The sequence below is a fragment of the Empedobacter sp. 225-1 genome, from assembly GCF_030328185.1.
GTDB lineage: Bacteria > Bacteroidota > Bacteroidia > Flavobacteriales > Weeksellaceae > Empedobacter > Empedobacter stercoris.
The window spans coordinates 1-44668 of record NZ_JACALO010000027.1 but is presented as its reverse complement, the minus strand read 5'-3'; the positions used below and the strand labels follow the sequence as shown (position 1 = coordinate 44668).

The 44668-nt window shown below is 32.2% G+C and carries 41 protein-coding genes; 27 read left to right on the top strand and 14 right to left on the bottom strand.

The features are described from left to right. Positions 1-309 precede the first annotated feature (309 nt). Entirely contained in the window at positions 310-1932 is a 1623-nt protein-coding gene (locus HX088_RS09230) for an ABC-F family ATP-binding cassette domain-containing protein (protein ID WP_286483984.1), read from the bottom strand. 66 nt (positions 1933-1998) lie between these two features. Here HX088_RS09230 and smpB point away from each other — a divergent pair, with 66 nt between their 5' ends. The 6 genes from smpB to ribB all read left to right on the top strand — a co-directional run bounded on the left by smpB (position 1999) and on the right by ribB (position 10020). Further along, complete coding sequence (gene smpB / locus HX088_RS09225; protein ID WP_171621839.1) at positions 1999-2451, top strand: SsrA-binding protein SmpB; 453 nt, start codon at positions 1999-2001, stop codon at positions 2449-2451. Positions 2452-2517: 66 nt separating this feature from the next. Beyond that, a complete protein-coding gene (locus HX088_RS09220) occupies positions 2518-4020 on the top strand; it encodes an OmpA family protein (protein ID WP_286483982.1) in 1503 nt (500 codons plus the stop codon). A 207-nt stretch (positions 4021-4227) separates the two neighbouring features. Continuing rightward, positions 4228-6759 (top strand): FtsK/SpoIIIE family DNA translocase, encoded by a 2532-nt coding sequence (locus tag HX088_RS09215; RefSeq protein ID WP_286483981.1) that lies wholly within the window; start codon positions 4228-4230, stop codon positions 6757-6759. A 33-nt stretch (positions 6760-6792) separates the two neighbouring features. Beyond that, the gene (gene lolA1 / locus HX088_RS09210) at positions 6793-7422 is read left to right on the top strand and encodes an outer membrane lipoprotein periplasmic chaperone LolA1 (protein ID WP_286483980.1); all 630 of its coding nucleotides are present in this window, start codon (positions 6793-6795) and stop codon (positions 7420-7422) included. Between the two features lie 3 nt (positions 7423-7425). Beyond that, positions 7426-8886 (top strand): LptF/LptG family permease, encoded by a 1461-nt coding sequence (locus HX088_RS09205; RefSeq protein ID WP_171621843.1) that lies wholly within the window; start codon positions 7426-7428, stop codon positions 8884-8886. A gap of 9 nt (positions 8887-8895) precedes the next feature. Further along, positions 8896-10020: a 3,4-dihydroxy-2-butanone-4-phosphate synthase gene (gene ribB, locus HX088_RS09200; RefSeq protein WP_286483979.1), complete on the top strand. Its 1125-nt coding sequence runs from the start codon at positions 8896-8898 to the stop codon at positions 10018-10020. 66 nt (positions 10021-10086) lie between these two features. Here the strand turns inward: ribB and HX088_RS09195 are convergent, their stop codons facing one another. The 3 genes from HX088_RS09195 to rpsA form a co-directional block, all read right to left on the bottom strand. Further along, entirely contained in the window at positions 10087-11094 is a 1008-nt protein-coding gene (locus tag HX088_RS09195; RefSeq protein WP_171621845.1) for an EamA family transporter, read from the bottom strand. Positions 11095-11107: 13 nt separating this feature from the next. Beyond that, entirely contained in the window at positions 11108-11575 is a 468-nt protein-coding gene (locus tag HX088_RS09190; protein WP_210766915.1) for an Lrp/AsnC family transcriptional regulator, read from the bottom strand. 196 nt (positions 11576-11771) lie between these two features. Next, positions 11772-13601 carry a 30S ribosomal protein S1 gene (gene rpsA / locus HX088_RS09185; RefSeq protein ID WP_171621846.1) on the bottom strand — a complete coding sequence of 610 codons (1830 nt, stop codon included), beginning with the start codon at positions 13599-13601 and terminating at the stop codon, positions 11772-11774. 242 nt (positions 13602-13843) lie between these two features. Between rpsA and HX088_RS09180 the strand changes: the two genes are divergently transcribed. The 4 genes from HX088_RS09180 to HX088_RS09165 all read left to right on the top strand — a co-directional run bounded on the left by HX088_RS09180 (position 13844) and on the right by HX088_RS09165 (position 18278). Beyond that, the gene (locus HX088_RS09180) at positions 13844-15475 is read left to right on the top strand and encodes an ABC1 kinase family protein (RefSeq protein WP_225542186.1); all 1632 of its coding nucleotides are present in this window, start codon (positions 13844-13846) and stop codon (positions 15473-15475) included. Between the two features lie 81 nt (positions 15476-15556). After that, complete coding sequence (gene dnaX / locus HX088_RS09175) at positions 15557-16645, top strand: DNA polymerase III subunit gamma/tau (protein WP_286483978.1); 1089 nt, start codon at positions 15557-15559, stop codon at positions 16643-16645. A 17-nt stretch (positions 16646-16662) separates the two neighbouring features. Beyond that, a complete protein-coding gene (locus HX088_RS09170) occupies positions 16663-17289 on the top strand; it encodes a DUF8439 domain-containing protein (protein ID WP_260541983.1) in 627 nt (208 codons plus the stop codon). A gap of 41 nt (positions 17290-17330) precedes the next feature. Further along, the gene (locus HX088_RS09165) at positions 17331-18278 is read left to right on the top strand and encodes an FKBP-type peptidyl-prolyl cis-trans isomerase (RefSeq protein ID WP_260541985.1); all 948 of its coding nucleotides are present in this window, start codon (positions 17331-17333) and stop codon (positions 18276-18278) included. A gap of 69 nt (positions 18279-18347) precedes the next feature. Here HX088_RS09165 and HX088_RS09160 read toward each other — a convergent pair whose 3' ends face one another. The 4 genes from HX088_RS09160 to HX088_RS09145 all read right to left on the bottom strand — a co-directional run bounded on the left by HX088_RS09160 (position 18348) and on the right by HX088_RS09145 (position 22630). Beyond that, positions 18348-18836 carry a TlpA family protein disulfide reductase gene (locus tag HX088_RS09160; RefSeq protein ID WP_260541987.1) on the bottom strand — a complete coding sequence of 163 codons (489 nt, stop codon included), beginning with the start codon at positions 18834-18836 and terminating at the stop codon, positions 18348-18350. 119 nt (positions 18837-18955) lie between these two features. Beyond that, a complete protein-coding gene (locus HX088_RS09155) occupies positions 18956-21187 on the bottom strand; it encodes a TonB-dependent siderophore receptor (RefSeq protein ID WP_286483977.1) in 2232 nt (743 codons plus the stop codon). A 133-nt stretch (positions 21188-21320) separates the two neighbouring features. Beyond that, positions 21321-21863 carry an RsmD family RNA methyltransferase gene (locus HX088_RS09150; protein ID WP_260541991.1) on the bottom strand — a complete coding sequence of 181 codons (543 nt, stop codon included), beginning with the start codon at positions 21861-21863 and terminating at the stop codon, positions 21321-21323. After that, complete coding sequence (locus HX088_RS09145; protein ID WP_171621854.1) at positions 21839-22630, bottom strand: DUF3822 family protein; 792 nt, start codon at positions 22628-22630, stop codon at positions 21839-21841. The genes HX088_RS09150 and HX088_RS09145 overlap by 25 nt, the downstream gene beginning before the upstream one ends. Before the next feature lie 199 nt (positions 22631-22829). Between HX088_RS09145 and kdsB the strand changes: the two genes are divergently transcribed. From kdsB to HX088_RS09100, 9 genes are all read left to right on the top strand, one after another. Next, a complete protein-coding gene (gene kdsB, locus HX088_RS09140; protein ID WP_225542181.1) occupies positions 22830-23573 on the top strand; it encodes a 3-deoxy-manno-octulosonate cytidylyltransferase in 744 nt (247 codons plus the stop codon). 145 nt (positions 23574-23718) lie between these two features. After that, the gene (locus tag HX088_RS09135; protein WP_286483976.1) at positions 23719-24270 is read left to right on the top strand and encodes an HNH endonuclease; all 552 of its coding nucleotides are present in this window, start codon (positions 23719-23721) and stop codon (positions 24268-24270) included. A 65-nt stretch (positions 24271-24335) separates the two neighbouring features. Beyond that, the gene (locus HX088_RS09130) at positions 24336-25019 is read left to right on the top strand and encodes a LolA family protein (protein WP_284583229.1); all 684 of its coding nucleotides are present in this window, start codon (positions 24336-24338) and stop codon (positions 25017-25019) included. 107 nt (positions 25020-25126) lie between these two features. Continuing rightward, the gene (locus HX088_RS09125; RefSeq protein ID WP_171621858.1) at positions 25127-27088 is read left to right on the top strand and encodes a transporter-like protein; all 1962 of its coding nucleotides are present in this window, start codon (positions 25127-25129) and stop codon (positions 27086-27088) included. Positions 27089-27096: 8 nt separating this feature from the next. After that, positions 27097-27540, top strand: coding sequence for a deoxycytidylate deaminase (locus HX088_RS09120; protein ID WP_171621859.1), 444 nt, complete (start codon positions 27097-27099; stop codon positions 27538-27540). After that, positions 27541-29124, top strand: coding sequence for a S41 family peptidase (locus HX088_RS09115; RefSeq protein WP_188319210.1), 1584 nt, complete (start codon positions 27541-27543; stop codon positions 29122-29124). Next, positions 29125-30012: a site-specific tyrosine recombinase XerD gene (gene xerD / locus HX088_RS09110; RefSeq protein WP_171621861.1), complete on the top strand. Its 888-nt coding sequence runs from the start codon at positions 29125-29127 to the stop codon at positions 30010-30012. Positions 30013-30029: 17 nt separating this feature from the next. Beyond that, positions 30030-30545, top strand: coding sequence for an NUDIX domain-containing protein (locus HX088_RS09105; RefSeq protein ID WP_171621862.1), 516 nt, complete (start codon positions 30030-30032; stop codon positions 30543-30545). A gap of 67 nt (positions 30546-30612) precedes the next feature. Then, on the top strand, positions 30613-31137 hold the full coding sequence (locus HX088_RS09100) for a DUF4136 domain-containing protein (RefSeq protein ID WP_260541997.1): 525 nt from the start codon (positions 30613-30615) through the stop codon (positions 31135-31137). A 156-nt stretch (positions 31138-31293) separates the two neighbouring features. Here HX088_RS09100 and HX088_RS09095 read toward each other — a convergent pair whose 3' ends face one another. The 4 genes from HX088_RS09095 to HX088_RS09080 all read right to left on the bottom strand — a co-directional run bounded on the left by HX088_RS09095 (position 31294) and on the right by HX088_RS09080 (position 33904). Continuing rightward, positions 31294-31944, bottom strand: coding sequence for a peptidase associated/transthyretin-like domain-containing protein (locus HX088_RS09095; protein WP_225542175.1), 651 nt, complete (start codon positions 31942-31944; stop codon positions 31294-31296). Between the two features lie 115 nt (positions 31945-32059). Further along, entirely contained in the window at positions 32060-32533 is a 474-nt protein-coding gene (locus HX088_RS09090) for a GNAT family N-acetyltransferase (RefSeq protein WP_286483975.1), read from the bottom strand. A gap of 80 nt (positions 32534-32613) precedes the next feature. Continuing rightward, positions 32614-33129 (bottom strand): hypothetical protein, encoded by a 516-nt coding sequence (locus HX088_RS09085; protein ID WP_260542004.1) that lies wholly within the window; start codon positions 33127-33129, stop codon positions 32614-32616. Positions 33130-33139: 10 nt separating this feature from the next. Continuing rightward, positions 33140-33904 (bottom strand): exodeoxyribonuclease III, encoded by a 765-nt coding sequence (locus HX088_RS09080; protein WP_171621866.1) that lies wholly within the window; start codon positions 33902-33904, stop codon positions 33140-33142. A 113-nt stretch (positions 33905-34017) separates the two neighbouring features. On the opposite strand from HX088_RS09080, the gene HX088_RS09075 reads away from it, so the two are divergent. Next, positions 34018-34770 carry a head GIN domain-containing protein gene (locus tag HX088_RS09075; protein ID WP_188319207.1) on the top strand — a complete coding sequence of 251 codons (753 nt, stop codon included), beginning with the start codon at positions 34018-34020 and terminating at the stop codon, positions 34768-34770. A gap of 81 nt (positions 34771-34851) precedes the next feature. On the opposite strand, the gene HX088_RS09070 is transcribed toward HX088_RS09075, so the two are convergent. Together HX088_RS09070 and HX088_RS09065 are read right to left on the bottom strand one after the other, a co-directional pair. Further along, positions 34852-36243 (bottom strand): OmpP1/FadL family transporter, encoded by a 1392-nt coding sequence (locus HX088_RS09070; RefSeq protein WP_284583232.1) that lies wholly within the window; start codon positions 36241-36243, stop codon positions 34852-34854. A gap of 20 nt (positions 36244-36263) precedes the next feature. Beyond that, positions 36264-37568, bottom strand: a complete 1305-nt coding sequence (locus tag HX088_RS09065) for a hypothetical protein (protein WP_286483974.1) — start codon at positions 37566-37568, stop codon at positions 36264-36266. Positions 37569-37671: 103 nt separating this feature from the next. Here HX088_RS09065 and proS point away from each other — a divergent pair, with 103 nt between their 5' ends. The 7 genes from proS to HX088_RS09030 all read left to right on the top strand — a co-directional run bounded on the left by proS (position 37672) and on the right by HX088_RS09030 (position 44261). Next, positions 37672-39150 (top strand): proline--tRNA ligase, encoded by a 1479-nt coding sequence (proS, locus tag HX088_RS09060; RefSeq protein WP_188319204.1) that lies wholly within the window; start codon positions 37672-37674, stop codon positions 39148-39150. 1114 nt (positions 39151-40264) lie between these two features. Continuing rightward, positions 40265-41113: an RHS repeat domain-containing protein gene (locus HX088_RS09055; RefSeq protein WP_353619299.1), complete on the top strand. Its 849-nt coding sequence runs from the start codon at positions 40265-40267 to the stop codon at positions 41111-41113. Between the two features lie 3 nt (positions 41114-41116). After that, positions 41117-41482: a hypothetical protein gene (locus HX088_RS09050; RefSeq protein ID WP_286483973.1), complete on the top strand. Its 366-nt coding sequence runs from the start codon at positions 41117-41119 to the stop codon at positions 41480-41482. A gap of 447 nt (positions 41483-41929) precedes the next feature. Next, the gene (locus HX088_RS09045; protein WP_286483985.1) at positions 41930-42232 is read left to right on the top strand and encodes a transposase-like zinc-binding domain-containing protein; all 303 of its coding nucleotides are present in this window, start codon (positions 41930-41932) and stop codon (positions 42230-42232) included. Positions 42233-42289: 57 nt separating this feature from the next. Next, positions 42290-42718: a hypothetical protein gene (locus tag HX088_RS09040; protein ID WP_188319201.1), complete on the top strand. Its 429-nt coding sequence runs from the start codon at positions 42290-42292 to the stop codon at positions 42716-42718. A gap of 368 nt (positions 42719-43086) precedes the next feature. Beyond that, positions 43087-43854, top strand: coding sequence for an RHS repeat-associated core domain-containing protein (locus tag HX088_RS09035; RefSeq protein WP_498801439.1), 768 nt, complete (start codon positions 43087-43089; stop codon positions 43852-43854). Beyond that, positions 43851-44261, top strand: coding sequence for a hypothetical protein (locus HX088_RS09030; RefSeq protein WP_286483972.1), 411 nt, complete (start codon positions 43851-43853; stop codon positions 44259-44261). The genes HX088_RS09035 and HX088_RS09030 overlap by 4 nt, the downstream gene beginning before the upstream one ends. The last annotated feature ends 407 nt before the right edge of the window (positions 44262-44668 follow it).

Below are 44668 nucleotides of genomic sequence, written 5' to 3'. Positions count from 1 at the left end.
GTTTGACATAATTGCTTCTTTCTTCCATAATAACGATTTCTTTTTTGTATCGCTATTTCAGGACGGGACAAATAATACAAAAAATAAATCCAGCTTTTTTTAAGGCTGGATTTTTTTTTGTTAATAATTTATTTAGAAAATTTAATGAATGTATAGCAAGGAATTGTATAGTTCATATTATCTATGAATAAATAATAGGTACTGAAAAGGTTGTTCTATTGAATTATAAATTGTAAAATCAATTGAATAAGAATAAAAAAATCCAGAAAGTAGAACCTTCTGGATTTGAGAAATATTGTGTAAGAAATCTTAAACGTAATATTTTGCTTTTAATTCTTTTACCTTAGGATCGTCTAAGAATTCATCATATGTCATATAACGATCGATGATTCCGTTTGGCGTCAACTCGATAATACGATTACATGTTGTTTGAATCAATTCGTGGTCATGAGAGCCCATTAAAATTGTTCCTTTGAAATTAACCAAAGAATTATTTAATGCTGTAATCGATTCTAAGTCTAAGTGACCTGTTGGTTCGTCTAATAATAATACGTTTGCACGTAATAACATCATGCGAGAGAACATACAACGCATTTTTTCACCTCCAGATAAAACAGAAGATTTTTTCAATGCTTCGTCTCCAGAGAATAACATTTTACCTAAGAAACCACGCATAAATTCTTCGTGACGTTCTTCATCAGAATCAGTATATTGACGTAACCAATCAACCAAGTTGATATCTTCTTTGAAGAAATCTGTATTATCTAATGGTAAATACGCTTGTGTTGTTGTAATACCCCAAGAGAAATCACCAGAATCTGGTTGAACTTTACCTGATAGAATTTCGAAGAATTGAGAAACAGCTTTCGAATTACGAGAGAAAACACCAATTTTATCACCTTTTTTCAGGTTGATGTTTGCATCTTTAAATAAAACTTCTCCATCTACAGACGCAGATAAATCGTTCACTTCTAAGATTTGATCTCCAGCTTCGCGTGATTGTTCCCAAATAATTGCAGGGTATCGACGAGAAGATGGTTTGATGTCTTCAATATTTAATTTCTCGATCATTTTCTTACGAGAAGTTGTTTGTTTTGCTTTAGCAACGTTAGAAGAGAAACGAGCAATGAAATCTTGTAATTCCTTTTTCTTTTCCTCTGCTTTTTTGTTTTGTTGAGCACGTTGTTTTGCCGCTAATTGAGAAGATTCGTACCAGAATGTATAGTTACCAGAATAAAGATTTAATTTAGAGAAATCTAAATCACAGATATGTGTACAAACCGCGTCTAAGAAGTGACGGTCGTGTGATACTACAATTACTGTGTTTTCAAAATTACCTAAGAAATCCTCTAACCATTGAATTGTATTAACGTCCAATTCGTTGGTAGGCTCATCTAAGATTAACACGTCTGGATTTCCAAATAAAGCTTGCGCAATCAAAATACGAACTTTCGCTTTATTATCTAAATCTCCCATTAACGTATAATGCATATCAGAATCAATTCCTACATTAGATAATAATGTAGCTGCATCAGATTCAGCATTCCATCCATTCATTTCTTCATAGACAACGCCTAATTCTCCTGCTTTGATACCATCTTCTTCAGAGAAATCTTCTTTTGCATATAAAGCATCCATACGTTCTTTAATATCGTATAATACTTTATTTCCACGTAAAACAGTATCCAATACTGTGTACTCGTCGTATTTAAAGTGATTCTGCTCTAAGACAGACATACGCTTCCCTTTTTCTAAACTAACTTGTCCAGAAGTAGGATCGATTTCACCAGATAATATTTTTAAAAAAGTTGATTTTCCTGCTCCATTGGCACCAATTATCCCGTAACAGTTGCCATTTGTAAATTTTATATTAACTTCGTCGAAAAGAACACGCTTTCCGAATTGAAGCGATAAATTAGAAACATTTAACATAATTTTTGGTATGATGTTTGTTTGACCTTCCGGCAAAGTTACAAATTTTAATTGGAATAAAATAAAGTGCAAAAAGAAGTTACGATAAAGAATAAACGTGCAAGGTTTGAATATGAACTATTAGATTCATACGATGCCGGCATCCAATTATTTGGGACTGAAATAAAATCTATCCGAATGGGAAAAGCTTCTATTACAGAAAGTTTTTGTCAAATGAAGGATGGTGAACTCTATATCATTAATATGTTTATAGATGAATATGATTGGGGAACATACTTTAATCATAAGACAAGAAGAGACAGAAAACTTTTATTGCAAAAATCTGAATTGCGAAAATTAGAACGTAAAACTAAAGAAACAGGTTTGACAATTGTAGCAACAACGCTGTATATAAACAACAAAGGGTTGGCAAAATTGAAGATTTATTTAGCAAAAGGGAAGAAACTTTTTGATAAAAGAAATACAATAAAAGGAAAAGATTTGAAAAGAGATTTGGATAGAATGATAAAGAATTCTTAAATTTGTCTTATAATTGTATAAAAATTACATAAAATTTAATATATTTAAAACGCTAAATATTTGATAATGAAAAAGTTTAATCTATTATTATCTGCAGTAGCATTATTCGTAGCGGGTAATTCTTTTGTAGACGCTCAGAATTCTAAGAATCCTTGGGCTATTACAGTTGGTGCTCACGCAGTTGATCACAACTCGGCAACTGGTCCATTCAACCAGTATTTCAAAACAGATAACTGGGATATCGTTCCTCCTTTATCTAAATTGTCTATTATTCGTAACTTAAACAGATCTTTTGATGTTGATTTAACTGCTTCTGTAGGTGAAGTTGACAACAACAGATTACGTGTTAAAGATGAATTATTCATCAATGCAGGTTTAGGTTTACGTTATAAATTAGCTAATGGCTATATCTTAAAAGAAGATTCTTGGTTTGATCCATATTTACGTGTAGGTGCTGGATACCACAGATACGATTACACAGGATTAGAATTCCCATTAAAATCATACTACGGTAATGGAAATGGTGAGGAGTTTACAATGTTAACTGAAGCAGAAGATTTAGAAAAAAATCATTTTGCAGCTTCATTAGGTGCAGGTATTAATTTTTGGTTTACTAAAAACTTTGGTTTAAATGTTGCTTCTGACTACAATTGGTTACCAGCTTACGGAGGAAACAACTATTTTGACTTCTTCCAACATACAGTAGGAGTTACTTTCCGTTTCGGAAAACAAGATAGAGATAATGATGGTATTCCAGATGATGAGGATGCATGTCCAGATACTCCGGGTATTGCTACAGGTGATCCTGCAACAAACGGATGTCCAGATACAGATGGAGACGGAATCTTTGATAAAGATGATGCTTGTCCAAACGAATATGGTTTAGCTGAATTCCAAGGTTGTCCAGATACAGATGGTGACGGAGTTCCAGATAAAGATGATGCTTGTCCAGAAGTTGCTGGTCCAGTAGAAAACAATGGATGTCCTTGGCCAGATACAGATGGTGACGGAATCTTAGATAAAGATGATGCTTGTCCAAACGAATATGGTTTAGCTGAATTCCAAGGTTGTCCAGATACAGATGGAGATGGTATTCCAGATAAAGATGATGCTTGTCCAACAGAAAAAGGACCAAAAGAAAATAACGGATGTCCATGGACAGAAGTTCACGTAGCAAAACGTTTATCTAACATTTTATTCGAATACAACTCTGATAAAATCGTTCCATCTTCTTATGATGATGTACGTGTAGCAGCTCAAATTTTAAATTCTGATGATTTAAAAGCTAAAAGCTTCTACTTAGATGGACATGCTGACCAAAGAGGTTCTGCGGCTTACAACAAAACTTTATCTTTAAAACGTGCTAAAGCATTAGTTAAGATTTTATCTGAAAGAGGTGGAGTTGACGCTAACCGTTTAACTGCTCGTGGATTAGGAGAGTCTCAATTATTATGTACTGAGGAAACAGAAGAATGTTACCAAAGAAACAGACGCGTTGAAGTTTTACCTAAAAACGCTACAGTTACTGAAACTAAAGTTGTAAAACCAGCTACAAAAAAGAAAAAATAATTCTTTAAAAAGCTTACAATAATGAAAGCCACCTCATTTGAGGTGGCTTTTTATTTATATTCTATCAGAATTAGTAAATTATTTTATATAAAAAATATAAGCTTGATGTTTAAAATTGGCAATGATTTTTAGTAAATTAAAATACTTTTCGTTAGATTAGTCTTTCAAAGATTTATTACTTTTGCTTCAATTATACTCAACCTTAAAATGGCTATAAAAAATACTCAAGAAACACCTAAAACTCCTAAGAAACAAATTATTAAAACAATTGTAGGTATTATATTTTTAGTACTTGGATTATTGTTGTTTGTTTCGTTTTTATCTTATTTTTTTAATGGTTTAATCGACCAGAGTCAAATCTCCGATTTATTGGATAAAAGTGAAACTGCTGAAAATATTTTTGGTAAGTTCGGCGCTTTATTGGGAGAAACTTTCATCTTACAAGGCATTGGTATTGTGTCTTTTTTTATCCCAATTTTCTTTATGTTGTTAGGAATAAAAGTGGCTACGAACTGGAAAAAAATTAAACCATTTAAAACACTTTATCAAAGTATATTTTTTATGATTTGGCTACCGATCTTCTTCGGATGTATTCTTCCACAACAACATATGCTTTCAGGTGTAATGGGGTTTGAAGTCAATGATTTTTTAAATAGTTTCATCGGTAAGTTGGGTGTTGTTTTATTGTTATTTGTTAGTTTATTGATTTATTGTGTGATTCATTTTAGAATGACATATCAATCTATCCAACAAAAAATGGAGGAACGCGCGAAACAAAAAGAACTTGATCGCATTGAAAAAGAACAAGAAAAAATTAAAAAGGAGCAACTCGAATTAAGAAAACGTAAAGAAGAAGAAGAGCAGGAAAAAATTAATAAATTCAATCAAGAAGTTGAAAAACAACAAGAAAATGAATCGATTGAAGAGTTGAAATTGGTCGAGAATTTTGAAAAAGAAGCAATCAAATCACATACAGTTAGTCCAAATGAATCTTTTTCGCAAGAGTTTACTATAAATCAACCACAGGAGGAAGAGCAAATTGAAGAAAGTCCTGTTGATATAACCGAATTGGTGGTTGATGAGATAGAAGAAAATAGTGAAATTGAACCAATAACAGAAAATTCAGTTACAAGTTCTAAACAAGAAGGTTCTAATGATTTAGAATTGAAAGTTCAAAAAATTGACGAAGAAGAAGAATTTGAAGCTACTTCTGCACGATTGGTTCAAGAACAAGGCGAATATAACCAACGTTTAGATTTACCAAATTTTCAATTTCCACCGATTTCATTATTGAAAAAATATGATTCAGGAAATACATTAATCGATCAAAAAGAATTAGAATCCAATAAAAATAAAATTATCGAAACTTTAGGTAACTACGGAATCGGTATTTCACAAATTACGGCAACGATAGGTCCAACTGTAACACTTTACGAGATTGTGCCGCAAGCAGGAGTTCGTATTTCTAAAATTAAGAATCTTGAAGATGATATAGCATTAAGTTTAGCTGCACTTGGTATTCGTATTATTGCACCAATTCCAGGAAAAGGAACCATTGGTATCGAAGTTCCGAACTCTAATCCATCTATGGTTTCGATGCATTCTGTAATAGCTTCTCAAAAATTTCAGAATTCTGATATGGAATTACCTATTGCTTTTGGTAAAACAATTACGAATGAAACGTTTGTTGCTGATTTAGCTAAAATGCCTCACTTGTTAATGGCGGGAGCAACTGGACAAGGGAAATCGGTAGGACTGAATGCAATTATTGCATCGTTGTTGTACAAAAAACATCCATCAGAATTGAAATTTGTAATGGTCGATCCAAAGAAAGTAGAGTTGACACTTTACTCGAAAATAGAACGTCATTACTTAGCTAAATTACCTGATGCAGAAGAAGCAATTATCACAGATAATACGAAAGTAATCAATACACTGAATTCGCTTTGTATAGAAATGGATGATCGCTACGAATTACTTAAGAATGCTTTCGTTCGTAATTTGAAAGAATACAATGCGAAGTTTAAAGAACGTAAATTAAACCCAGAAGCTGGACATCGATTTTTACCATATATCGTTTTAATCGTAGATGAGTTTGCAGATTTGATTATGACAGCTGGTAAAGAAGTAGAACTACCTATTGCTCGTTTAGCTCAGCTGGCTCGTGCTGTTGGAATTCACTTGATTGTTGCTACACAACGACCTTCAGTAAATGTTATTACAGGTACAATTAAAGCTAACTTTCCAGCTCGTGTAGCGTTTCGTGTAACATCTAAAATAGATTCGAGAACAATTTTAGATTCTCCTGGAGCTGATCAATTAATTGGAAAAGGAGATATGCTATTTACGACTGGAAATGATTTAGTGCGACTACAATGTGCTTTTGTGGATACACCAGAAGTTGATAAAATCACCGAGTTTATTGGAGAACAACGAGGCTATCCAGATGCTTTACATTTACCAGAATATGTTGGCGAAGATGGAGGTTCTAATTTAGATATTGATTTATCTGATCGTGATGTGTTATTTGAAGATGCTGCACGATTGATTGTAATGAATCAACAAGGTTCTGCATCTTTATTACAACGAAAATTAAAATTAGGATATAACCGAGCAGGACGATTAATTGATCAATTAGAAGCCGCTGGAATTGTTGGACCTTTTGAAGGAAGCAAAGCACGTCAAGTATTGATACAAGATGACATGAGTTTGGAACAGTTGTTGAATAATTTGAACTAAAATTTATTAAAAACAGATAGAAATTTAAATTGTATGAAAAAGATAATTTATTCTTTCATACTCTTATTAGTAGGGGTTGGAACATTAAACGCTCAATCAGCAAAACAAATCTTAGACAAAGTTTACGCAAAATATACCAACGCAAGCTCGTATTATATTAAGTTTGATTTTAGTCATTCGAATAATGGAAAATCGATGAATCAAACAGGAGAAGTTTTCTCGATGAAACAAAAATTTAATTTGAATGTAGGAGACATCAATCAAATATACACAGGAACAAAGTTATATACGATAGCAAAAGATGACAAAGAAGTAACAGTTTCTGATGCGTCAAATACAGATGATTTTTTAACTCCAACTAAAGTTTTGAATACCTATCGAACAGATTTTAGTTATGCGTTAACAGATAAAAAAACAGTAGGAGGTAAATCGATTCAGTATATAAAATTAACGCCAACTAAAACATCTTCAATTAAATATTCGATTTTAGGAGTTAATACAGCAAATAATCAAATCCATGATTATAAAGAATATGGTAAAAATGGAGATACAATGTCTATCGTTGTAAAAGATTACGTTCAAAATTTACTTATTCACAAAAGTTACTTTAACTTTGACCAAAAGAAATATAAGTCGCAAGGCTATATTATTACACAATTATAATCAATGTTAAAAAAGCTTGACTGGTATTTAATTAAGACCTTTTTAGGTCCATTTTTTTTCATTTTTAGTGTTCTGTTTTTCATCTTTATTGTGCAGTTTGCATGGCAAGAAATGGAAAAATTTATTGGAAAAGGTTTAGAATGGTACACTATAGCGGAATTACTTTTTTATTTTGGTATTAACGTGGTGCAACTTGTACTGCCACTTACCATTCTTTTAGGGTCGATTATGACAATGGGAGGATTTGGTGAGCGTTACGAGTTGGCAGCAATGAAAGCGTCTGGAATCTCTTTAACAAGAATTCTTGCCCCACTTTTTGGATTAATTATGTTAATGTCAATAGGGTTGTATTATTTTGGAGACAAAGTAATGCCTTATTCTCAACGAAAAGCAAGAACAATGCTCTATAGTATTTTACAGACAAAACCTACTGTAAATATGAAAGAAGGTGTTTTTATTGAAACGGTTCCTGGTTTTCAGATGAAAATTAATAAAGTTTCTGGTGAAAATTCTGAAAAGTTAGAAGATGTTTTTGTTCATCAAAATGCAGCTTTTGGAGAAGATGGAATGACAATAATTGCCAAAAGAGGAAATCTTGCTCCTGATAAAAACGATAACCATTACATGAAAATGGAGCTTTTTGATGGAATTGCTTATACAGATAATATTAAGAATAAAAATTTAGATCAACGATTACGTCAAGAAAATCAATATACAAAGTTTGATACGCTTAATTATTACATTGATATTTCGGATATTTTAAATTCAGGGAAAGACGAAGATCCAGGAAACTCGTATAAATATTTGGATGGAAAAGGTCTGAGACATTTGATAGATTCGTTAAATGTAGATTATAAAAAGTATTATTCAGATTTAAAAACAAATATGTTCAATCAGAATTATTATTACTTTCATAAAATGAAAGAGATTGATTCTGTAAATACCAAAATGATTTTCGATATAAAAGAACATTCTGCTCAAGATCAAGACAGAATTATCAATCAATCGATACAAATGGTAAATCGAGATCAAGAAAATATGTTATTTTCTGAACAAGAAATTATAGGTCGAGAAAAACTATATGCAAAAGTAAACATTCATTACAACCGAAACTTTTCGTACGCAGTAACGTGTATTATTTTCTTTTTGATAGGATCTTCGTTAGGAGCAATTGTTAAAAAAGGAGGAATTGGAATGCCGGTTGTTATTTCTATTGTCATATTCGTTATCTATTTTATTCTAAATTTCTCTGCAGAAAACATGGCGAAAAATGGTAAATTAGACTCAACTTTTGCTGCTTGGGCAGCGAATATTATAGCACTTCCATTCTCTATTTTATTTAGTTATAAAGCCAACCAAGACTCAGGATTATTTGACATAAGTATTTACATCGATCCGATTATAAAATACTTTAATAAGTTTAAGAAAACAAACAAAAACGAGGAGCATTCTCGTTATCAATAATATAAAACAATGGAAAATAGATCATCTCAATTAAACACAATTGAAGAAGCTTTAGAAGATTTAAAACAAGGAAAAGTTATCATTGTAGTTGACGATGAAGATCGTGAAAATGAAGGAGATTTCCTATGTATCGCCGAGTTTGCTACACCAGAAGTCATCAACTTTATGGTAACGCATGGACGCGGATTGGTTTGTACACCACTTACACAAAAAAGATGTAAAGCTTTAGGCTTAGATCTTATGGTTGGTCACAATACAGCGATTTATGAAACGAATTTTACCGTTTCTGTCGATTTACAAGGACATGGTTGTACAACAGGAATTTCGGCTTCGGATCGTTCAAAAACTATTCAAGCCTTAATTGATGAAAATACAAATCCTGATGATTTAGGTAAACCAGGACATATTTTTCCTTTAATAGCGAAAGATGGAGGGGTTTTAGTTCGCATGGGACATACAGAAGCAGCTGTTGATTTGGCGCGTATGGCAGGACATTATCCTGCTGGATGTATTGTTGAAATATTGAAAGAAGATGGAGAGATGGCTCGTCTTCCTGAATTATTGGAGATTGCGAAAAATTTTGATCTTAAAATCGTTTCGATTGAAGATTTAATTGCATATAGATTAGAAAACGAATCGTTGGTAAAACGTATTGAAGAATTTCCTGCAAAAACTAAATTTGGAGATTATGATTTAGTTGCTTATCAACAAACAACAAACAACCAAATTCACTTTGCACTAAAAAAAGGAAAATGGTCAAAAGATGATGTTGTTCCTGTACGTGTAAAATCGACAAACAGTTATTATGACTTATTTAGCGCTTTACAAAATGGAGAAACGCCATTGTTAGAAAAAACAATGAACATTATCAACGAAGAAGAAAAAGGAGTTATTATTTTTATCAATAATATTCAGAATTCTGAATTAGTTGAACAGAAATTAGAAATTTTCAAAAGCTATTCTGAAGGAAAATCTAAATCGGGGATTTTACCAGCAGACGAAAAAGATCATGGAATTGGATCGCAAATTATCAAAGATTTAGGAATCCAAAAAATGAATTTAATTACACGAACAGTCGAAAAGCCTCATACTACACAATATGGTTTAGAGATTGTAAAATGTACAAAATTGTAAGAAAATAATATAGAACTAAAAAAAGCTTCTCACAAGAGAAGCTTTTTTTATTAATCATCATAATATTTAATGCGCATAATGTTTACGAGAAACAAGATGCAGAATTTTTTGAACTGATTTTGTGTTTTTGTAAAGATTCCAATTCATTAATAAAACACTGAATAAAATTACTGCTAATCCATAGATCTGCAAATGAGTTATGACATCATCTGAGAAAAAATAACTTAACGCTACTGCTACAATCGGATTAACGTAAGCATAAGTAGAAACTTCTACGGCTGGACGATGTTGTAACAACCAAACATAAGATCCAAATGCAAGAATAGAGCCAAAAGTTGTTAAATAAGCCATTGCTAACCAATCTTCTGTCGTTACATTCGCAAGATTGAAATTGGCATACTCTCCATTGAATATGGCAACAGTATTGAATAATACACCAGCAGTAATCATTTGCCAAGCTGTTTTTACCATGATATGCAACTCTTCTTTTGGTTTTGTAACTTCTTTTTTCTGTTTGTCCGTCACATATTTAGAATACAAAGAACCCAATGTCCAAGCGATAGAACAAAAGATTAAAACAATCAATCCAATCATATTTAAGAATTGCTGATCTGCGTCTGCGTGTACAGTAGTCGTTTGTTCGTAGAATAGCATCAAAACACCTATAAAACCAAACAGTACACCTAATACAGTGGGAATACTTGAAAAATTTTGTTTCCATTTTGGTTTATCTAATACAATGAACCAAATAGCTGCCGAAGCTGCCATAATCGCAACAATTCCACTTGGTAAAAATTGCTCAGACCAAATAATTCCGGCCATATCAATAAAAAGTAACATAAATCCCGTAAAAATGCATTGTTTTACGATTTGTTTATCCCAAAGTTTATAGCCTTTTAATTTGCAATACCCCATCAATAATGTACTCGCTCCAATAAAACGAAACGAGCCCAAAATAAATGGACTAAAGCCATGTAATGCCTTATCTATAAAAAAATAAGTTGACCCCCAAACGACATAAACTACGAAATACGCTGCAATAATCAGCCACTTGCTTGGTTGATTCCCTTTCATTCAATCTTCAATTTTAGTTCGTTGGTATAACGATATTTTGTTCTTCTTTTATTGTTTGTAATACGATAGTTGTTCGTGTAGAAGTGATTCCACCAATTTTGCTAAGATGTTTACGCATTAATTCTACTAAACCTTCGTTATCAGAAGTTCTTACTTTGATTAGATAACCATCATCTCCAGCGATATCATGAACTTCTAAAACTTCTGGAATTTGAGCAAGCTGTTTTCCTACTGTTTCATCTCCGATAATATCTACCGTTTTGATAAACATGTATGAAAGTAATTTTTGACCAACTGCTACTGGATTTATTTTTGCATGATAAGCTAAAATAACTTGTTTGTTTTCAAGCTTCTTTACACGTTCTAATATACCAGAAGGTGCCATTCCCAATTCTCTTGCAATATCGGCATTGTTAATACGCGCATTTTCTTGCATTAATCGCATGATTTTCAAATCGGTAGCATCTAAATTGAATTCTATTTTTTCCATTTCGACTGCAAAATTAAAGTTTTTTGAATAATATTCAAAAAATATATTAATAATTGTATTTTGTTCTTGATATGATTTTAAACCATAAATTAAATTCAGTATTTTTACCAAGTGTTAAACCTTTGTTCATAAAAAAAGCTGCCCAATATTGGACAGCTTATGTTATTTAAAAATTTCCGTTAGAGAATTAGTTTCCTCCTTCTTCCATTTTCTTTTTCAATGCAGCTAATGAATCGATATCTCCTAATGTAGATGTTTCAATTGTGTTAGATGAATTGTTGTTGTTATTGTTGTTAGAAGTTCTTTCAGCTTTAACTTCTTCCTCACGGAAAGTTGCTGTATGAGAAACTACTACACGACGGAATTCTTTATTGAATTCGATTACTTTGAAAGATGTTTCTTCACCTTTTTTGATACGAGATCCGTCTTCCTTCTCTAATGTACGAGCTGGAGCGAAAGCTTCAACATCAGCATCTTCGAATTGAACTGTAGCACCTTTGTCAAATACGTCAACTGCAACACCTGTGTGAGTTGTACCTACAGCATATTTAGCTTCGTACTGATCCCAAGGGTTTTCAGTTAATTGTTTGTGACCTAAAGATAAACGACGAGCTTCTACGTCTAATTCTAAAACTACTACGTCTAAGATATCATCAACTGCACAGAATTCTGATGGGTGTTTGATTTTCTTAGTCCAAGATAAGTCAGAGATGTAGATTAATCCGTCAACACCTTCTTCTAATTCTACGAATACACCGAAGTTAGTGAAGTTACGAACTTTACCTTTGTGAGTAGAACCTACTGGGTATTTAGTTGTAATATCTGTCCAAGGATCTGGCGTTAATTGTTTGATACCTAAAGACATTTTTCTTTCTTCTCTATCTAAAGTTAAAACTACTGCTTCAACTTCATCACCTACTTTTACGAAATCTTGAGCAGAACGTAAGTGTGTAGACCATGACATTTCAGAAACGTGGATTAAACCTTCTACACCTGGAGCAACCTCAACGAATGCACCGTAGTCAGCTAAAACAACTACTTTTCCTTTAACTTTATCACCAACTTTGATATCAGCATCTAAAGCATCCCATGGGTGAGCTTCTAATTGTTTAATACCTAATTGGATACGAGATTTATCTTCGTCGAAATCTAAGATTACAACGTTGATTTTTTGTCCATCTTCTAAGATTTCAGATGGGTGGTTGATACGAGACCAAGATAAGTCTGTAATGTGGATTAAACCGTCAACACCTCCTAAGTCTACGAATACACCGTAAGATGTGATGTTTTTAACTTCACCTTCTAATACTTGTCCTTTCTCTAATTGAGCAACGATTTCTTTTTTCTGAACTTCGATATCAGCCTCGATTAACGCTTTGTGAGAAACAACTACGTTTTTGAATTCTGGGTTGATTTTAACAACTTTGAACTCCATAGTTTTTCCTACGAATTGTTCGTAATCACGGATTGGTTTAACATCGATTTGAGAACCTGGTAAGAAAGCTTCAATTCCGAATACGTCAACAATCATACCTCCTTTAGTACGAGCTTTGATGTAACCGTTAACGATTTCTTGAGAATCGTGTGCTTTGTTCACAGCATCCCATGCATTTAATGTACGAGCTTTTTTGTGAGATAAAATTAATTGTCCATTTTTATCTTCACGTTGATCAACCATTACTTCAACGATATCTCCAACTTTTAAATCTTGGTTGTAACGGAATTCGTTTAATGAAATAACACCTTCTGATTTGAAGTTGATGTCAACGATAGCTTCTTTATCTGTAATACGTACAACTTGTCCTTTGAATACTTCATTCTCATGTAAGTCTTCTAAAGTTGTATCGTACATTTGCTCTAATTCAGCTTTTTCTTTACGATCTTCTTCGTTTAATCCTGATTCGAAAGATTCCCAATCAAATGATTCTGGCGCTACGTTTGCATTAGCAGACGCATCTAATACTGGAGTGTTTAATACAACTTCTTTTACCTCCTCTTGTTTTGTTTCTTTAGACATAATTCTAAAAATTTGTATCTCAATCAATTTTATTTTTGGAATCTTAAAATGCAAATAAATGACCGAGAGATGTTTAACTTAATAATTAATCGCTTGATTCCTAATTCATTTAAGCGAGTGCAAAGATAAACAATAAAAATTAATTTTTTGGAATAATTTTCGCTTCAACTCAAAGAAATTTAAGTTTTTATAAACTCAATACACGTTTGTTTATTTGTAACTTGTAAACGAATCTAAATCTTATGGATAGTTTAAAGAAAATAAAACGCTTTTCGAAAATCGTAAAAGTCGTTTCTAAATATGGTTTTGAAGAAATCCTTTCTCGTGGAAATGATTTGTTTCATTCTGACCAAAATACTGATTTCTTCAATAGTTCTTTCAATCAAAGGTTTCGAATGGCTTTGGAAGAACTCGGACCAACCTATATAAAATTTGGTCAATTATTAAGTAATCGAAAAGATTTGGTTCCTGAATCATTGGTCGAAGAGTTGAAAAAATTACAAGATAATGTCCCGCCTGAAGAGATTGATATTTATCAAAGAATAAAAGATGAATTTGGAATAGAACCAGACGAACATTTTCTTTCAATAGAACAACAACCTTTTGCTGCAGCCAGTATTTCACAAGTTTACCGCGCTACATTATTGAATGGTGAAAAAGTCGTGTTCAAAGTGAAGCGATCAAACATTCAACATATCATCGAATCAGATTTGGCCTTGATTCGTGATATCGTTCTTTTTTTAGAAAAGAAATACGAGAAGTTACAAAAGTTATTCATTTCTGAAATTGAAAAATCATTCGAAAATTCAATTCTAAAAGAACTTTCTCTAACGAACGAATTTCAAAATATCGAACGTTTTAGAAAAAATTTCGAGAAAAGTAAAGATGTTTACGTGCCTAAAACATACGAAGACTATTCGAATAATAATTTTCTTTGTATGGAATTAATCGAGGGTTTTAAAGTAAATGATGTTGAGCAATTGGAAGCGTTGGGACTTGACCCAAAAAAAATCGTGCAAAAAGGGTTTGATATTTATTTGAAACAATTGTTAGATGATGGTTTTTTTCATGCCGATCCTCATCCAGGTAATATTTTTATTTTGCAAGACGGTCGAATAGCTTTCATCGATTTTGGCTCGATGGGAATTTTAGCAATCAACGAAAAAGAAGCATTAGAAAATGTTGTCATTGATTTTGGTTTGAAAAATCCAAAACGTATTGTTCGTTCACTCAAAAAAATGGCGATTAAACATTATATCGAAAATGATAAACAATTGGAACGTGATATTGCTGATATTTTTGACTATTTAGAATACAATACAGTTGACACCATTGAAGTTCAGGTAATCATCAAAAAATTTAATCATATTCTACAGCGTAATCATGTGTTATTACCTGAATATGTTTATATCTTATTAAGAGGAATTGCGCTTATAGAAGGGATTGGTCAACAATTGCATGCTGATCTTAATGTACAACGTTCGATGCGTCCGTATGCAATAAAATTAGCTCGTCAGAAATTTCATCCTAAATATTTGAGTAAAAAGACGATTGATAATTTCAAGGATATTCAAGATTTAATCAACGATTTACCAGAAGATACATTAAAGCTAATCGAAAAAATAAACAACGATAAATTAGCGCTTAATTTTAAGATTGATGAAATCGATAATATTCAGAAACTCATAAAAGACAGTGTCAATAAAATAGTGTTAGCTTTATTAACATTAACTTTTGGAATTGGTGGAAGTATGTTAGCCAATACAACCGTTCGTCCCATGATTTTAGACATGCCAATGCTTTCTTGGGTTGGGTATTTATTATCTGTTTTTACGGCGAGTTGTATTATTATTTTAGTCTTTAGAAAAAAGTAGATTTAAAATTTAGCTTTAAAATTAAGCATCAAAAAGAAAGTATTTTTATAAGAAACTTAAAACTATTATATTTGCATTTGTATGGAAAATTTTGTTGTTTCAGCCAGAAAATATCGCCCACTAAATTTTGAAGATGTAGTTGGACAAGCGTCTATTACAAATACTTTAGAACAAGCGATAAAGTCTAATCAATTGCCACAAGCACTTTTATTTTGTGGTCCAAGAGGTGTTGGGAAAACAACATGCGCCAGAATTTTAGCACGTAAAATTAACGAAGAAAATGGAGTAGAAGGTGATCAAGATTTTACTTTCAATATTTTCGAGTTAGATGCAGCATCAAATAATTCGGTGGATGATATACGAAATCTAATCGATCAAGTACGTATTGTTCCTCAAATTGGAAAATATCGTGTGTATATTATTGATGAGGTTCATATGTTATCAACAGCAGCTTTTAATGCTTTTTTGAAAACATTAGAAGAGCCACCAGCGCATGCTATTTTTATTTTGGCAACTACAGAAAAACATAAAATTATTCCTACGATTCTTTCTCGATGTCAGATTTATGATTTCAAACGAATAGGAGTTGAAGATATCAAAGGACATCTGAAAAATGTTGCAGATAAAGAACAAGTAACTTTCGAAGATGATGCGCTGCATTTGATTGCGCAAAAAGCAGATGGAGCTTTACGTGATTCGTTGTCGATTTTTGATCGAATGGCAACTTTTACAAATAAAAATTTGACGTATTCCGCTGTTGCAGAAAACTTGAATGTATTGGATTACGATTATTATTTCAAGATGACAGATGCGTGTTTGGAAAATGATATTCCGCAAGCAATGTTGCAACTGAACGACATTTTAAATAAAGGATTTGATGCCCATCTTTTTATTTGTGGCTTAGGTGCACATTTCCGCGATTTGTTGATGTCTAAAACAGCTAATACCGTTAGTTTGTTAGAAGTAGGAGAACGTATCAAAGCGAAATACTTAGAACATGCTCAAAAATGTTCGGCTTCATTTTTATTTGGTGCGATAGAAATCTGTAATGAAGCAGATTTAAATTACAAATCGAGTAAGAATCCACGTTTAACAGTTGAAATTGCTTTGATGCAATTAGCATCTTTAACTGCTGAAGAAAACGGTCTTAAAAAAAAAAGTATAGTATAGTTCCTCCATCTTTTTATTTGTCAAAAGAACAACAAACGACTACAATTGCGGTACCTTCAGTTCATCAAAACAACATGGTACAGCAAAATGAAGAGTCTCAATCGCAGGTACATTTTAATGTGAAAAAATCGGTGATTTCGGAAGAGGTCAAAGCATATACACGTGCTTCAAAACCAATTAAAATCAGCGGTAATTCATCATTTAGTTTGAAAATGGCTTTACCTGGAGCAAAAGTACAAGAACATCAAGAAGAAATACTACGAGATGATTTGCCACGAGAAAAATTTACATTAGAACAAGTAAATGAAGGATGGAAAAGATTCTTGGATCGTTTGAAAATCGAACATAACATTCCGTCTTATAATGCATTGATGACAACAGAGCTTGGTTTGGAAGGGGATGAAATTATTTTCGAGTTTTCTTCACATTCATCTGAACAGGAATTTGAGGAATACCGTGATCGAATTAGAAATAGTTTAAGAGCATTTCTAAAGAATCATTATTTCACGATTCAAATCAAATTTTCGGAGAAGGAAGCTACAAATCATATCTTATCGAATAAAGAGAAATTTAAACTATTATCAGACAAAAACCCTGTTTTGTTAAAATTAAAAGAAGAATTTGGGTTAGATTTGTATGATTAATGAAAGTTTCTTATTAAACTTGCAATAAATTTTTATAAATAATGAAAAAAGTTCTTTTAGGGATTTTTGTTGTTGCGTCGTTAGTGTCTTGTAACAAAGGAAAATCTGTAGACAAATTAGAAAGCGAAGATCAAAAAGCTTCTTATGCTTTCGGAACTGGTCTTGGTGAGCAAATCAAAGGTCTTGGAGGACGTTTAGTTGAGACAGATAGTATCAACTACGATCAATTAGAAAAAGGGATCAGAGATTATTTAAAAGCTGGAAAAGAGAGTAGAGAATCTTACGCGATTGGACAGCAAGTTGGTCAACAAATTGAGACGGTTATCAACCAACAACAATTAGATCAAATGGACAAGGATATTATTGTTCAAGGGATTATGGATGTTGTACGTCACAAAAAATTGTTGATTACACAAGAAGCAGGAATGGGAATTTTAGATACTTATGCAAAGAATCATCAACAAAATTTGGTAAAGAAAAATGCAGACGAATCTAAAAAATTAGTAGACGAGAAGAAAAAAGCTTCTGGTGCTAAAACGACTGCTTCAGGATTAGTTTATGTTGTAGAAAAAGAAGGAACAGGTGCTAAACCAAACATTAATAGTATTGTTAAAGTAAAATATACTGGTAAAATTTTAGCTACTGGTAAAACTTTTGATAGTACAGACAAAAATCCAGAAGCTAAAGGAGGTGTAGAATTTCCTTTGAATCAAGTTATTCCAGGATGGTCAGAAGGTTTACAATTAATGTCTAAAGGCGCAAAATACAAATTCTATATTCCTGCAAACTTAGGTTACGGTGAAATGGGAGCTCCAGGTGGACAAATTGGACCAAACCAAGCGTTAGAATTCGAAGTTGAATTAGTAGACTTTAAAGAAGGTCAACCAGCTCCACAAGGTCAACCAGGTGCGCAAGGACAAGGTTTATCAGAAGAGCAAATTAAAGAATTACAAAAACAATTCGAAGCGCAAGCTCAACAAGGTAAATAATCAATAGGTTACATACAAACTAAAAATCCCACTCGATGAGTGGGATTTTTTTATGCATTATATTTTAATTTATTTCAGATAATTAAAAATTTTATTGGCTTCAACAGAACCTTTTCTAATCGTTACAAGATTTTTATTCTTGTCGAATAAATAGAATGTAGGAATTGAAGTTGGTTGAAAAATAGGACCAAACTCATAATTAGAATCGTATAATAATTCTACATTTTTATTGTTTACAAATTTTGGTGCATGTTGATTTAAAAATGGAATAGCATCTTTTGCTTCGTATTCGGAAACTAAAATAATTTGTGTGTTTTTGAAATGTTCTTCGTAATTGTTGTTAAAGTGATTTAACGCTAATTGACAGTGGATACATGTTGGTGAGTATAAAACAATCAAAGTTTGTTTTCCTTTTTTGATTTCTTTTGAATCGAAAATTCCATCGGATTGCATTTTTACAAAAGAAAATTCTGGTATAGTTGTTAATGTATTTTCAGTTTGTGCGAATGTAAAAATCGAACAAAAGAATATGACTAAAGCAGTAAGTTTTGTTTTCATGTTGTTAAGAAAAATTTTGACGGAAGTTAATCAATTCTATTCAAAATAAAAACGACAGTTAATAAAACTGTCGTTTTCCTATTTTAAAAATGCTAAAAATTTAAAGTTGAGAAAAGAAATTAGAATTTAAATACAACTTGTGCAGCCATATTAAATGGATCGATTTGGTTGATGTAACCTCCACGGTAATATGAGTTGTATCCAACTTCATCTGTAATATTATTAAAGAATAATCGGAAATCAAATCTTTTCATTGAATAGCTTAATTGTGCATTAAGAGTAGTCATTTCTGGCATTAAAAAAGGTGCCTGCCCATTCATGACATTTCCATGAGAATCTCTTGTTGTAGCTTGATCGTTAACTGGTCTTGATCCAACATAATATACACCTAATGATACACCTAAACCATCTGCAAAAGTGTTTGTTTTTTGGAATTTATATTGTACCCAAGCATTTGCAGTTGAGTAAGGTGAGTTCATGGGACGAGAACCTTCTACATAAGCTGGAGAATTTTTGTATCCCACATCAGTGTAAGAATAACCCAATAATACTTGTACGTTAGGTAGAGGTCGTCCAGTTACTTCAAGTTCAAGACCTTCTCTTCTTAAACTTCCTGCGTAATCGTAGAAATTCGTTGGAGCATTTGTGATAGGATCGTAATATTGGTATGTTAAATTATCTTCGTTCATATTGAAGTAATTTACATTTGCTCTGAAACGATCATTAAACCATGATGTTTTGATTCCTGCTTCAAATTGATCTGTTGAAGAAGCGCCAGCTGTTGTACCATCAATCATTTTTCTGGCTGCAGAACGCAAACTTGTTGTTGTTGCATAAGTACCATAAAAGTTGATGTTTTTTGTAGGACTTACCATTAATCCAATCATCGGATCTATAGCACTGTCTTTGTAATCATTTGCATAAGAATAACGAGCAGAAGCAACTAACGTAACAAAATCAGCATAACTGATTCGTTGTTGAGCCATAAAACCATAAGAAGTCATTTTACTCATTTCTGATTTTCCCAATCGTAAAGCATCAAGTTGATTAGCATCTAAGTCGATATGATTGGTGTTAGCTTCATAAGCATTAATACGATCTAAATTTAATAATGGATTAATTTCTTTATCATTTGTATCAACTACAATTTTTCCATTTTCATCTCTATAGTTATTCGCAGAAGTGCGAGAGTCTGTTCGTGTAGATGATAAATCGTATCCAACTTGCCAAGACCATTTGAATTTTCCAAACATAAAGTCTTTTCCCATTACATCAATCTGTAATGTTGAATTACGATCATCTTTAAAGCTTCTTCCTAATCCTCTATCTCTCAAATGTCCATTTCCACTACCTTTTACAGCAGTTAAAGTAGAAGCTATTTGATCTCTTTCGTAAGTATTAGCCATGTATGCAGCGCGTACATTAATTTTATCTGTTAATTGACGAGTAATTCGAGCAGAATAAGAAAATGTTTTCATTTCTTCGTTATCGATATCATACCCTAAAAAGCGTGAGCCGAAATCAATTAAACCATTTTCTGTGATATCTTTTGTATTGAAAGTTCCTCTATCTGGAGTTGCCTCACCATTAAAGTAATCAAATTCAGCCACAAATTCCGTTTTATCATCGATCTTCCAACCAATAGAAGGATTGATATAAAGTCGATTTTTATTGATTACATCTCTGTAGCTATCCGCTTGTTCATAAGCTCCATTAATTCGTACCGCTAAGTTTTTGTTTTCAGTTAAAACACGTTGTACGTCAAATGTTGTTCTAATCTGATTCCAAGAACCAACACGTAAACCAAGGTTACCTGCATTTATGTAGCGAGGTGTTTTTGTAATGACATTTATTACTCCTCCTGCAGAACCCAATCCATTTGCCATTCCCTGAGTTATTGCCGCAGCACCACGAATAACTTGTAAAGATTCTACGCCTTGCATGTCAACAACACCTGATGAGGTCCTAAAATCTGAATCCATACGTATTCCATTTTTTAGAACTGGTGTTCCTCTGTATCCACGTATTGACATCGACTCTCTGTTTCCTCCATAAGAACCGAAGAGTGTAACTCCAGGTACATTACGAGCGGCTTCTGTAATGGTTAGCGCGCCTTGATCTTCAATTAATTTTTCTGAAATAATTGAAATTGATTGCAATTGATCTTGAGGTGAACCAGGGAAACGCGTGATTGTTTCTAATCCTCTTTGATTCTTATTTCGATCTCCAAAAATTTCAACTTCTTGTAAAGTGTTGATAGAATCTTTTCTTTCTTTTTTAGTTTCTTGTGCAAAGGCAGTTGATAAACTAAGTAGTGTAAGAGTTGATAATAAATATATATTCTTTCTCATGCGTTATCTATATTTAATCTAAATAAAATTAATTACGCAAATTTAATTAGACTTAATCTAAATAAAAAAAAGAAATCGACTGATAGATGTCATCTATTAGTCGATTTTGATAAATATTTTAAGATTTTTTGTCTTACTCGAAAAAAGAGAAGTGTACGTTTCCGTATTTTTTGTGTTGTATAAAATTTGGATGATCTACAAAAGAAATATTAGAAGGATGTTCTAATACAAAATTTCCTCCTTCTTCTAACCATTGGTTGTTCATTACCAAATCAGGAATTTTTTTGTAAGCTTCTTCATCTAAATCGTAGGGTGGATCAGCAAAAATAATATCAAACTTTTTGATAGGTTGTTTATCTAAATATTTCAAAACATCACCTTTTACAGTTGTAATGATATCATCTAATTTTAATTGTTTAGCCGTTTCGTCTAAGAATTTTACACAACCATAGAAGTTATCTACAGAAGTTACTTTCTTAGCTCCACGAGAAGCAAACTCTAATGAAATACCACCTATTCCTGAAAATAAATCCAGCACAGTAATTTCATCAAAATACCATTCGTTGTTTAATATATTAAATAAAGCTTCTTTTGCGAAGTCTGTTGTAGGGCGCACCGGTAAATTGTTTGGTGCAGTGATTCGTTTTCCTTTTAATGTTCCTGAAATGATTCGCATTCGAATAATTTATATAATGTAAAATATTGTCCAAGTTGTTTATCATCTTCGTTAAACGAAATATGACGAACATATTTTTTTAAGGTTTCGTAGTAATTTGGTGAAGTTAAAACGTCTCCAAAAGCATATAATGAAACTTCGTTTGAACTAATATTTAATTGATTTAATGTGTACAAAATGTAAAACAAAAAGTCTTCTTTCGTTTTTGTTTCAAATAGATTATAAAAAATAAATTCTCCATTGCTTAACACACAAACTTCTAATTTTTGGTGCATCAAATTGATGTAAACTTCATTGTTTTTCGAATTAATCAACCCATAATCAATCAAGAATTTGCCCGAATGATACAAGCGAGCATTTTGCAAATTGGGTAAAGAAAGCAAAATATCTTTTAACGGATAATGAATGTTGTATACAATAGAAGCATCTACATTTTCTAATGGACAATCAATTGCTAATTTGATAGGACTATAATCCGAAAGAGATAACAAATCTTCGAAAGGCTTGTGCGAAAGATGTGAGGGAACGACATTGATTGTAGTCGATAAAAAACAAATGTGCACATGGTCGTATTCTTGCAATAGAGTCAAATTAGAACGCAATTCATGTTCAATTTCAATCTCCGTTTTGTTAAGATTTGTAAAATCCACCGAATAGTCATACACATCCGAATACGAAGTCGATATTCCGTCGGTTGTTTTGGTAATATAACTAAGCATATCGTGTGATAATAAAATCGCTAACGAACGTTGAGTTGGTTTTGACATAAATTTTTCTTTATCCTTGAATTTTTAACTCGCTGATTAAGATGAAAATCAATCCTAATGAAATCAAAAATAACAAAATTTTGAAAGCAATCTTCATACAGAAAATTTATTTCTGTAAAGATACTACAATTATTTTGTTGATTAAAAATGCATTTCAGCCGAATCTACTTAAATTTACAGAAATTTGAAATAAAAAATAGTGAAAAAAATAGCCGTTATTCCAGCACGATATGCAGCTTCTCGTTTTCCTGGGAAATTGATGCAACAATTGGGTAATAAAACTGTCATTCGAATGACTTACGAAAATGTTGTGGCAACCAATTTGTTTGATGATGTTTTTGTGGTGACAGATTCTAAATTGATTTTTGATGAAATTGTAAACCATCAAGGGAAAGCAATTATGAGCATTAAAGAACACGAAACTGGAAGTGATCGAATTGCCGAAGCTATCGAAAATATAGAATGCGATATTATTTTGAATGTTCAGGGTGACGAACCATTTGTTAATGAAAAAGCGTTGGCTGATATTCTTTCTTCTTTTGATGGAGAAATAGGAAAAACTGTAGATGTAGCGACATTAAAAGAGTCAATCTCGGAAGAAGAAGAAATCAATAATCCAAACTTTGTAAAAGTGGTAACGGATATCAATGATTTTGCACTTTATTTCTCTCGTTCAGCGATTCCATTTGCTCGCGAATCCAATTTTACACCAAATTATTTTCGTCATTTAGGAATATATGCGTTTAGAAAGAATGCTTTATTGAATTTTTCTAAATTAGCAATGCGTCAAAATGAAAAAGCAGAAAAATTGGAACAATTGCGTTACTTAGAATATGGGATGAAAATCAAAGTAATCGAAACAGAATCAATTGGAGTTGGAATTGATACACCTGAAGATTTAGAACGTGCAAAAGAATATTTATCCGTTATTGTTAAAAAATAATCTAACTCGTTATTATCCGTTATATTTGCACTCAAATCGACTATTCTGATTGATGAAAATGAAATAATTAAGTTAATTAACTTTAAAATAATTATTTCGGTATGAATGTTGTTGTAAAATGAAGAAATAAGTTAAAATAGTGATTATGAGTGATTCATGGAAAGAATACGAAGCAGAAGGATTAATTGAAAAAAGATCTTTCTTGGTATCAAAAGATGGTCTTGTTAAAAAATTATACACAGGACAAGATAAATATAAAATTTTAGAAGGAGCTATCAATAATGGTTATCGCGCAATTTGGGTAACAAAAGCAGACGGAAAACGTACAGCAAAATATGTCCACAAAATGGTAGCGGAAACTTTTTTGCCTAATAAAGAAAATAAAGAATATGTCGTTCATTTAGACCATAATAAATTAAACAATGCATTGAATAATTTGCAATGGGCAACGTTGGAAGAATGGAAAGAGCATAACAAACATTTATTTAGAATGATGAAGGGACGTTCTCGTTTAGACAGCATTCCGAATAGTAAATTAACAGAAGCACAAGTAATTCGTTTGAAAAAGAAATTACTCGATCCTAATAGAAAGACTAAAATTTCTACTTTAGCCAAACAATTTAATATTTCTCAAGGACAAGTTTACCGTATTTTAAGAGGTGAAAACTGGTCACATATAGAAGTTAAAAAAGACTAAAAACCATTCTCTCATAATAGAACTTTAAATTAGTTTTTATATCTTGTTCAACAGATTCAAAAAAAATGAAAAAAGTTCTTATGTTGAAATTGACATTTAGTATGCTTATGATTTCGTTATTTTCTGTAGCAACATACGCACAAGAAGCAGAACAAATTATTGAAAATCATATTCAGAAAACAGGAGGAGAAGCAGCTTGGAATAATTTGAATAGTATTATCCTAAAAGGAGAAGTCATCATTAATGTAGGAGATTCTTATCCTATGATTGTTTATCACCAACGACCATACAACAAGAAAGTGGTTTTTGTGATGAACGGAAAAGAAATATTAAATGAAGGTTATGATGGCAAAATAGGGTGGACTTATAGTGAAGTTGCAAAGAAAAATGTAGCTGTAAAAAATTATAAACCAGACTCTTTTGATTCGGATATTTTAAAGTATAAACAAAAAGGATTTAAGGTAAAATACTTAGGTATAGATAAATATGATCAAAATAATAGCTGTTATAAAGTTGAATTAACCAAAAATACAAATTCAACAGTTTATTGTTTTGATAAAAATTCTTACGAAATTGTAATGGAGAAGAATAAGGAAGAAACACTTTATTACTCTAATTTTAAAACATTCAATGGATTATCCTTTGCAACAAAAGTGGTTGGAAAACCTACCGAAGGAGGAGAGTATATCATAAAATTCAATGATATTAAAATTAATCCAGCCATTGATAAGAAACATTTTAAATTCTAACTAAAAAAGTGATTCGTAACAAAGGATCACTTTTTTATTTCGATTAATTTATACAACTTAGTAACATAAGTTTTTTATTTTTGTACTCTTAAAGAAGAAATTAAAATATGGCTTTAGACTCTATATTTGATCAAAATAGAAAATACGAGAAGAGGTTTTTACTAAGGTTATTAGAAAAAGCAAGAAAAGATTATCCAGATTCAATTTCTTTTATCGATGATTTAATCTCAAAACTTCAAAATAACTCAACTTATCGTTTAATTTTTCGAGAGGAACTTCAAAAAACATTCGGAAAAATTAATATCGTAAGCTATTTAGTAGACAGTGGAATTCATTTAGAAGATAATTTATTTTCTATTTTTCGTAAAAAAATTATGGATTCGCTTTTGCCAGATATCGAGGATAACAATGAATTGACTTCTGTTGTGAACGAAATTTTTTACAATTCAAAAAATCTACAAGCAATTCGAATAATTCCTCGTGATCGATGGAAAAAACTTTTCGAAGTCTTGTATCAAGACGTTGAAATAGAAAATTTTAAAGGGAATACCAATAATATACAAAACCAACTTTTACAAGCTATTTCTATTCTTACAGTTCGTATTACGGGAGGGTTTTCGGACAAAGAAATGATGCGTTATAGTAATGAAGTAAATTATTTGAACAATCCATTCTCTAAACTTTCAATGCAAATTAGTAACATTATTGAAAGTCCACAAGCTGGATTTGATATGTTAGAAATTAAAGAAAGTATTTCCAAATGTAAACATTTGTTAAATGACATTTTAACTCAAAAAGATTACAAAGGAATCTCCTTGAAAGTAGCTTCAAAGATAAATCGTTTGCAACAACAATTGGCACGTTTGCAAATAATACTTAATAGTTTCAATGAGTTAAAGCTTCATGGTTTGATTTCTTTTTACAGTTTTGCTACTAAGAAATGGGTTGAGTTTTATGCGCCAAAGAATTTTATGAGCAATCAATTGAGTTCTACGGTATATTTGATTACGTTTTTAGTAACTTATCATAATGGAAAAACAGGCGAGAAGTATATCACGCAAACAGCCAAAGAATACAATAAAATGTTTTGGACGGCTTGTGGTGGAGGTTTAATCGTTTCTTTTTTGTGTTTTATTAAAACAGGAATAGGGAATATACCTGACACTTCACCGCTATTTAAAGCATTTTTCTTTAGTATAAATTACGCTGTCGGTTTTTGTACAATTTACCTTACTCATATGACACTGGCTACAAAGCAACCTTCTATGACTGCTGCCCGACTTGCTCGTGCGCTCGTGCCAACCTCAGGATCGGAGCTAAATGTCAAAGATTTTACAACCTTATTTGCACAATTGGTAAGAAGCCAAATGATTGCTTTTTTAGGAAATGTTGTAGCAGGTTTCGTAGTTTCATTGGGGATTTTTTATTTGTTGAATCAAATTTTAGGCTTCGAGGTAATTAAGTATTCTAAGGCTTATCATTATTGGGAAGAAGTAGTGATAATGGATTGGCATATTTTCTATTTTGGAGCTATAGCAGGTGTTTTCTTGTTCCTTTCTGGATTAATTTCAGGAATGACGATTAACAGTCAACGCTTTCATAATATTCCTGAACGTATTTACAATCATCCTATTCTAAAAAAATCATTCTCGGAACGTAGAAGAAGAAGAATTTCGAATTGGTTTGAGAAAAATTTGGGTGGAGTGGTCGGAAATGTAGCTTTCGGTTTTATGATGGGATGTGCTTTTTTGATAGGTGATTTCACTGGACAACCTTTCGATATTCGACATATTACATTCGTTTCAGGAAACTTTGCAATCGGAATTGGAGGAATGGGATATCATTTTGATATTGGACCTATGATTATTGGTTTTATTGCAATCTTTATGGTAGGTTGGTGTAACTTTTTGGTGAGTTTTACATTTTCACTGTTGATGGCAATGAGATCAAATAATATTCCTTTTTATAAAATTTTTACGATGATTGCACACACTATAAAAGCATTTATTCGTAATCCTCTCCCATTTTTTGTTCCACCTCTTTGGACAAAAAGAAAAGAAGAAGTATAAGCTGAAAGATGGAAACAAATTTAGACAAACAATTACGATACGATAAAGCTTATCTTAAAATGGCTTTTGAGTGGGCAAATTTATCCTATTGCGAACGCAAAAAAGTTGGTGCAATTATTGTTAAAAATCGAATGATTATTTCTGATGGTTATAATGGTACACCAAGTGGATTCGAGAACAAATGTGAAGACGAAGCAGGAAACACCAAATGGCATGTTCTGCATGCTGAAGCAAATGCAATTCTGAAATGTGCAACGTCAACTCAATCTGCTGAAGGAGCAACTTTGTACATTACTCTTTCGCCTTGTACAGATTGTAGCAAATTGATTTTACAGGCAGGTATAAAGCGTATTGTCTACATTCAACAATATAAAGACCTTTCAGGGTTAGATTTTTTAGAAAAAGCAGGAATAACAATTCAACAGATTACAGAAGAAGAATTATACAAGTAAATGAGAAGTTTTTTCAAAGTTATTAATGTCGTATTAATCGTACTGATTATTTTCTTGATCGGATTTATGGTTGGGAAAAAATACGACTTTGCGTTCGATGAAAACAAGGATATTGTAGGTTTGCAATATTCGGATAATGAACAGAAAATTCGTCGATTAGTTTCTTTGATAGACAACGAATATGTAAACGATGTTAATTCGGATAGTTTAGTGGATGATGCAATCAACTACATGGTTGGTAAATTAGATCCTCACAGCAAATATATAGACAAAGCTTCTGTACAAAAGGCTGAAGAACAATTGAAAGGTGAATTTGTAGGGATTGGTGTGCAATTTCGAATGTTGAATGATACAATTGTAATCGAACGAACTTTACCTGGAACTTCAAATTTTGGAAAACTTCAATTTGGGGATCAATTAATAGCTGCAGACAATCAGTCGTTAATCGGTAAAGATAACAAAACGATAGAAAATCTATTGAAAGGTAAAAAAGGGACTGAGGTTAAACTTTCTGTGATTAGAGAGGAGAAACCTCTTACAATTTCGATAAAACGGACAATTGTTCCGTTGCCAACTGTTACAGGAAAACATATGTTGACAAACGAAATTGGGTATCTAAAATTAACCCGTTTTTCTGAAAATTCGGCTAAAGAAGTTCATCAAGGTTTAAATGATTTGTTAGATCAAGGGATGCAAACCTTGGTATTCGATTTACGAGGTAATCCTGGTGGTTTAATGCATATTGCAGAAGAAATAGCGGATGAGTTTCTGACTAAAAATGAATTGATTGTTTATACACAAGACAAACAAAAACGAAAAAAATACATTTACGCAACCAATAAAGGTCTTTTTGAAGAAGGTAAAATTTATGTCTTAATGGATGAAAATTCGGCTTCTTCGAGTGAGATTGTTGCAGGAGCTTTACAAGATTATGGAAGAGGAATTATTGTGGGGCGTCGCTCTTTTGGTAAAGGTTTGGTGCAGCGCGAAATTAATTTAGGTGATGACACAAAAGTTCGGTTAACGGTTGCTAATTATTACACACCTTCGGGACGATCTATCCAAAAACCATTCGATAAGAAAACAGCAAAATACAGCGATGACTTATACAAACGATTGAAGTCAGGAGAGCTATACAATAAAGATTCAATCAAAATCAATAAAGAGTTAGAGTTTACAGCGCCATCTGGTAAAAAAGTGTATGGTGGCGGTGGAATTATACCTGACGAATTTGTTGCTTTAGATACAAATTCTGTAGCAAATTGGCTGTATTATAACCAAGACTCCAATTATTTTAATGATTTTTTATTTAAAAAAATCTATTCAATTCGCGATTTCTTTATGTTTCATAACGAGGCGATTTTTCTAAAATATTTTAGTGCCGGAATGTATAGAGATGAGTTTTTAGGTGTTTTAGGAATTCCTTCTAATGAGTTCAATCCTGTGTTTTCAACAACTGTTGATAACTATATGAAAGCAACAATCGCAGGTAGTTTATATGGTTCGCGTGCATTTTATCAAGTTTGGATGCCCGAAGATGAAATGATAAAGCGTATTTTTGAACTTGAAAAAATAACGAAGTAAATGCTGTGGAAAGATGCTTTGTATGACTATCAAATGTATCTGAAATTAGAAAAAAGAGTTTCTGACAATACGATTGAAGGTTATCTACGCGATATTCAAAAATTAATTAATTATTCGGATAAACAACCATTAGATTATTCACAAGATGATTTGAGGGATTTTGTGCACGATTTTGCCTCGAGCGATTATAGCGTTCGTTCGCAAGCACGTGTAATATCTGGCCTGAAAAGTTTCTTTGGTTACTTACAACTCGAAGATTTTAGAGAAGATAATCCAACTTCTTTACTCGAAACACCAAAAATAGGAATGAAACTTCCTGATGTACTATCAGAAAAAGAAATTGATAAAATGATCGAAGTAATTGATTTATCAAAACCAGAAGGACAGCGAAATCGTGCTATTATAGAAGTGTTATATGGTTGTGGTTTGCGTGTTTCGGAATTGATTAATCTTAAAATTTCTGATCTTTTTTTTGACGATGGTTTTATTCGTGTCATAGGAAAAGGAAACAAACAAAGACTTGTTCCGATAAGCGATTATACGATAAAATATATTAACTTGTACAAGGATAGTATTCGTATTCATATTCCTATTCAGGTTGGATACGAAGATTTTTTATTCCTAAATAGACGAGGGAAAAATTTAACACGTGTTATGATTTTTACAATTGTAAAAGAATTGTCGATAATTGCTGGAGTTAAAAAGACAATTAGTCCACATACATTTCGTCATTCTTTTGCCACTCATTTATTAAAAAATGGAGCAGATCTTCGTGCAATTCAGCTGATGTTAGGACATGAAAGTATTACGACGACAGAAATTTATACGCATGTTGATCAAGAATTTATTCGAGATGCGATTATCAAATTTCATCCAAGAAATAAATAACCATCAACCTAAATAAGATGATAAAATCATTCAAATTTTGTCCTAACTGTGGACATGCAATCAATCACTTTGATTTTAGAAAAATGACATGCAACAACTGCGATTTAGTTTATTATCAAAACGTAGCTGCGGCTGTGGCAGTTATTCTAATAAGAGAAGATAAGATTTTATTTACCGTTCGTAATAAAGAGCCAAAGAAAGGAATGTTAGATTTGGCAGGAGGGTTTACAGATCCTGATGAATCGGCAGAAAGAACATGCCAGCGCGAGATAGAGGAGGAGTTAGGAATTACAATTCCAATCGAAAAATTCAACTATTTTATTTCGCAACCCAATGATTACGAATACAAGGGAATCCCTTATAAGACCTGTGATTTAGCTTTTATTGCTGATTTTCCTGACGAAGATATTATTCTTGAAAAAGAAGAAATTGCAGCTGTAAAGTGGATTGCTATTAAGGATATTAATTTAAGTGATATCGGTTTTGATTCATTACGAAAAGTAGTTGAAACGTATATAAATTCTTTGAAATAACTAACATAATGTGATATTGAAACATTTAAAAATAATATTTCAGCTTCACATCTTAAAAAAATAAACAATGAATAAAATACTTTTATTAAGTGCTATTTTCCTAACAATAGTTTCATGTAGTACGCAAAATGTAGCGGTTGATTATGATCGAAATTTTAACTTTGAACAGAACAAGACCTATACGTTTTCTCAATCAGTGAATTTAGGTTTAAATGATTTAGATTCTGCTCGATTATTTTCTTCAATCGAAAAAGGAATGTTGTATAGAGGTTTTCAGAAAACCAATGAAGGGAATTTAATGGTTGATATTAAACCAGAAGAATTTGTTTCGACACAACAAAATTCTAATGTAGGTATCGGTATGGGAACAGGTGGTTACGGTTTTGGTGGAGGAGTTTCTGTCGGGATTCCGATCATGTCACAGAAGTTGAATCAAAACTTTATGATTTCGATGACTAATGCTGGTCGATTGGTGTGGGAAGGAACACTTAAAATTCAAATGCCTTTAAAGGCTTCTCCAGAAACGCGTGCAGCAAATATACATAAAGGGGTTACCAAGTTATTACAAAAGTTTCCACCGAAAAAGAAATAAAGAGACTGTATCACAATTTGAGAAAACAGTCTCTTTTGTGTTTTTTCTTAGACTCCAATCTGAGAAAAGTTTTAAATAGAAGATTTTTACCTAACATCATTAAGTTGTGAGACTTCTTCTTTTAAATGATTTAATTCAAGGATCGAATTATCAATATCATTTTAGCTTAACTTTTACTTCTTCTCCGTCAGATTTAACTTCTACAAATAACTCAAGAAATTCGCTACTATTTTTATAATATTCATAAGGTTTATAATAATCTGTTCTACCTCCATATCCGTTATATGCACTTCCAGTATATTGATTTCCTGAAAAAGTTGTAGTATAATTTAAAGTTCCATATAAATAATACTTACCAGGTTTCATATTCGGAAATGTAAATTCTCCACTACTATTGGTAATAGCCTCTATTCTATATCTGTAAGCAGCAGGTTCCATATAAACAAATCTATTTTTTTTTGGATTATGTTTAGCTTTATCTTTCCATAAGGTATAGTAATCATTAAAATAAGGTGTTACAGGAAATAAGATTACTTTGATTTTATTTGCATATATTTTATTTCCTGTTTTAAGACCAAAATGAGAATTAGATCGTGCTCTTGTAAATGCAACTCCAGTAATTTTTCCATTACCAATTGCGAGCATATTTTTAGTGGCTATAGAATCAAATTTTGTTTTGGGTTGAGTAATAATCTCAGTTTGCTTTTTTAATTGAGCATCCTTTACAGATTTTTCGGGTTCAACATATTGAGCATTAATAAAAAAACTAAGGTGTAGAAAAGCTCCAATTAATAAAGTGTTTTTCATAATCATTATGATTTTTAATTAATTTTAAAAATACTATAATTTTTTTAATTTCGTTATATGTTTATGTAAAACTGATTAACTTATACTAATTCGTGATTAATAGAGATTTTTTTATTTATAAATTGAAAATCAATTCGTTTTCCTCTGATTGTTGAAGTTTAGATTGTTGTAATAGTTTCAATGTTTCAAGTTGATTCGCATTAGCTTTAGCAGCAATTTTATCCAATTTTAATTCATTTTTTGCGTAATCTACAATAGCATTTAGCACTTCTGTTCCATAACCTTTGTTTTGAAATTTACGTTTCAAACGAATGTTAATAACAGGACCATATTTAGTTTGTCGTAAACCGCCCCATCCAACAAATCGTCCGCTCTTTCTTTCATGCACACCCCAAAGACCAAAACCATGCTCTTGGTAATGTTTTTCCATGCTTTCTATAAAAAACTTTGCTTCGTCTTCAGATTTATAAGGTTTTTCATTAACGATTTTCATCAATTCTTTGTCCGAATTTAATTGAAATAATTCGAATGCATCAATTTCGAAAAACTCTCGTAATACCAAACTTTTTGTTTCGCAAATAACTTTCATTAAAACGTTTTAGTTGATGCAAAGTTAATTCGATTTAGAGAATAAAAAAAGTCTTACCAATTCAGATAAGACTTTTATAGTTACTTTTTATTCGGTGTTTTAGTTTTTGGAGGTGTAGCTGTTGCTTCCGAAACTTTTTGGTTAATCTCCAATGTCAAGATTTGTCTTTTTAGATTGAAAATTTCTGTATCTTTTTGATCAATCTTAGCTTCTAAATCGTTTACTTTTTGCGTTAATTCGGCAACTTGCTTTTCTTTTTCGTTTAATTGCGCATAGAAAAGTTTAGATTTTTCTCCAGTACTATTTAAAGCTGAATACAATTCTTGCAAATTCGTATCGTGTTCTTTTTGAGCAATTCTAATCATAGATTGCGCATTCGATAAAGCGGTATCTTTGATGTGCAACTCACTCTTCGTTTTAGCTAAATCTTTTTCAAGAGTTTCTATTTTAAGATTTGCTAATTTCAACTCTTTCGATGTATTCGACTGATCGTCTAAAGCTTTGTAGTAATTAATTTCTAATTCTTGGTGTTGTTTCTGAGGTACGCAACTTGTAATTGCGAAAAGGGTAAAACAACAAAGTACAATTTTTTTCATTTCTATAATCTTAAACGTCTAACTCTAATAAAACAGGACAATGATCCGAGTGCTTTGCATCTGGTAGAATTGTAGCACGCGTCATTTTTTCTTCTAAAGTAGTACTTACCATATTGTAATCTATTCTCCAACCTTTATTATTGTTGCGAGAATTTGCTCGATAAGACCACCATGAATAATGATGAGGTTCTTTTACAAAATATCGGAAAGAATCAATCATGTTACACTCATCAATAAAAGCTGACATCCATTCTCTTTCGATGGGTAAAAATCCCGAAACTTTTGCGTTACGAACAGGATCATGAATATCAATTGCTTCGTGACAGATGTTGTAATCACCACAAATTACTAAATTAGGATGTGATATTTTAAGCTCTTTGATGTAATCCTTAAAATCATCACAAAACTGTAATTTAAAATCTAATCGATCAATATTAGTTCCACTTGGTAAATATAAACTAATGACGGAAACATTGTCAAAGTCAAGCCTCAAAACACGTCCTTCTCTGTCAATATAATCTATTCCAGTTCCGATTTGTACGTGATTAGGTTTTATTTTAGAAAAAATTGCGACACCGCTATATCCTTTTTTCTCTGCAGCATGCCAATAAATATGGTAGCCCAAATCCTCGAAGGGTTTTGTGTCTACTTGTTCTTGCATCGCTTTTGTTTCTTGAATACAAAAAACATCTGGTTGTGCGGCTTCTAACCAATCAACCAAACCTTTGGTTATCGCAGCGCGAATTCCATTTACATTGTAACTGATGATTTTCATAGAAAGCGAAATTAATAAATATTTATGACGGATTGATTTAGAATGATAAATAAAGTGAATATTTTTTGTAACTTTTTAGAAATTAATACGTCTTAATAATAAAAAGCATCAATATGAAATACATTGTTCTTCCTATTTTAATAGTCAGTTCGTTTGGATTAGCGAGTTGTTCGGTAGATTTAAATTCTAAATCTCCTGCTTCTAATTATTTAGATCGCGCAGAAGCAAGTGATAATACGATCAAAGAGATACGAAAAATTTCTTCTTTTGAAGGAATTGATGTCAGTAGTGCAATAAATGTAACGGTTTCTGATGGTAATTATGATGGCGAAATTTCTGTTGAAGCCCCAGATAATATATTGGATAGAATTGTAACCGAAGTAGAAAAAGGTATTTTAGTGATTAAAATTAAAGGTACTGTTAATCTGAAAAATGCTACGATTAAAGTTAACTTTCCACATAAAAAATTACGTTCATTCAATCTTTCTGGTGCAACGAATGTAACCGTTATTCCAACCCAAAAAGTAGAAAAATTAGCAGTAGATTTATCGGGAGCAAGTAATTTGAAATTAGATGTAGTTTCTAATTCTATTTCTGTTGATAATTCTGGCGCTTCAAGCATGAAAATTACTGGAAATGTACAGGATTTAAACATCTCTGTTTCGGGAGCATCATCGTTTATTGGAAAAGAGCTTAAAGCTGCAAATGTAACAGTAGAGTGTTCTGGTGCAAGTTCAACAACTGTTTGGGCTGTGAATAGCTTGACTGCCGATAGTTCTGGAGCAAGTTCTGTTCGCTATGTAGATGAAAATGGATTGAAAACGAAAGTAAGTACTTCTGGAATGTCTTCAATAAAAAAGATGTAAGTCTTTTATAAATGTAAAATATTAGCATAAAAAAATCGGATGAATTTTATCCGATTTTTTTATGTTTTTAAATGTTTTATATTAAAACTGCCAACCTAATGTTAACAAGAATAAATTGTTGTCTAATTTAACTTTTGGTGCATACGTATTAGGTAAAGAAACAAAATTGTAGCTTGTGTCAATATAATCTGTTCCACCTATTAACTGTTGGTATTTTTGAGTTTGGTATTGATAAGCAGCATCAATATAGAATCCTCTAAAATCGTATCCTAAACCAAAACTTGCACGGTTAATATCTCCTTGAAAAGCTTTAGATAAAACAGCAGCGTTTGTTACCACATTGTTTTCATTTGCTAAATCGATAGAGAAATCTTTGTAAGGAGAAGTGACATAGTTGTATCCGGCTCTTACTTTGAAACGATCTACACGATACTCTGCACCAACTCTAACTTCGCTCGAGTTCTTTACAAAATGATTGATGAAGTTGTTTGTATTATTGAAATATTGAGAAGGTTTTAATTTTGTGTCGTTATTCATGTGGTACGTATAATCAGCACCAATTGATAAGTTTTTACCCACAACAAAACCTAAACTTCCTACTAAACGTCCACCACGAGTCATGTCATAATCTGAAGAATACATATAGTAAGAATCAACTGCTCCATCATTGTTAAAGTTTGCAGCATAATAATCTTCAGCAACATTGTACCAAACAGGAGAATGATAAGCTGCTCCTAAACGTACATTGTGGTTCACTTTGTAAATAGCTCCTAAAGAGAACGAAAAGCCTTGTCCTATTTCACTATAAGGTGCGCCATCTGCGTTATAAACATAGGTTTGACCATTGTTATCATCACGTTCGGCATATTGTTCAAATCCTGAATAATTTGTTTCATGAAAATTTAATCCTGCACCTAAATAGATTTTATCATCATAACTTGTACCTAAATTAACCGAGAATTTAGATTTGTATCCGTCAATATCTTTAATGTAACCATTAAAAGTTCCATCAGGATCAGTAAACTTAATCCCTTCGTTCGTGCCAATTGTTGAATAATTGTCTAAGCGTTGATTAAGAAAAGCTACTCCAACAGAAAACCTGTTCCATTTAGAACCAGGGTTTTCGAAAACAAATGTTCCTCCGAATTGTTGAAAATCAAAATTACTATCAGATTCTTTTATTTTTGTTCCAAAAGTAGTTGTGTTGTTAAATGTAGAAACTCCAGCTGTAAATTGTACATCAGAATTAATTGCAACACCTAATCCTGCAGGGTTTTGTTCTACAGAGTTTATATCACTTCCTAAAGCTCCAACAGCTCCACCAACACCAATATATTTGGCATTTCCACTATTGATATCTTGAGAGTATAAATTAATTGCGTTTGTAGAGTACTGAGTGTCGTAACCTGTACCTTGTTGTGCAAAAGCAAATGCACCAATTAAGGTGCAAAGGCTTGTAATTATTTTTTTCATTATTAATTATCTAAATCAAATTATCTTCTTCCTCCACCACGAGAGCCTCCGCCTCCCATGCTTCCACGAGATCCACCTCCCATGCTTCCGCTGCTCATGCTACTTCCTCTACTTGGAGCGGGAGTTGAGTATGAAGGACGAGAGTTATTCATACTTCCTCTGTCGTAACTTCTACTTGGTTGTTGATATTGTTGTGCTTCTCTCGTTGGTCTTGTGTTGTATGTTGGTTGCTGTGTTTGAGCTGGTCTTACTTCACGAGTTGGACGAGTTGTGTTATTTTGTCCCTGATTAACAGAAGGTCTAACTTCTCTTGTTGGACGTGTATTGTTTATTTGTCCTTGATTGATCGTTGGTCTTACTTCACGAGTTGGACGAGTTGTGTTATTTTGTCCTTGATTAACAGAAGGTCTAACTTCTCTTGTTGGACGAGTTTCTCGAACAGTACTTGTACTTCCTGGTCTCACTTCACGAGTAGGACGAGTTGCAGAACCGTTAATATTACTAACTCTTGAAGGTCGAATTCCGTTAGAGACATTTCCTCTTCCGTAACTTCCTATTGGACGTGTTGAATTGATTGAGTTATTAAAACGACCTCCGTTTCTATATCCTGGCTGAGAATAAATCCCTCTTGGACGATAGTATCCATAATATCCATTACCATAGTAACCAGGATATCCATACCAATTATTCCATCCATAATATCCTGAATAGTAAGGTCTGTTCCAACCCCATCCGTAGTAACCATTGTACCAAGGGCTGCTCCAACCCCAACCGAATGAGATCCCAAATCCATTTCCGTACCATCCGCCATACCAAGGGTTATAATAACCCCAATGATATGGATTATAAAATCCACCCCAGCCATAGCTGTACCAAGGATAGTTGTTCCAAATGTTAATTTCTACACCGTCATTTCTTCCCCAATTATAACTGTTAGTTCCGCTTAGTGAAAGCGTATAATCATTGTTTCCGAAATAGTTGTATCCACCTAAATCGTATCCGTTAATTTTAACTTTTGTTGTCGATTTTTCAGAAGTGCCATTTTGTGTACTATCCAAATCATCTTGGTAATAAAATTGCTCTGCTCCATTTCCTTCGGCATCAAAGTATGGACTACCAATTTTTATTTCTCCAAGATTATCTTGTTCATTATCGTCTTGTGGTTGAGCTTGTTGATATGTTTTATCTGTTTTCGGGTTGTAATAAACACCGTCGCTTTCGTAACCACTTGGTTGATAAGTCGAACAAGAAGAAATTCCTAACGCGGCTACCAGTAATAGAGTAGTTGAAGAAATTTTATTAGAAATTTTATAAACTTTGTTCATAATTATAAATTTACATCGTTTGTAATAATTAAATTTGCATAAATTTAATGGCAATAATAATGCCAAGTAAAGATACGAAACTTATCAACAAATATAAAAGATTATGGCAAAATTAACAACTCGTGCTGAGGATTATTCTAAGTGGTACAATGAGCTTGTTGTAAAAGCGAATCTAGCTGAAAATTCGAAGGTTAGAGGTTGTATGGTGATTAAACCATACGGATATGCTATTTGGGAAAAACTACAAGCAGAACTAGACAAAAGATTTAAAGAAACTGGTCATCAAAATGCTTATTTCCCCTTATTTGTTCCTAAAAGTTTATTCGAGGCCGAAGAAAAAAATGCAGAAGGTTTTGCAAAAGAGTGTGCAGTTGTTACACATTATCGATTAAAAAATGATCCAGATAACAAAGGAAAATTGATCGTGGATCCCGAAGCAAAGTTAGAAGAAGAATTAATTGTTCGTCCGACTTCCGAAGCAATCATTTGGAGTACTTACAAAGGTTGGATACAATCGTATCGCGATTTACCAATCTTAATTAATCAATGGGCAAATGTTGTTCGTTGGGAAATGCGTACACGCTTATTTTTAAGAACAGCTGAATTTTTATGGCAAGAAGGACATACTGCTCACGAAACACAAGAAGAAGCAATTGCAGAAGCACAACAAATGCAGGAAGTGTATGCTGATGTGGTAGAGAATTTTATGGCTATTCCAGTTGTAAAAGGTAGAAAATCAGATTCTGAACGTTTTGCTGGTGCTGATGATACGTATACAATCGAAGCATTGATGCAAGATGGTAAAGCCTTACAAGCGGGAACTTCTCACTTTTTAGGTCAAAATTTTGCGAAAGCATTTGATGTGAAATTTGCAAGTAAAGAAGGTAAACAAGAGTATGTTTGGGCAACTTCTTGGGGTGTTTCTACTCGTTTGATGGGGGCATTAATTATGACTCATTCTGACGATTTAGGATTGGTTTTACCTCCGAAATTGGCACCAATTCAAGTGGTGGTTGTTCCAATTTATAAAACTGAAGAACAATTAGAAGAGATTCGTCAAGTGGTTGATAAATTTACGTCAGAATTGAAATCGAAAGGAATTTCAATCAAATTTGATGATGATGATAAAACGAAACCAGGATGGAAATTTGCTGAATACGAACTGAAAGGTGTTCCTGTACGAATTGCAATAGGTCCAAAAGATTTAGAAAAAGGTCATGTTGAGGTAGCGCGCCGTGATACGTTAGAAAAACAATTTATTGCTTTAGATCATGTTTCAACAGAGGTAGAAAAATTATTAGAAGATATTCAAAATAATTTATTCCAACGTGCAGTAGACTTCCGCGATACGCATACAACAGAAGCTTCAACTTTCGAAGAATTTAAAGATATTATCGAGCAAAAAGGAGGTTTTGTTTCTGCCTTATGGGATGGAACAGAAGAAACGGAAGAAGCAGTGAAAAATGCAACAAAAGCAACTATTCGTTGTATTCCTCAAGCGTTCGAAATACCAACAGAAGGAGTGGATGTTTTCTCTGGAAAACCTGCAAAATACAGAGTTTTATATGCGAAAGCGTACTAAAAATTAAATCTTACTAATAAAAAAAGAAGCTATTTATAGCTTCTTTTTTTATTTTGTCTTATGTTATTCTGATGTAATTGCTGTAGTAGGAAAACTATTTTTTTTAGTTTTTAACACGTTTAAAATAAATTCTTTGAATCTGGATACTCTTAAATATTTTGGAAATGAAGTTTCCTTTTTTTAGAGTAATATGTATTCATTCTTCAACGTTTTATGTGAGTACCCTCCCACTTAGACCGAATAAACCTCCCTATTTATTCGGTATAGATGCGATAAAAACGCACTATAGAGGTAGTATAAAGGCGTTATAGAAGGATGAATGTAAGCAATCGAATTGAAAGAATCTTGAAAAAATAGAAGCGTTTCTAATTCATTGAAGCTGATTGATAAATATAGTATATTATGGTCGATTTCAATCAATCTTTTATTAAAATTAATTGAACAAATTTTCCAATAAATTCTCAAACAAAAACTGTTCTAATTGTTATAATTAACTATGGTAGGGCGAAGAAAGGGAAGATTTAAACAAAGGAATAACAAAAATTACCTATAATTTCTTAAATTTACCTACAGAAGTTCTTTGGAATGCAACCAAAAAGATCAATTATACCTACGATGCAAGTGGTGTAAAGTTAAGAAAAATCGTAACAGATGGGACTACCATTACTACAACCGATTATTTAGGTGGTTTTCAGTACCAAAACAATGTATTACAGTTTTTCCCAACAGCAGAAGGATATGTTAATGTGACCAATGGTACAGCATTTAATTATGTGTACAATTATACTGATCATTTTGATTCATGAATGAAAAACTTTAATAAAGTTTTTCGTGAAATGACCCGAGTGAAGCGAGTGTACGCGTAAGTTATGCATGGGACAATGTAAACAGTAAATTAAAAACCGTAAACGAAGACCATTATTATCCGTTTGGCTTACAACACCAGGGGTATAATAAACCACCGAAAGATATTACAGGAGGTATTGGAAGTGTGGAAATAGGCATTGGATTAGGAACAAGTTCTGGTTCTGCGAATTATAAGTACAAATACAACGATTATAGAGAAAAAAGTTTTGAGTAAACTTTTAGCGAATATACCGCACGAAGTGCTGAACTGCAAGAGGAGTTCAACATAAACCTTTACGACTACGGCGCAAGAAACTACGACCCTGCTATTGGTAGATGGATGAATATAGATCCTTTAGCGGAAAGTTTTTATGATGATTCTCCTTTTACTTACGCACTTAATAATCCTGTTTACTTTATTGACCCTACAGGAATGTCTTCCGAACCTAACGATGTAGAAGAAACTGATTGTAGTAAGAAAGGTGACTGTGTTCAACTTGCTGAAGTTGTAGTTACCGCAAAAAGAAGTAGTAATCCTTATGATAATAAGAACGTTGCTGCTAATTCCAGAGCTTTACATACTGCAATAAATAACACTCCTGCTACTAGAAATATTGACCAAGGTATAAAAGATTTCACAGGAATGCTTAGTCCTGCCATTGCAGCTGTTTATCTTTTAGATGATTTAAATCGAGGTAAAGAGGTTGATAAACTTGATTATATAGCTATTGTTCCTGCTTTTAAGTTAGCCAAGTTTAAAGCATTTGGTACAATTATTCAAAAAACAACTCCTGTTGTAGATAATATTTCAAAAGTTTTGAAATTTGGAGGGGATGAAGCTATTGAGCATTTTGGTAAACATGGGAAAAGTGTTATGGATGCCTTAGGAAAAACAGCTTATAATCTAAAAGATTATGTAAATGACGCTAATTATGTAATTCAAAATGGAATTTTTGTGCCAGAGAAAAACGCTTTTGTTAAATTAATAGGAGGTACGGGTAGTGCAAAATATGCATTCGTTGGCTTAAATAGATCTACAGGAGAAATTACAACTTTCCATATAAAAACAGCGAAAGAGTTGTCTAAATCAGCTCCAAGTTTAGGTATAAAATTTTAAAATATGGTTCTTATTAATAAAATAAATTGGATTTCAAAAAATGCCCAAGAAGCTGAAGTTTATTTATATGATGGTACATTTGAATTAAAATGTTTTAGTCAACCATTTTCTTTAAAAGAAGGTGATATAATTAATGATAAACTTTACACATACAATACTCAAAAAATTTATTATTCAGAAAATAAAGATTTTTATGTAAAAAAAAATGGAAGTTTGTTTGAATACGAATTATGTGGAAAAATAATAGATAAATCTTTAAATCTTATAAAGATAGGAGAATTTATCATTGAACTAGATATTGCTTTTCCAGATGATTTATTTGAAAAAGATTATGTCGTAATTTTCTGTGAAAGAATTGATATTTATTAAAGGGTTAGTGTTCCAGATGTGTTGGTACCCCACACTCACAATAGTACAAAAGGCAAACCAACGTTTGTCTTTTGTTATTTTATAAAGTTGCTACATTTTTATTAAAGAAATCTTTAAATTTTTTAGTGGTTAGCATTTTATCCACCATTCTAAAAATCATCGATTTATCCTCTTCATCCAATTGGTTTATCAAATGTAATTTTTCAAAATCGGGTTTATCTTCAATCGTAATTTCTTCAGGAATGGTAGTGTTCCAACTGTGTTGTTTTTACACAATACTCACAAAAACAATTAATTAACTATAAAATAATTTTACTCAATAGTGGACTAATCTCTACTATTGGGTATTTTTATGCGTTTAAAACAGCTAAAGTCAATTCATTTGATAAGTTTGTGTATCAGATGTGTTGGTAGAAAATTTTAACACAATTTAATCTTTAACAATGTATGACAAAATCAACTTTTACGATAGAAAATCAAGCAAAAATGTGTTCCAATTGTTCTGATAAATTAATCAAATATGGAAAAACGAAGAACGGAAAACAACGTTATAAATGTAAAATTTGTCAAAAAACGAGTGTAGAAAATTATAACAATTGTAGGTGTTATGAGGCTTTGAACAACCTTACACCTTCGGATGTTTATTTTGGTAGAGCAGATAAAATTTTGGAACAAAGAGCAATTATTAAACAACAAACAATTGCAAAAAGAAGGCAGTTGTATTTTCAAGAAAAAATAATAAATTTATAAACCAAACACTCTCTTAATTTTTAGAAAGAAGTGTCCAAATTATTTTGACAACGTACAGTGTATGATTATGAAAATGCAAATAAAAGTAATAAGTTACAGAAGGTAACCGATTCATCTCTAACTTTAGGCTTCAACGATGGAAACAAAACAGGAAACGATTATACGTATGATGTCAACGGGAATCTAACCAAAGATTTAAACAAAGGAATAGCAGGAATTACCTATAATTTCTTAAATTTACCTACAGAAGTTCTTTGGAATGCAACCAAAAAGATCAATTATACCTACAATGGAGCAGGTGTAAAGTTGAATAAAGTTGTAACAGACGGAACTACTGTAAGCACAACAGAGTATCTAGACGGATTTCAGTATAAAGATGGTGTATTGCAGTTTTTCCCAACAGCAGAAGGTTATGTCAATGCGATAACAGCAGGAGCAGTAGGTTACAATTACGTCTACAACATGACCGATCATTTTGATTCATGAATGAAAAACTTTAATAAAGTTTTTCGTGAAATGACCCGAGTGAAGCGAGTGTACGCGTAAGTTATGCATGGGACAATGTAAACAGTAAATTAAAAACCGTAAACGAAGACCATTATTATCCGTTTGGCTTACAACACCAGGGGTATAATAAACCACCGAAAGATATTACAGGAGGTATTGGAAGTGTGGAAATAGGCATTGGATTAGGAACAAGTTCTGGTTCTGCGAATTATAAGTACAAATACAACGATTATAGAGAAAAAAGTTTTGAGTAAACTTTTAGCGAAAATACCGCACGAAGTGCTGAACTACAAGAAGAATTAAGCCTCAATTTATACGACTACGGTGCACGAAACTACGACCCTGCTATTGGGCGTTGGTTCAACATCGATCCATTGGCGGAGAAGATGCGTCGCTATTCGCCTTACAACTATGCGTTTAACAATCCTATACGTTTTATAGATCCCGATGGGATGGCTCCTGATGATTGGATTAGAAAAGGAGATACTTGGACTTGGGCACAAGGAGTAACATCTAAAGAGCAAGCTTTTGAAGCTGGATATGATGGATATTCGGATGGAAAAACGAATAACACTTATTCTACTACTAGGAATACAACTGTTACACTTGGTGAATATGGAACATGGACAGAGAGTGATAATATTAGTTCAGATCCTGTAGGGGTAACTAAAAATAAAGAAGAATCATCTTCTACTTTAGACAAGGTTGTTAGCTCCGACGAAGTTGGTAAATTAGGTATTACAGGTTCTGTAATAAGTGAAGGTGTAAGAAATCTAGAAAAAGCTGTTGAAGCTAGAGCAGGAATTTTTCTAACTGATAATAAAACTGTTATAGAAGCAGGTAGTATTCGCCAACTTAATAGTTCTACCTACAAAGGAATAAAAAATCTGAGTAGAGGTTTAGGTGCTGCTGGTGTTGTTATGACATTAGCTACTATAGGCAATGATATTGATAAAGGAAATTATTATACAGCAGGAACTAGAACAGCTGTAAACTTAGGGATAGCAGGTATAGGAACCATGTGTGCTCCTTGTGGTTTTGCTTTATCAATAGGAGAAGCTACTTTAGGTGATCGCTTGTATAATTATGTTGAGAAAAATTTTGATAAAAAATGATAGTATTTGATTTTGTAGCCTATAAGGTATATAAGATGGTAAAGAAAGGGAGGCAGTATGAGGGAGTTGAGAAAATAGCAACAGCATTTCTATTAGCTTTCCCTGTAACTATTTTAGTATCCACAATAATTAACAATATGGGTAAAATTTATAATCTAAATATAGTTGATTTTTTGTATAAATTTGGAAGACTACCTTTTTTTATTGTTTTTACAATTCCTATGATGTTAGTTATTGCTCTATATTTAAACAAAATTTCAGTAGATATTGAATATCGAATTTCAACAAACTCTATTTTGAAAAAAATGGATAAAATACCTAATCTTATAATTTACTTTCTTTTTGGAATATTAAATTTTATCCTTTCTGTAATAATCAATGAGTTTACAATAAAATATTTGATCTAATATAGTTTAACTAAGAAGAAAACAATATCATAAATTTAATGAATAAAATTTTAAAATAACCAAATCCCGCAATTGCGGGATTTGTGTTTTATCTTGTAAGTTTTTTTATAAACTATATACTTTTCTAGTTTTGAATTGTAGCTACGTCAGATCATTTGGATATCCTAACTAGAAAAGATATAAAAGTTTACTTAACATAATTTTTATTATAGTCGTGTTTGTTTTGGGGTAATTGATTGATTTTAAAGCAGTGCCGAAATAGATAAATAAAATTTAAAAAAGTACTCCTCTACAAGGCTCTAAAATCATTAAAATTGGTTTATTTAAACAGGGGTAGTGTTCCAAATGTGTTGTTTTTACACAATACTCACAAAAACAATTAATTAACTATAAAATAATTTTACTCA

Excerpts from the sequence above, each read along its gene's own strand:
- HX088_RS09220 (WP_286483982.1), top strand. The coding sequence starts at position 2,518 with ATGAAAAAGTTTAATCTATTATTATCTGCAGTAGCATTATTCGTAGCG.
- HX088_RS09095 (WP_225542175.1), bottom strand. The coding sequence starts at position 31,944 with ATGAAAAACACTTTATTAATTGGAGCTTTTCTACACCTTAGTTTTTTT.
- rpsA (WP_171621846.1), bottom strand. The coding sequence starts at position 13,601 with ATGTCTAAAGAAACAAAACAAGAGGAGGTAAAAGAAGTTGTATTAAAC.
- HX088_RS09065 (WP_286483974.1), bottom strand. The coding sequence starts at position 37,568 with ATGAACAAAGTTTATAAAATTTCTAATAAAATTTCTTCAACTACTCTA.
- HX088_RS09075 (WP_188319207.1), top strand. The coding sequence starts at position 34,018 with ATGAAATACATTGTTCTTCCTATTTTAATAGTCAGTTCGTTTGGATTA.
- HX088_RS09115 (WP_188319210.1), top strand. The coding sequence starts at position 27,541 with ATGAGAAGTTTTTTCAAAGTTATTAATGTCGTATTAATCGTACTGATT.
- HX088_RS09030 (WP_286483972.1), top strand. The coding sequence starts at position 43,851 with ATGATAGTATTTGATTTTGTAGCCTATAAGGTATATAAGATGGTAAAG.
- HX088_RS09100 (WP_260541997.1), top strand. The coding sequence starts at position 30,613 with ATGAATAAAATACTTTTATTAAGTGCTATTTTCCTAACAATAGTTTCA.
- HX088_RS09150 (WP_260541991.1), bottom strand. The coding sequence starts at position 21,863 with ATGCGAATCATTTCAGGAACATTAAAAGGAAAACGAATCACTGCACCA.
- dnaX (WP_286483978.1), top strand. The coding sequence starts at position 15,557 with ATGGAAAATTTTGTTGTTTCAGCCAGAAAATATCGCCCACTAAATTTT.
- HX088_RS09130 (WP_284583229.1), top strand. The coding sequence starts at position 24,336 with ATGAAAAAAGTTCTTATGTTGAAATTGACATTTAGTATGCTTATGATT.
- HX088_RS09090 (WP_286483975.1), bottom strand. The coding sequence starts at position 32,533 with ATGAAAGTTATTTGCGAAACAAAAAGTTTGGTATTACGAGAGTTTTTC.
- HX088_RS09155 (WP_286483977.1), bottom strand. The coding sequence starts at position 21,187 with ATGAGAAAGAATATATATTTATTATCAACTCTTACACTACTTAGTTTA.
- xerD (WP_171621861.1), top strand. The coding sequence starts at position 29,125 with ATGCTGTGGAAAGATGCTTTGTATGACTATCAAATGTATCTGAAATTA.
- HX088_RS09165 (WP_260541985.1), top strand. The coding sequence starts at position 17,331 with ATGAAAAAAGTTCTTTTAGGGATTTTTGTTGTTGCGTCGTTAGTGTCT.
- ribB (WP_286483979.1), top strand. The coding sequence starts at position 8,896 with ATGGAAAATAGATCATCTCAATTAAACACAATTGAAGAAGCTTTAGAA.
- HX088_RS09105 (WP_171621862.1), top strand. The coding sequence starts at position 30,030 with ATGATAAAATCATTCAAATTTTGTCCTAACTGTGGACATGCAATCAAT.
- HX088_RS09205 (WP_171621843.1), top strand. The coding sequence starts at position 7,426 with ATGTTAAAAAAGCTTGACTGGTATTTAATTAAGACCTTTTTAGGTCCA.
- HX088_RS09050 (WP_286483973.1), top strand. The coding sequence starts at position 41,117 with ATGGTTCTTATTAATAAAATAAATTGGATTTCAAAAAATGCCCAAGAA.
- HX088_RS09195 (WP_171621845.1), bottom strand. The coding sequence starts at position 11,094 with ATGAAAGGGAATCAACCAAGCAAGTGGCTGATTATTGCAGCGTATTTC.
- HX088_RS09080 (WP_171621866.1), bottom strand. The coding sequence starts at position 33,904 with ATGAAAATCATCAGTTACAATGTAAATGGAATTCGCGCTGCGATAACC.
- HX088_RS09215 (WP_286483981.1), top strand. The coding sequence starts at position 4,228 with ATGGCTATAAAAAATACTCAAGAAACACCTAAAACTCCTAAGAAACAA.
- HX088_RS09230 (WP_286483984.1), bottom strand. The coding sequence starts at position 1,932 with ATGTTAAATGTTTCTAATTTATCGCTTCAATTCGGAAAGCGTGTTCTT.
- HX088_RS09085 (WP_260542004.1), bottom strand. The coding sequence starts at position 33,129 with ATGAAAAAAATTGTACTTTGTTGTTTTACCCTTTTCGCAATTACAAGT.
- HX088_RS09120 (WP_171621859.1), top strand. The coding sequence starts at position 27,097 with ATGGAAACAAATTTAGACAAACAATTACGATACGATAAAGCTTATCTT.
- HX088_RS09180 (WP_225542186.1), top strand. The coding sequence starts at position 13,844 with ATGGATAGTTTAAAGAAAATAAAACGCTTTTCGAAAATCGTAAAAGTC.
- HX088_RS09160 (WP_260541987.1), bottom strand. The coding sequence starts at position 18,836 with ATGAAAACAAAACTTACTGCTTTAGTCATATTCTTTTGTTCGATTTTT.
- proS (WP_188319204.1), top strand. The coding sequence starts at position 37,672 with ATGGCAAAATTAACAACTCGTGCTGAGGATTATTCTAAGTGGTACAAT.
- HX088_RS09145 (WP_171621854.1), bottom strand. The coding sequence starts at position 22,630 with ATGTCAAAACCAACTCAACGTTCGTTAGCGATTTTATTATCACACGAT.
- HX088_RS09070 (WP_284583232.1), bottom strand. The coding sequence starts at position 36,243 with ATGAAAAAAATAATTACAAGCCTTTGCACCTTAATTGGTGCATTTGCT.
- HX088_RS09135 (WP_286483976.1), top strand. The coding sequence starts at position 23,719 with ATGAGTGATTCATGGAAAGAATACGAAGCAGAAGGATTAATTGAAAAA.
- HX088_RS09125 (WP_171621858.1), top strand. The coding sequence starts at position 25,127 with ATGGCTTTAGACTCTATATTTGATCAAAATAGAAAATACGAGAAGAGG.
- lolA1 (WP_286483980.1), top strand. The coding sequence starts at position 6,793 with ATGAAAAAGATAATTTATTCTTTCATACTCTTATTAGTAGGGGTTGGA.
- HX088_RS09045 (WP_286483985.1), top strand. The coding sequence starts at position 41,930 with ATGACAAAATCAACTTTTACGATAGAAAATCAAGCAAAAATGTGTTCC.